55 protein-coding genes and 1 tRNA gene (2 of these 56 cut by a window edge) are annotated in these 55403 nt (G+C 61.1%); 34 read left to right on the top strand and 22 right to left on the bottom strand.

What is annotated here, in order from left to right; all coding sequences use genetic code 11:
• Positions 1 to 29, bottom strand: partial view of a LysR substrate-binding domain-containing protein gene (locus Q4577_RS06755; protein WP_244684192.1) — the 5' end (the start) only. The gene continues 931 nt to the left of window position 1, outside the view; only the first 29 of its 960 coding nucleotides appear in the window; it begins with the start codon at positions 27 to 29; its stop codon lies off the left edge, out of view.
• 157 nt (positions 30 to 186) lie between these two features.
• On the opposite strand from Q4577_RS06755, the gene Q4577_RS06750 reads away from it, so the two are divergent.
• Both Q4577_RS06750 and queG read left to right on the top strand, forming a co-directional pair.
• Positions 187 to 852: a glutathione S-transferase family protein gene (locus Q4577_RS06750; RefSeq protein WP_244684194.1), complete on the top strand. Its 666-nt coding sequence runs from the start codon at positions 187 to 189 to the stop codon at positions 850 to 852.
• 78 nt (positions 853 to 930) lie between these two features.
• Complete coding sequence (gene queG, locus Q4577_RS06745) at positions 931 to 1962, top strand: tRNA epoxyqueuosine(34) reductase QueG (protein WP_244684196.1); 1032 nt, start codon at positions 931 to 933, stop codon at positions 1960 to 1962.
• Here the strand turns inward: queG and Q4577_RS06740 are convergent.
• A complete protein-coding gene (locus Q4577_RS06740; RefSeq protein WP_303468944.1) occupies positions 1959 to 3089 on the bottom strand; it encodes an alkane 1-monooxygenase in 1131 nt (376 codons plus the stop codon). The two genes, queG and Q4577_RS06740, sit on opposite strands and share 4 nt — an antisense overlap.
• Positions 3090 to 3119: 30 nt before the next feature.
• A complete protein-coding gene (gene mutY / locus Q4577_RS06735) occupies positions 3120 to 4235 on the bottom strand; it encodes an A/G-specific adenine glycosylase (RefSeq protein WP_303468942.1) in 1116 nt (371 codons plus the stop codon).
• Between the two features lie 64 nt (positions 4236 to 4299).
• Here mutY and Q4577_RS06730 point away from each other — a divergent pair, with 64 nt between their 5' ends.
• Genes Q4577_RS06730 through Q4577_RS06720 form a run of 3 tightly spaced genes read left to right on the top strand, consistent with a single transcriptional unit; the run spans position 4300 to position 6610 of the window.
• Positions 4300 to 4809 (top strand): DUF721 domain-containing protein, encoded by a 510-nt coding sequence (locus Q4577_RS06730; RefSeq protein WP_303468940.1) that lies wholly within the window; start codon positions 4300 to 4302, stop codon positions 4807 to 4809.
• A 23-nt stretch (positions 4810 to 4832) separates the two neighbouring features.
• A complete protein-coding gene (locus tag Q4577_RS06725; RefSeq protein ID WP_244684203.1) occupies positions 4833 to 5507 on the top strand; it encodes a DsbA family protein in 675 nt (224 codons plus the stop codon).
• Positions 5504 to 6610: a CaiB/BaiF CoA-transferase family protein gene (locus Q4577_RS06720; RefSeq protein WP_303468939.1), complete on the top strand. Its 1107-nt coding sequence runs from the start codon at positions 5504 to 5506 to the stop codon at positions 6608 to 6610. The genes Q4577_RS06725 and Q4577_RS06720 overlap by 4 nt, the downstream gene beginning before the upstream one ends.
• 3 nt (positions 6611 to 6613) lie before the next feature.
• On the opposite strand, the gene Q4577_RS06715 is transcribed toward Q4577_RS06720, so the two are convergent.
• The 5 genes from Q4577_RS06715 to Q4577_RS06695 form a co-directional block, all read right to left on the bottom strand.
• On the bottom strand, positions 6614 to 9520 hold the full coding sequence (locus Q4577_RS06715) for an error-prone DNA polymerase (protein WP_303468938.1): 2907 nt from the start codon (positions 9518 to 9520) through the stop codon (positions 6614 to 6616).
• Positions 9521 to 9738: 218 nt separating this feature from the next.
• On the bottom strand, positions 9739 to 11373 hold the full coding sequence (locus Q4577_RS06710; RefSeq protein WP_303468937.1) for a thiamine pyrophosphate-binding protein: 1635 nt from the start codon (positions 11371 to 11373) through the stop codon (positions 9739 to 9741).
• A 17-nt stretch (positions 11374 to 11390) separates the two neighbouring features.
• Positions 11391 to 12632 carry an aminotransferase class V-fold PLP-dependent enzyme gene (locus Q4577_RS06705; protein ID WP_303468936.1) on the bottom strand — a complete coding sequence of 414 codons (1242 nt, stop codon included), beginning with the start codon at positions 12630 to 12632 and terminating at the stop codon, positions 11391 to 11393.
• A 21-nt stretch (positions 12633 to 12653) separates the two neighbouring features.
• The gene (locus tag Q4577_RS06700) at positions 12654 to 13415 is read right to left on the bottom strand and encodes a LamB/YcsF family protein (protein WP_303468935.1); all 762 of its coding nucleotides are present in this window, start codon (positions 13413 to 13415) and stop codon (positions 12654 to 12656) included.
• Positions 13412 to 14839, bottom strand: a complete 1428-nt coding sequence (locus tag Q4577_RS06695; RefSeq protein ID WP_303468933.1) for a pyridoxal-dependent decarboxylase — start codon at positions 14837 to 14839, stop codon at positions 13412 to 13414. Before Q4577_RS06695 ends, Q4577_RS06700 begins: the two co-directional genes overlap by 4 nt.
• A gap of 177 nt (positions 14840 to 15016) precedes the next feature.
• Between Q4577_RS06695 and Q4577_RS06690 the strand changes: the two genes are divergently transcribed.
• Genes Q4577_RS06690 through Q4577_RS06675 form a run of 4 tightly spaced genes read left to right on the top strand, consistent with a single transcriptional unit; the run spans position 15017 to position 18492 of the window.
• Entirely contained in the window at positions 15017 to 15904 is an 888-nt protein-coding gene (locus Q4577_RS06690) for a metal ABC transporter substrate-binding protein (protein ID WP_303468932.1), read from the top strand.
• Between the two features lie 13 nt (positions 15905 to 15917).
• Positions 15918 to 16808 carry a manganese/iron ABC transporter ATP-binding protein gene (locus tag Q4577_RS06685; protein WP_303468931.1) on the top strand — a complete coding sequence of 297 codons (891 nt, stop codon included), beginning with the start codon at positions 15918 to 15920 and terminating at the stop codon, positions 16806 to 16808.
• Positions 16805 to 17662 (top strand): metal ABC transporter permease, encoded by an 858-nt coding sequence (locus Q4577_RS06680; RefSeq protein ID WP_303468930.1) that lies wholly within the window; start codon positions 16805 to 16807, stop codon positions 17660 to 17662. Before Q4577_RS06685 ends, Q4577_RS06680 begins: the two co-directional genes overlap by 4 nt.
• Positions 17662 to 18492, top strand: coding sequence for a metal ABC transporter permease (locus tag Q4577_RS06675; protein ID WP_303468928.1), 831 nt, complete (start codon positions 17662 to 17664; stop codon positions 18490 to 18492). Before Q4577_RS06680 ends, Q4577_RS06675 begins: the two co-directional genes overlap by 1 nt.
• A gap of 9 nt (positions 18493 to 18501) precedes the next feature.
• Here Q4577_RS06675 and Q4577_RS06670 read toward each other — a convergent pair whose 3' ends face one another.
• Positions 18502 to 19842, bottom strand: coding sequence for a CoA transferase (locus Q4577_RS06670; protein WP_303468927.1), 1341 nt, complete (start codon positions 19840 to 19842; stop codon positions 18502 to 18504).
• Positions 19843 to 19920: 78 nt separating this feature from the next.
• On the opposite strand from Q4577_RS06670, the gene Q4577_RS06665 reads away from it, so the two are divergent.
• The 3 genes from Q4577_RS06665 (at position 19921) to Q4577_RS06655 (ending at position 23895) form a co-directional block, all read left to right on the top strand.
• Positions 19921 to 21048, top strand: a complete 1128-nt coding sequence (locus tag Q4577_RS06665; protein ID WP_303468926.1) for a citrate synthase family protein — start codon at positions 19921 to 19923, stop codon at positions 21046 to 21048.
• 115 nt (positions 21049 to 21163) lie between these two features.
• The gene (locus tag Q4577_RS06660; protein ID WP_303468925.1) at positions 21164 to 22540 is read left to right on the top strand and encodes a pitrilysin family protein; all 1377 of its coding nucleotides are present in this window, start codon (positions 21164 to 21166) and stop codon (positions 22538 to 22540) included.
• Complete coding sequence (locus Q4577_RS06655) at positions 22537 to 23895, top strand: pitrilysin family protein (RefSeq protein WP_303468923.1); 1359 nt, start codon at positions 22537 to 22539, stop codon at positions 23893 to 23895. The genes Q4577_RS06660 and Q4577_RS06655 overlap by 4 nt, the downstream gene beginning before the upstream one ends.
• A 132-nt stretch (positions 23896 to 24027) precedes the next feature.
• Here the strand turns inward: Q4577_RS06655 and dapA are convergent, their stop codons facing one another.
• The gene (gene dapA / locus Q4577_RS06650) at positions 24028 to 24903 is read right to left on the bottom strand and encodes a 4-hydroxy-tetrahydrodipicolinate synthase (RefSeq protein WP_244684238.1); all 876 of its coding nucleotides are present in this window, start codon (positions 24901 to 24903) and stop codon (positions 24028 to 24030) included.
• Positions 24904 to 25043: 140 nt separating this feature from the next.
• On the opposite strand from dapA, the gene Q4577_RS06645 reads away from it, so the two are divergent.
• Positions 25044 to 27221, top strand: a complete 2178-nt coding sequence (locus Q4577_RS06645) for a lytic transglycosylase domain-containing protein (RefSeq protein WP_303468921.1) — start codon at positions 25044 to 25046, stop codon at positions 27219 to 27221.
• Here Q4577_RS06645 and Q4577_RS06640 read toward each other — a convergent pair.
• Together Q4577_RS06640 and mnmD are read right to left on the bottom strand one after the other, a co-directional pair.
• Entirely contained in the window at positions 27177 to 28061 is an 885-nt protein-coding gene (locus tag Q4577_RS06640; protein ID WP_303468920.1) for a DMT family transporter, read from the bottom strand. The genes Q4577_RS06645 and Q4577_RS06640 overlap by 45 nt on opposite strands.
• A complete protein-coding gene (gene mnmD / locus Q4577_RS06635; RefSeq protein ID WP_303468919.1) occupies positions 28058 to 28726 on the bottom strand; it encodes a tRNA (5-methylaminomethyl-2-thiouridine)(34)-methyltransferase MnmD in 669 nt (222 codons plus the stop codon). The genes Q4577_RS06640 and mnmD overlap by 4 nt, the downstream gene beginning before the upstream one ends.
• A gap of 57 nt (positions 28727 to 28783) precedes the next feature.
• Between mnmD and Q4577_RS06630 the strand changes: the two genes are divergently transcribed.
• Entirely contained in the window at positions 28784 to 29815 is a 1032-nt protein-coding gene (locus Q4577_RS06630) for an FAD-binding oxidoreductase (RefSeq protein WP_303468918.1), read from the top strand.
• Positions 29816 to 29888: 73 nt separating this feature from the next.
• Entirely contained in the window at positions 29889 to 30635 is a 747-nt protein-coding gene (map, locus tag Q4577_RS06625; protein ID WP_303468917.1) for a type I methionyl aminopeptidase, read from the top strand.
• Positions 30636 to 30671: 36 nt separating this feature from the next.
• Here the strand turns inward: map and Q4577_RS06620 are convergent, their stop codons facing one another.
• Together Q4577_RS06620 and Q4577_RS06615 are read right to left on the bottom strand one after the other, a co-directional pair.
• Positions 30672 to 31268, bottom strand: coding sequence for a phospholipid-binding protein MlaC (locus Q4577_RS06620; protein WP_303468915.1), 597 nt, complete (start codon positions 31266 to 31268; stop codon positions 30672 to 30674).
• A 5-nt stretch (positions 31269 to 31273) separates the two neighbouring features.
• Complete coding sequence (locus Q4577_RS06615) at positions 31274 to 32086, bottom strand: VacJ family lipoprotein (RefSeq protein WP_303468914.1); 813 nt, start codon at positions 32084 to 32086, stop codon at positions 31274 to 31276.
• Positions 32087 to 32295: 209 nt separating this feature from the next.
• On the opposite strand from Q4577_RS06615, the gene Q4577_RS06610 reads away from it, so the two are divergent.
• The 6 genes from Q4577_RS06610 (at position 32296) to Q4577_RS06585 (ending at position 38213) form a co-directional block, all read left to right on the top strand.
• A complete protein-coding gene (locus Q4577_RS06610) occupies positions 32296 to 34020 on the top strand; it encodes a type I secretion system permease/ATPase (protein ID WP_303468913.1) in 1725 nt (574 codons plus the stop codon).
• Complete coding sequence (locus Q4577_RS06605) at positions 34017 to 35318, top strand: HlyD family type I secretion periplasmic adaptor subunit (RefSeq protein ID WP_303468912.1); 1302 nt, start codon at positions 34017 to 34019, stop codon at positions 35316 to 35318. The genes Q4577_RS06610 and Q4577_RS06605 overlap by 4 nt, the downstream gene beginning before the upstream one ends.
• A gap of 137 nt (positions 35319 to 35455) precedes the next feature.
• Positions 35456 to 35920: a RidA family protein gene (locus Q4577_RS06600; RefSeq protein WP_303468911.1), complete on the top strand. Its 465-nt coding sequence runs from the start codon at positions 35456 to 35458 to the stop codon at positions 35918 to 35920.
• The gene (locus tag Q4577_RS06595) at positions 35917 to 36669 is read left to right on the top strand and encodes a glycerophosphodiester phosphodiesterase family protein (protein WP_303468910.1); all 753 of its coding nucleotides are present in this window, start codon (positions 35917 to 35919) and stop codon (positions 36667 to 36669) included. The genes Q4577_RS06600 and Q4577_RS06595 overlap by 4 nt, the downstream gene beginning before the upstream one ends.
• 45 nt (positions 36670 to 36714) lie before the next feature.
• Complete coding sequence (locus tag Q4577_RS06590) at positions 36715 to 37902, top strand: GNAT family N-acetyltransferase (protein ID WP_303468909.1); 1188 nt, start codon at positions 36715 to 36717, stop codon at positions 37900 to 37902.
• The gene (locus tag Q4577_RS06585) at positions 37899 to 38213 is read left to right on the top strand and encodes a 4a-hydroxytetrahydrobiopterin dehydratase (protein ID WP_244684262.1); all 315 of its coding nucleotides are present in this window, start codon (positions 37899 to 37901) and stop codon (positions 38211 to 38213) included. The genes Q4577_RS06590 and Q4577_RS06585 overlap by 4 nt, the downstream gene beginning before the upstream one ends.
• A 46-nt stretch (positions 38214 to 38259) precedes the next feature.
• Here the strand turns inward: Q4577_RS06585 and Q4577_RS06580 are convergent, their stop codons facing one another.
• Complete coding sequence (locus Q4577_RS06580; RefSeq protein ID WP_303468908.1) at positions 38260 to 38748, bottom strand: peroxiredoxin; 489 nt, start codon at positions 38746 to 38748, stop codon at positions 38260 to 38262.
• 105 nt (positions 38749 to 38853) lie between these two features.
• On the opposite strand from Q4577_RS06580, the gene Q4577_RS06575 reads away from it, so the two are divergent.
• The gene (locus Q4577_RS06575; protein WP_303468906.1) at positions 38854 to 40062 is read left to right on the top strand and encodes an NAD(P)/FAD-dependent oxidoreductase; all 1209 of its coding nucleotides are present in this window, start codon (positions 38854 to 38856) and stop codon (positions 40060 to 40062) included.
• Entirely contained in the window at positions 40062 to 40625 is a 564-nt protein-coding gene (rsmD, locus tag Q4577_RS06570; RefSeq protein ID WP_303468905.1) for a 16S rRNA (guanine(966)-N(2))-methyltransferase RsmD, read from the top strand. The genes Q4577_RS06575 and rsmD overlap by 1 nt, the downstream gene beginning before the upstream one ends.
• 288 nt (positions 40626 to 40913) lie before the next feature.
• Here the strand turns inward: rsmD and rlmH are convergent, their stop codons facing one another.
• From rlmH to Q4577_RS06550, 4 genes are all read right to left on the bottom strand, one after another.
• A complete protein-coding gene (rlmH, locus tag Q4577_RS06565; RefSeq protein WP_303468904.1) occupies positions 40914 to 41384 on the bottom strand; it encodes a 23S rRNA (pseudouridine(1915)-N(3))-methyltransferase RlmH in 471 nt (156 codons plus the stop codon).
• Between the two features lie 25 nt (positions 41385 to 41409).
• Positions 41410 to 41751 carry a ribosome silencing factor gene (gene rsfS / locus Q4577_RS06560; protein ID WP_336623647.1) on the bottom strand — a complete coding sequence of 114 codons (342 nt, stop codon included), beginning with the start codon at positions 41749 to 41751 and terminating at the stop codon, positions 41410 to 41412.
• 189 nt (positions 41752 to 41940) lie between these two features.
• On the bottom strand, positions 41941 to 43296 hold the full coding sequence (locus Q4577_RS06555) for a mechanosensitive ion channel family protein (RefSeq protein ID WP_303468903.1): 1356 nt from the start codon (positions 43294 to 43296) through the stop codon (positions 41941 to 41943).
• 65 nt (positions 43297 to 43361) lie between these two features.
• The gene (locus Q4577_RS06550) at positions 43362 to 43940 is read right to left on the bottom strand and encodes a hypothetical protein (RefSeq protein ID WP_303468901.1); all 579 of its coding nucleotides are present in this window, start codon (positions 43938 to 43940) and stop codon (positions 43362 to 43364) included.
• 68 nt (positions 43941 to 44008) lie between these two features.
• Between Q4577_RS06550 and Q4577_RS06545 the strand changes: the two genes are divergently transcribed.
• On the top strand, positions 44009 to 44539 hold the full coding sequence (locus Q4577_RS06545; protein ID WP_303468899.1) for a DUF2975 domain-containing protein: 531 nt from the start codon (positions 44009 to 44011) through the stop codon (positions 44537 to 44539).
• The gene (locus Q4577_RS06540) at positions 44539 to 44775 is read left to right on the top strand and encodes a helix-turn-helix transcriptional regulator (RefSeq protein ID WP_244684278.1); all 237 of its coding nucleotides are present in this window, start codon (positions 44539 to 44541) and stop codon (positions 44773 to 44775) included. The genes Q4577_RS06545 and Q4577_RS06540 overlap by 1 nt, the downstream gene beginning before the upstream one ends.
• A 12-nt stretch (positions 44776 to 44787) precedes the next feature.
• Here Q4577_RS06540 and Q4577_RS06535 read toward each other — a convergent pair whose 3' ends face one another.
• Positions 44788 to 44949 (bottom strand): hypothetical protein, encoded by a 162-nt coding sequence (locus tag Q4577_RS06535; protein WP_244684280.1) that lies wholly within the window; start codon positions 44947 to 44949, stop codon positions 44788 to 44790.
• Positions 44950 to 45208: 259 nt separating this feature from the next.
• Here Q4577_RS06535 and leuC point away from each other — a divergent pair, with 259 nt between their 5' ends.
• The 4 genes from leuC to Q4577_RS06515 all read left to right on the top strand — a co-directional run bounded on the left by leuC (position 45209) and on the right by Q4577_RS06515 (position 49587).
• The gene (leuC, locus tag Q4577_RS06530) at positions 45209 to 46612 is read left to right on the top strand and encodes a 3-isopropylmalate dehydratase large subunit (RefSeq protein WP_244684282.1); all 1404 of its coding nucleotides are present in this window, start codon (positions 45209 to 45211) and stop codon (positions 46610 to 46612) included.
• A gap of 85 nt (positions 46613 to 46697) precedes the next feature.
• On the top strand, positions 46698 to 47303 hold the full coding sequence (gene leuD, locus Q4577_RS06525; RefSeq protein ID WP_244684284.1) for a 3-isopropylmalate dehydratase small subunit: 606 nt from the start codon (positions 46698 to 46700) through the stop codon (positions 47301 to 47303).
• A gap of 407 nt (positions 47304 to 47710) precedes the next feature.
• Positions 47711 to 48538, top strand: a complete 828-nt coding sequence (locus Q4577_RS06520) for a hypothetical protein (RefSeq protein WP_244684286.1) — start codon at positions 47711 to 47713, stop codon at positions 48536 to 48538.
• A 44-nt stretch (positions 48539 to 48582) separates the two neighbouring features.
• Positions 48583 to 49587: an endonuclease/exonuclease/phosphatase family protein gene (locus Q4577_RS06515; RefSeq protein WP_303468894.1), complete on the top strand. Its 1005-nt coding sequence runs from the start codon at positions 48583 to 48585 to the stop codon at positions 49585 to 49587.
• Here the strand turns inward: Q4577_RS06515 and Q4577_RS06510 are convergent.
• Positions 49499 to 50449 (bottom strand): NAD-dependent epimerase/dehydratase family protein, encoded by a 951-nt coding sequence (locus tag Q4577_RS06510; protein ID WP_303468893.1) that lies wholly within the window; start codon positions 50447 to 50449, stop codon positions 49499 to 49501. The two genes, Q4577_RS06515 and Q4577_RS06510, sit on opposite strands and share 89 nt — an antisense overlap.
• 102 nt (positions 50450 to 50551) lie before the next feature.
• On the opposite strand from Q4577_RS06510, the gene Q4577_RS06505 reads away from it, so the two are divergent.
• From Q4577_RS06505 to Q4577_RS06485, 5 genes are all read left to right on the top strand, one after another.
• Positions 50552 to 51448 carry a LysR family transcriptional regulator gene (locus Q4577_RS06505; protein WP_303468892.1) on the top strand — a complete coding sequence of 299 codons (897 nt, stop codon included), beginning with the start codon at positions 50552 to 50554 and terminating at the stop codon, positions 51446 to 51448.
• A 70-nt stretch (positions 51449 to 51518) separates the two neighbouring features.
• Positions 51519 to 52625 carry a 3-isopropylmalate dehydrogenase gene (leuB, locus tag Q4577_RS06500; RefSeq protein ID WP_244684294.1) on the top strand — a complete coding sequence of 369 codons (1107 nt, stop codon included), beginning with the start codon at positions 51519 to 51521 and terminating at the stop codon, positions 52623 to 52625.
• A gap of 67 nt (positions 52626 to 52692) precedes the next feature.
• Complete coding sequence (locus tag Q4577_RS06495; protein ID WP_303468890.1) at positions 52693 to 53055, top strand: hypothetical protein; 363 nt, start codon at positions 52693 to 52695, stop codon at positions 53053 to 53055.
• Positions 53056 to 53167: 112 nt separating this feature from the next.
• The gene (locus tag Q4577_RS06490; RefSeq protein WP_244684299.1) at positions 53168 to 54112 is read left to right on the top strand and encodes a DMT family transporter; all 945 of its coding nucleotides are present in this window, start codon (positions 53168 to 53170) and stop codon (positions 54110 to 54112) included.
• Between the two features lie 48 nt (positions 54113 to 54160).
• A tRNA-Pro gene (locus tag Q4577_RS06485) sits at positions 54161 to 54237 on the top strand.
• Positions 54238 to 54318: 81 nt separating this feature from the next.
• Here the strand turns inward: Q4577_RS06485 and Q4577_RS06480 are convergent.
• On the bottom strand, positions 54319 to 55403 hold the 3' portion of the coding sequence (locus Q4577_RS06480; protein WP_303468888.1) for a TonB-dependent receptor. Its footprint extends 976 nt past the window's final position; only the last 1085 of its 2061 coding nucleotides appear in the window; its start codon lies off the right edge, out of view — the gene reads right to left on this strand; the stop codon is at positions 54319 to 54321.

Below are 55403 nucleotides of genomic sequence, written 5' to 3'. Positions count from 1 at the left end.
TCTGTGGCCTTGAGATTGATATCACGCATTGCGCGACATTAGCGCGGCGGCGGCGGGGATGGAACGGTTCGCGTTCACCGTGAATTTCGGCGGCTCGCCGCGTATTGTGTATCTGTCTGCTGTTGAACTGGCCCCGGTTTGCAGGCAAACAGACGGGCAATCACCTTTTTCTGGACGCCTCCCGCAATGGCCAAACTGTATCATGTTCCTCTTTCGCCCTTTTGTCGCAAGGTCCGCCTGAGCCTGGCAGAGAAAAAGATCGAATGCGAATTGGTCGAAGAGCGCTATTGGGAACAGGATCCCGATTTTCTGCGCCGCAATCCGGCGGCCAAGGTGCCGGTGCTGAAGATCGAAGGCAAGACCATGGCGGAAAGCGCCGCGATCTGTGAATGGCTGGAAGAGAAATACCCCGAGCCGTCGCTGATGCCGAAATCCACCGATGCGCGTTATGAAGTGCGCCGCATCGTCAGTTGGTTTGACGACAAGTTCCACAACGAGGTCACGGCCAAGCTGCTCTATGAGCGGGTGAACAAAAAAATCATGGGCGCGGGGTTTCCCGACAGCAAGAATGTCAAAGCCGGGTCCAAGGCGATCAAATACCATCTGGATTACATGGCCTGGTTGCTGGATCACCGCCGTTGGTTGGCGGGGGATGTGATGACACTGGCCGATTTCGCGGCGGCAGCGCATTTGTCGTCGCTGGACTATATTTCGGATGTTGATTGGAACCGCAGCGCGGTGGTCAAGGATTGGTACGCCAAGATCAAATCGCGTCCGGCGTTCCGCCGCATTCTGGCGGATCAGGTGCCGGGATTCCCGCCGCCGCGCCATTACAATGATCTGGATTTCTGATCCTCAGGTGAGGCACAGGGGGCGCTGCCCCCGTCGCCGCTGGCGACTCCCCCGGGATATTTTTGAACAGAAGAAGCTATGGATGCGCTGAAACAGGAACTGATGCGTGAGGCGCGGGAAATCGGGTTTTCCGCGGCGCGCATTTGTCGCCCCGAAGCGGTGCCGCAGGTGGCGGAGCGGTTGGCAGGGTTTCTGGATGCAGGCTATCACGGCCAAATGGGCTGGCTGGCGGAGCGGACCCATTGGCGGGGGGATCCAAGCGCATTGTGGCCAGAGGCCCGTTCGGTGATCATGCTGGCCGAGAATTACGGCCCTGATCATGATCCGCTGGCGATATTGGCACAACAAGAGCGCGCGGCGATTTCGGTGTATGCCCAGAACCGGGATTATCATGACGTATTGAAGAAACGTCTGAAGCGGTTGGCGCGCTGGATGGTGGCCGAGACCGGCTGTGAATTGAAGGTGTTTGTGGATACCGCGCCTGTGCCGGAGAAACCTCTGGGGCAGGCGGCGGGCCTGGGTTGGCAGGGCAAGCACACCAATCTGGTCAGTCGCGAGATGGGATCGTGGTTCTTTTTGGGGGCGGTGTTTACCACGTTGGACTTGCCGGTGGATACGGCAGAGGTCGACCACTGTGGGTCATGCCGGAAATGTCTGGATATCTGTCCGACAGAAGCCTTTCCGGCGCCGTATCAATTGGATGCCCGGCGCTGCATTTCCTATTTGACGATTGAACACAAAGGGCCGGTGGATCTTGATCTGCGCCCCAAGCTGGGCAATCGGATTTACGGCTGTGATGATTGTCTTGCGGTCTGTCCGTGGAACAAATTTGCGGCGCGCTCCGCAGAGGTGAAATACCACGCCCGGGCGGAATTGCTGGCACCGGAACTGGCGGAGCTGGCCGGTTTGAACGACCCTGAGTTCCGGGCGTTCTTTTCCGGTTCGCCGGTCAAACGCATCGGGCGTGGGCGATTTGTGCGTAATGTGGCCTATGCGATTGGCAATTCCGGTCAGGCGCGGTTGCGCCCCGTGGTGCAGGCGCTGTGCGAAGACGAGGATGCGACAGTGGCCGATGCGGCGCGCTGGGCGGTCGGGCAACTGCCGGATTAGCGCGGCATCGGGTTTTCGGCGCGGTTATAGGCCGTCCAATCGGTGATTTCGGGATAGAACGTCCGTCGCCATGCCCGCACGCGCGGGTTCATCACACGGCGCCAGACCGGCGGGATCAGGGCCGCGATGGTCATCACGGAATAGCCATAAGGCAGTTGCGGGGCCTCGTCCGGGCCATAGGTTTGCAACAGGGGAAAGCGCCGGTCCGGTTTGTAATGGTGGTCGGAATGGCGTTGCAAGTTGATGAGCAGCCAGTTCGAGGCCTTGTGGGCGGCGTTCCAGCTGTGGCGGGGTTTGACGTGTTCGTATTTGCCATCGCCCAGGTGTTTCCGGGTCAGGCCATAGTGTTCGACGTAATTGACCAGCTCTAGTTGCCAGATGGCCGTAAACGCCTGGATCAAGAACAGGCCAAGCCCGACCCAGCCGCCCAGAAGGGTGGCAAGGACCAGCATCGCCGCCTGCAAGGCCCAGTACCGCCAGAACGGGTTGGATCTGTGATGCCAGGGGCGGTTTCTGCGGGTTTGCAACGCGGCTTCGGCAGCAAAGGCCGAGCGCAGGGATTGCTGTAGCACCCGGGGAAAGAAGCGGTGAAAATTCTCGTTATAGCGGGCCGTCACCGGGTCGCGCGGCGTGCCGACATAGGTGTGATGCACCAGCAGATGCTCTGAGCGGAAATGCGAATAAAGCACCATCGACAGCAGGATGTCGCCCAACCAACGTTCCAGCCGATTGCGTTGGTGCATCAATTCATGCGCATAGTTGATGCCGATGGTGCCGGTCAGCACGCCCACGCCAAAGAACAACACGACGCTTTCCAAAGTCCCCAGATGATCGGCGCGCGGCACGTACCAGATCAGGGCAAACAGGGTCACCGCCTGCACCGGCACCCAAAGCGATGTCAGGCGTTTGTACCATGTCAGTGTGGTTTCCGGGGTGTTGGGATCGGGATTGTCGAGGTTCAGGCCGGTCAGGGCGTCCAGTGCCATAAAGAGATACCAGGCGCACAGCGGCAAGAGCACCACAGTCCAGCCGCCGAAAATCGCGCCAATCCAGGCCAGCGGGAACAATAGAAACGACACCCAGAATGGCAGGGCGCTTTGCAATTGGCTGAAGTCTTGGTTTGACATGCTTTGATCCGGCCTGTTTGCGGCAGCTTATCAGGGTTTCGCGGCAGGTTTAGGGCGTTTTTTGGCCTTCGGTCCTTGCGTCAGATCAAACGCCTTGCGCATGACGGTGGGAAGATCCGAGAGGTCAAATTCCGCGTCCGTCAGGAACGTACCGCGCGTGGGGTGGCGTTCCATCGGCACAAGCGCGGTTTTGACCGTCAGGCGCAGGTGAAAATGGGTAAAGGTATGGCGGGCTTCGCCGTCACAGGTTTTCCATTCGGCGCGGATTGGCGGATTTGGGTCCGGGGTGGCTTCGCTACTGTCGACCCAATCCGACCCGGGCCAGCCCAGCATGCCGCCCAAAAGCCCCTTGTCGGGGCGGCGTTCCAGCAGGATCGCGCCATCGACGCGGCGGGCGATATAGGCAATGCCCTGGCGAATGGGCTTCGGTTTGCGCGGGGTCTTCTTTGGCAGATCCGTGGCGGTGCCGGCCAGACGTGCGGCGCAATCGGGCCGCCAGGGGCAGATGCCGCAGGCCGGATTGCGGGGGGTGCACAGCGTTGCACCAAGATCCATGATCGCCTGGGCATAGTCGCCGGGGCGTTTCGTGGGGGTCAATCTGCGGGCAAGGTCGGTCAATTCCGTTTTGGCGGCGGGCAGGGGGGTGTGCACGTCATGCAGCCGGGCGATCACCCGTTCGACATTGCCGTCGACCACGGTTTCCGGCAGGTCAAAGGCAATCGCGGACAGGGCGGCGGCGGTGTAGGGGCCAATGCCTGGCAGTGCCAGCAATTGATCATGATCGGCGGGAAAGATCCCGCCATGATCGGCCACCACGGCCCGTGCACATTTCAAAAGATTGCGGGCGCGGGCATAATACCCCAGCCCGGCCCATTCCGCCATGACATCGCCGTCTTCGGCGGCGGCCAGATCGCTTACCGTGGGCCACCGGGTGGTGAAGCGCAGGAAGTAGTCGCGCACCGCCGCGACGGTGGTTTGCTGCAACATCACCTCGGACAGCCAAATGCGATAGGGATCCGGCAGAATACCCTGTGCGCGTTCATGCGGGCCAACCCGCCAAGGCATGATTCGGGCATGACGGTCATACCAAATCAGAAGTTCGGCGGTCAGGATGGAAGGCTCACGCAAGAGTGTAGGTCCGTTCATGTCGGGTTTTGCTGGCACCGGGCGCAGGGGACACTAGAATAGCGTGAGCGAAGGAGTGTCAATCGTGCCGCCACGAAGAACGTCAACTTACGGATTTGCCCGTACCTCCAGTCTGTTGAACCAGCGGATTCAGCGGGCCAGCGAAAGCAGGGGATTCGCCCAGACCCGCCTGTTGACCCATTGGCCCGAGGTGGCAGGCGAAGACATTGCCGCCATCGCCCGTCCGGTCAATGTGTCCTTTGGGCGGGGTGGGCTTGGCGCGACGCTGACCGTTCTGACCACCGGGGCCAACGCCCCATTGCTGGAGATGCAGAAGGAACAGCTGCGTCAGAAGGTGAATGCGGTCTATGGCTACAATGCCATTTCCCGCATCCGCATCACCCAGACCGCCCCCACCGGTTTTGCCGAAGGTCAGGCCCAGTTCACCTATGGCACTGCCCCCAAAAAAGATCCGCAGCCCGACCCCAAGGTGACCGCCGCCGCACGCCATTATGCCGAAGAAGTGATGGATGCGGACCTCAAGGGGGCGCTTGAAGCTTTGGCGCGGAACGTTCTATCCAAGGCCAAGACATGACCGATCCCAAAAGGAACAAAGATATGAAGCGTTTGATCCCTGCCGCCTTGCTGGCGATTGTACTGGTGGCCGGTGGCGGCTGGTGGCTGATGAACCAAGGGGCGGGCCAATCCGCCGTTCCGGCCGGGGCGCTGGACGCACAGGAAAGCGCCGAGGATGTGGATACATCCAGCATCATCGAAATGGTGCAGGGCGCTGCGGATGCCCCGGTGACCGTGATCGAATATGCCAGCTATACCTGCCCGCATTGCGCCAATTTCCATGCCAATCAATACAAGGATCTGAAGTCCGATTATATTGATACCGGCAAGGTGAAATTCATCTTCCGCGAAGTTTACTTTGACCGTTACGGTCTTTGGGCGTCGATGGTGGCACGCTGTGGCGGCACCGAACGGTTTTTTGGCATCACCGATCTGATTTTCAAAGGCCAGCAATCCTGGGTCAGCGCGGGCGAGCCGGCGGCGATTGTCGAAGAGCTGCGCAAGATCGGGCGTCTGGCCGGGTTGAACAACGACCAGTTGGAAAGCTGTCTTCAGGATGCCGATCAGGCCCAGACACTGGTGGCCTGGTATCAGAAAAACGGCGAAGCGGATGAAATCACCGGTACCCCGTCGTTCATCATTGATGGCGAGAAATATTCCAACATGCCGTGGAATGAGTTCAAATCCGTTCTGGACGAAAAACTGGGCGACGCATGAGCCCACTTCGGGGACTTAAAGTCGTCGAACTGGCACGTATTCTGGCCGGCCCCTGGGCCGGTCAGACCCTTGCCGATCTTGGGGCCGAGGTGATCAAGGTCGAAAGCCCCGATGGCGACGACACCCGCCGCTGGGGCCCGCCGTTTGTCGACCGCGAGGGCGACCGGTCTGCGGCTTACTTCCATTCCTGTAATCGTGGCAAGACCAGCATTTCGGTCGATTTCCGCACCGAGGCCGGCCAGGCGCAGGTGCGTGATCTGATCGCCGATGCGGACATCCTGATCGAGAATTTCAAGGTTGGGGGCCTGGCGAAATACGGTCTGGATTACGTCAGTCTGGCCAAGGTCAATCCGGCGCTGATCTATTGCTCGATCACCGGGTTTGGCCAGGACGGGCCTTATGCCCATCGCGCGGGATATGATTTCATCATTCAGGGCATGTCGGGTCTGATGTCCGTCACCGGCGAGGTCGGCGGTCAGCCACAGAAAACCGGCGTGGCGATCACCGATATTTTCACCGGCGTCTATGCGGCCACGGCGATTCTGGCGGCGGTTCACCAGCGCGCCACAACCGGCCGCGGTCAGTGGATTGACATGAGCCTGCTGGACACCGCCGTGTCGGTCACCGCCAATCAGGCGATGAATTACCTGACCACCGGCACCGCGCCGACCATGATGGGCAATGCCCATCCGAACCTTGCACCCTATCAGGTGTTTGAGTGTGCGGATGGCTTTATCATCATTGCGACCGGCAATGACGGCCAGTTCCGGCGGCTTTGTGATCTGCTGGACCTGTCCGACACCGGCACCGATGCCCGATATACCAGCAATGCCGACCGGCTGGCGCACCGCGAGAGTCTGACAGAATGTCTGACCAAGGCTACACGGGGCTGGGCAAAATCCGATCTTCTGACCGCCTGCGAGGCGGCCGGCGTGCCCGCCGGGCCGATCAATGACATGGCCGAGGTGATGGCCGATCCGCAAGTGGTGGCGCGGGGTATGCAAATCAGCGCCGATGGTGTGCCGGGCGTGCGCTCGCCCTTTCGGTTTTCCGATGCTGAATTGTCCCTGGACAAGGGCGCGCCAAAACTGCCGCGCGGCTGAGCCTCATCCGGTGTTGGATGGCGGCGGCGTCAACCGGTCGCGCAACAGCGCCAGCGGATGGGCGCGCAGCGTCAGGCGCAGGGCGACGTAATCTTCAACCACCTCCTCGCCCAGCGTCATGGTGGGCAGATTGGCGGTGGGTTCATCAATTGCCTCGCCGTCCAGATCGCCTTCGAACAATGGCAGGGTCTTGGGTGTGGTCAGCGCCTTGGCCTCCCACAGGGCTTCGCGCCGGGTCATCAGCGAGGCAAATCCATCGGCCTCGGCCAATCGCGCCAGCACCGGCGCCGCCAGACCCGCCCGTCGCCAGATATCGCGCACCGATTGATAGCCATTGCCGCGCGCAGCGGTGATCCAGTTGGCGTCCTCTTCCCGCAGCCCCTTGATCTGGCGAAAGCCAAGACGCAGGGCCAATCCGCCGCGCCCGTCGGGTTCCATCACATTGTCCCAATAGCTGTTCTGAACACAGACCGGGCGCACCGTGACCCCATGTTCGCGCGCGTCACGCACGATCTGCGACGGCGCATAAAACCCCATCGGCTGGGAATTGAGCAAGGCACAGGCAAAGATGCCGGGATGGTGGCATTTGATCCAGGCCGAGGCATAGACCAGCAGGGCAAAGCTGGCGGCATGGCTTTCGGGAAACCCGTAAGAGCCAAAACCCTCGATCTGGGAAAAACAGCGGGACGAGAATTCCTCGTCATAGCCGTTTCGGGCCATGCCGCGCATGAAGCGGCTGCGAAAGTCGCTGACATTGCCGTGCTTCTTGAACGTGGCGAGGGATCGGCGCAGGCGATCCGCCTCTTCCGGGGAAAACCCCGCGCCGACAATGGCGATCTGCATCGCCTGTTCCTGAAACAGCGGCACGCCCAGCGTTTTCGCCAGTACCGCGCCCAAGGCATCGGAGGGAAAATTCACCTCTTCCTCGCCATTGCGGCGGCGGATGTAGGGGTGCACCATGTCGCCTTGGATCGGCCCCGGTCGGATGATCGCCACCTCGATCACCAGGTCATAGAAATTGCGCGGCTTCATCCGCGGCAGGAAATTCATCTGTGCGCGGCTTTCCACCTGAAACACCCCGATACTGTCGGCGCGGCACAGCATGTCATAAACCTTGGGGTCTTCGGGCGGCAGGGTGGCCAGCCGCCAATCCTGACCGTGATGGGTTTTCAAAAGGTCAAAAGCCTTGCGGATACAGGTCAACATCCCAAGGCTGAGCACATCGACCTTGAGGATGCCGAGACTGTCGATATCGTCCTTGTCCCAGCAGATGACGGTGCGATCCTCCATCGTGGCGTTTTCAATTGGCACCAATTCGTCCAACCGCCCCTCGGTGATGATGAACCCGCCGACGTGCTGGCTGAGGTGCCGGGGAAAGCCGATGATTTCCTTCACGAGCGATAGCGTCAGGCGGATCTGATGGTCGTTCGGGTCGAGCCCGATTTCGCGCAGCCGCTGATCGGCCAGCCCATCGGCGCCCCAGAACCCCCAAAGCTGCGAGGCCATCGCGCCAATGGTGTCCTGCGACAGACCCATGGCCGCCCCAACCTCGCGTATTGCGCGCTTGCCGCGATAATGCACAACCGTGGCACAAAGACCGGCGCGATGGCGGCCATACCGCTCATAGATATGCTGGATCACCTCCTCACGGCGTTCATGTTCGAAATCAACGTCGATATCCGGCGGCTCGTTCCGCGCCTCGCTGACGAAACGTTCAAACACCATGGTGCCGATTTCAGGGCTGACAGAGGTGACGCCAAGACAGAAACAGACCACCGAATTGGCCGCACTGCCACGCCCCTGGCAGAGGATGTCGCGCGACCGGGCGAAATGCACGATGTCCCGCACAGTCAGGAAATAGGGCGCATAGCTCAGCTTGGAGATCAATTGCAGCTCATGTTGCAACATGGCGCGTACCTTGTCAGAGGCGCCGCCGGGATACCGCCACTTCAACCCCTCATGCGCCAGACGCGACAGGCGCTGATCAGGGGTTTCGCCCTGGGCAACCTCGGAGGGGTATTCATACCGCAGGCTGTCGAGCGAAAAGGTGCAGGTGGCAGCAATGTCATTGGCGCGGGTGATGGCCTGTTCGAACCCGCGGAACAGCTGCCGCATCTCGGCTTCTGATCGCATGCGTCGCTCGCCATTCGGCTGGGCCAACGCGCCAAGGTTTTCAACGGTGGTGCCATGGCGAATGGCGGCCAGCACATCCGCCAGACGACGGCGCGGCCCGGCATGCATGATCGGTGCAGCAGAGGCCAATGTCGGGATGCCCAGCCGGTCGGCCAAATGGCTAAGCCGGGCAAAATGTGCGGAATCATTGCCGTCATAGACCGGGGCCATCAACAGCGACATTTGTGTGCCAAAGCGGCGCGTCAACGCCTGCGCCCCTTGCAACCATTCGCCCGCGCCGGGCTGAGGGGGCTGTGCCTGTGGCGGGCCATGTAGCGCAAGGTGAAGCCCGTCAGCGCCCATTTCCATCAGATCCGCAAGACGCACAATGCAGCTGCCCTTCCCTGCCCGAAGCCGCCCGCGCGACAGTAGCCGACAAAGCGTCGCCCAGCCCTGCCGCGTCTGAACCAATGCGGTGATCGCCGGGGCATCGACAAAAACCAGCTTCGCGGCGGCGATCAGCCGTGGGATGGCAGTGCGCAAAGGATCAAGTGCCGTCGGAAAAGGGGCCGGTGGGCCAATCAACCCATATTTCGCATCAAACTCCTGACGTTCCCTGATTTGTCGGGCGATCTCGCGTCCGGCTGTATGGGCGCGAACAATCCCGGCAACCGAATTCTCATCAGCGATGGCAATGGCCGGCATGTCCAATTGCGCTGCCCGATGCATGTAATCCTCTGGGTGAGAGGCACCGGTCAGAAACGTGAAATTGGATGTGGTCGATAACTCGGTGAACATTGGGCGATTCTCTGGGAATGACCAGTATATTCACGTTTTGTTCCAAATTGGAGTCGGGAATGAGATACCGCAAGCCAATTGCTTTTTCGGGGGCTTTGCCCCCGGACCCCCAGGATATTTTCAAACAGAAGAAGGACCAGGAGTCCTTGATCTTTCTTCTTGTCCAAATATCCCGGGGGTGAGGCCAAAGGCCGAGGGGGCTGGCCCCCTGTTCCAAACTAGAGGTCACGCAAAATGGCGCGGGTGGACAGGGCCCTGGGATCAACCTGCAGCTCGATCAGCGCCGGGGTGTCGGCGGCCAGTGCCTGATCCATTGCGCCGCGAAAATGCGCATCATCGGTCACAGTCAGACCAAGCGCGCCATAGCTGCGGGCGAGCGCGGCGAAATCGGGGTTCTTCAGCCGGGTGCCTGACACACGCCCGGGGTATTTGCCCTGTTGGTGCATCCGGATGGTGCCATACATGCCGTTGTTGACCACCAGGACAATGACCTTGGCGCCATATTCACAGGCGGTGCCGAATTCCTGTGATGTCATCTGGAAACAGCCATCACCGGCGAAGCAGATCACGGGCCGGTCAGGATGTTCCAGTGCGGCGGCGACACCGGCGGGCAGTCCATAGCCCATAGACCCGGAAGTCGGGGCGAGCTGGGTGCGATATGTCCGCCATCGGTAGTAACGGTGCAGCCAGCCACAGTAATTGCCAGCCCCATTGGTCAGGATCGCCGTGTCCGGCAGCATGTCGCGCAGTTCGGTCATGACGCGCTCCATCTTTACCGTGCCGGGGGTGTTCTGCGGTTCCTGCCAGGTATCGTATGACGCGCGTGCCACAGCGATGTCCGCGCCCCGGCCCTGTGCCGGGGCCTCACAGGTGGCGGCCAATTGCTGCACGACCTGACCGGCCTGGCCCGTGACAGCGAGTGTTGGGTAAAAGACGTGCCCCGGCTCGCTTGGGTCCGGGTGCACGTGGATCAGTTTTTGTTGCGGGTTGGGTGGGGTCAGCAGGGTATAGCCGCTGGTGGTCATCTCTCCCAGCCGTGCACCGAGGCAGAGCAGGACATCTGCCGCGCGCAAACGTTCCGCCAGATCGGGATTGGGGCCAATGCCCATGTCGCCGACATAGTTGCGGTGGTGATTGTCCATGTAATCCTGACAGCGCAACGACGTGACGACCGGCACTTGGGCAACCTCGGCAAAGCGTTCCAGCGCCTGTCGCGCCTCTTCGGACCAGCCCGGCCCACCGGCGAGGACAAGGGGGCGTTCTGCCCCAGACAGCAAATCCAGTATCGCGGTGATGTCACTCTGCGCCGCGCGACCGGATGGCAGGCAAGCGGCCGGCAGCACCGTTGCCTCGCATTTTGCCGACAGCACATCTTCGGGCAGCGCCAAAACCACCGGTCCCGGTCTGCCGGATTGGGCGACATGGAAGGCGCGGCTGATGTATTCCGGGATCCGGTCGGTGCGATCAATTTCAGCCACCCATTTGGCCAGCGGGCCAAACATGGCGCGATAATCCACCTCCTGAAAGGCTTCGCGGTCGCGTTGATCGCTGGCGACCTGGCCGACAAACAGGATCATCGGCGTTGAATCCTGAAACGCCACATGCACGCCGGCGCTGGCATTTGTCGCGCCCGGCCCCCGGGTCACGAAACAGATGCCGGGGGTGCCGGTCAGTTTGCCATGGGCCTCGGCCATCATGGCGGCGCCGCCCTCTTGGCGCGCGACAATCGTGTCGATCCCCGATTCGTACAGCCCATCCAGCGCCGCGAGATAGCTTTCGCCGGGCACACAGAACACGCGTTTTATGCCCTGCGCTTTCAAAGCATCGACGAGGATTTGGCCACCATGCGGCATGGGTGTTCCTTTCGGCTCTAGGTGATGTCTTTCATCGCGGCGAGGAAGGTCGCGATTTCGGCCGGGGAATTGTAATGGCACATCGAAACGCGAATGCAGGACTCCTGCCCCAGCGGGTCAAGGATATTGCCGGAATAATGGTCCGCCTTGCGGGTATGGGTGCGGATGCCCTGGGCGTTCAGCTGTGTGACCACATCGGGTGAGGCGATGCCATCAACCCAGAAACTGACAAGCCCTTCGCGTGCAGGATTGTCGGTGCCGCCCACAATATGCACGCCGGGCAATTCGGCCAGACCGGACAGGTTCCCCGTGCCATGCAACATGGCGTCGGTCAGTGATTTTTCATGCGCGTGGATCGCAGTCCCAGCGGCGAGGATGCGTGCCCGGCGGTCGGTTTCATCTGACACCTCGCCCCCCAGCCAGTCAAAATAGCTTACGACATCAGAGAAGGTCGCATAAGATCCGGTGTCGCGGGTGCCGAATTCCCAGTTCTCCTCTGGCCCGCCGATCAGCCCCTCGAACCGCAGTTTCGACAGCCGGTCAGAGACCCAGGCAATGCCATAGCCATGGCGCGAAAATACCTTGTAAGGCGAGATGACATAGCCGTCGATGTCATAGCTGTCGATGTCGATCAGCCCGTGGCTGGCGTGCTGGATGCCGTCGACAAAGATCAGGCATTCCGGGGCCTTGGCGCGGATCGCTGTGACAATTGCGGCCAGGTCCATCGCCATGCCGGTGACGGGGGAGGTGTGCAGAATTGTTGCGACGGCGGTGTCGGGTGTGACATGCGCGGCATAGGCGTCGGCGGTGACCAATCCGGTGGCATCGTCATGGGGCACCGAAATATAGTCGCGCCCCGAAACATGCGCCCATTTGCGCGCGGCGGAGCGCGAGGCCGGGTGTTCCACGGTCGAGCCGATCACCGCACCGGGGCGGGCGCCAAGAATCATCGCGCGCAGCAAGCGGAACGTCAGTTCCGTGCCGCTTTCGCCGACAAAGAACTGGCCCGAGGAGGCCCCAAAGAACACCGCCATGTCGGATTTCGCCTTGGCGATGATGTCGCCCAGCGCATGGGCCGCCGGGTTGTCGCGGCCCTGATTGTCGGGGATGGCGGCGAACCGGGTCGAGGTGTCGACCACGGAATTCAGCGTCAGCGCACCGCCCGCATTTTCAAAAAAGATGCGCGGGCCCTGAAACGGGCAGCTGTCGACATGGGCGAAACGGGCGCGGATTTCGGACAGAAGGGGATCGGGGAACATGGGGCCTCGGCAAGTTACAGGTCAGTTGAATTTCGTTACACGGATGTCGTCGGATTCCAGGAATTGGCGCAGGGATTTGGCCAAATGAACCGCCTCTGCGGTATCGCCGTGCAGGCAGACCGTGTCGATGCGGGCGGGGATATGTTTGCCTTGCGCGGTGATGATCGCCCCGGCGCGAAGCATTTCGGCGATGCGGGGGCCGACCCGGGCCGGATCGTGGATCATCGCCCCGGGCAGGGAACGATCCACCAGCGTGGCGTCGTCGTTATAGGCGCGGTCGGCAAAAATCTCGCCGATCCAGGGCGCGTTCAGCTCCTCGGCTGCGGCCTGTTGCGCGGTTTCGGCCAGCACCATCAGGCGGATGTCGGGGGCGACGGCGGTCACCGCGCGGAAACAGGTCAGCGCCATGTCGCGGTCTTCGGAACACATATTTGACAGGGCACCATGCAGTTTGAAGTGCCGCACCTCGGTCCCGGCGGCACGGGCCATCGCCATGGCAGCCCCCAGTTGATAGGTGATCAGGTTACGCAATTCGGCACTGCCCAGCGTGAACCGGCGGCGGCCAAAGCCGCGCAGATCGTCAAAGCCGGGGTGCGCGCCGATGCCAACGCCATGTTTCATCGCCTGTGTCATGGTGCGCGCCATGACATCCGGGTCGCCGGCGTGAAAGCCACAGGCGATATTGGCGCTGGTGACGGTTTCCAGCAGGGCGGTGTCGTCGCCCATGGCCCAGGGGCCAAAACCTTCGCCCATATCGGCGTTCAGATCGACACGTAAGCTCATGCCGAGGCCGCCAGCGCCTTGGCCCGTGTCGCCACGGCGGCAATGGCCTCGTCAATATCATCGGCTGTGGTGCGGTGGTTGACGATTGCGGCGCGCAGGCAGGTGATGCCGCCGACGATGGTGGTGGAAAACACCGCCGTGCCATCCAGTTGCAATGCCTTGGAAATTGCGATGTTGAGCGCGGATTGCGCAGCGGGCGCAAGGCTTGCGTCGGCGGTGAATACACAGAGATTGGAGATCACCGGCGCCATCAGTGCCATGTCGGGCTGTGCGGTCACGGCGGCCCCCATCCGGGCGGCAGAGCGGCAATTGGCGGTGATCGCGCCGCCAAGGCCGGATGCGCCATAGGTCTCGACCGCGGTCCAGACCTTGAGCGCGCGTGCGCCACGGGACAGGTCGGTGCCGAAATCACAGAACCACGGGTCGCCGCCGGCCAAACCCGCGCCATGGCTGGCCAGATAGGCGGGCCGCGCGGCAAAGGCGGCGTAATGTTCGCCCTGATCGCGGATCAGGCAGAGACCGCAATCATAAGGCACATACATCCATTTGTGGAAATCACAGGCGAGGCTGTCGGCCCTTTCGATCCCATCGGACAGGGCGCGCCAAGGGTCTTCGGCCAGCCGGGTCCAGGCCCCGAAGGCCCCGTCAACATGCAGCCAGAGGTTTTCGTCGCGCGCGATGTCGGCAAGGGCATGAAGGTCGTCGAACCGCCCGAAATCCACAGATCCGGCGGTGCCGACAACGGCAAAAGGCAGGGCACCCTCGGCCCTGTCCCGGGCGATTGCGGCGCGCAGCGCGTCCGGGTCGATGCCGGTGTCGCCCTCGGGGATGCGGCGCAGGTTGTCAGATCCGATGCCCAGAAGCTCGATCGCCTTGCGGGTGGCATTGTGCACGCCATCCCCGGCATAGGCGGTCAGCCGGGCGTGCAGCCCGGCGCTGCGCACGTCGGGGCCCAATGCGCGTTGGCGCGCGGTGGCAAGGGCGATGACCGTGGCCTGTGATGTGCCCGTCACCAGAATGCCGCTGGCACTGTCGGGGAAACCCATGATGCGCCGGGTCCAGTCGACGACCGCGCGTTCGACATCAATCATCCCGTGATCGCGCCCGCCGCAATTGGCGTTCACGGTTGCGGCCACCATTTCCGACATCAGGCCGCTGGCCAGCCCGGTGCCATGCACCCAGCCCCAGAACCGTGGATGGGTGTTGCCGGTGCCATAGGGCAGCATTTCGGAAATCAGCCGCGCGGCGGTGGCGGCCTCTCCCTTGGCGTCGCCGCTCAGGTGATAGGCCGCACGTTGCTCTGCGGGCACCGGTTGCCATGGGTGGGCGCGGGCATCGGCCATTTGGTCGATACAGGCGTCCAGCAGATCATGCGCGGTGGCGCGGAAGGCATCCCAGTCTTTTGGGTCGAGCGTGGTGTTCATCGCAAAATCCCGATTTTGGCGTGAGCATAAGCGCGCGGGCGCAACGTGCAAGCCGCGAACTCATCCGTCCTTGCGGACGTCTTCGTTGAAAGTTATTGAGAATGGTTCTCATTTGCATTGACTTTCTGAGACTCATTCGCATATTGAGCGGTAATACCAGCGAGCGGGAAGGTAGACATGTTGAAATCTGTGATTGCAGCGGCGGGCCTGATGTTGGCCGCCCCGGTTCAGGCCGACAATTTTAAGGTGGTCACCACCTTCACCGTGATTGCCGATATGGCGCGCAATGTGGCCGGGGACGCGGCCGAGGTCGTGTCGGTCACCAAGCCGGGCGCGGAAATCCACGGATATGAGCCGACGCCGCGCGATCTGGTCGGGGCGATTGATGCGGATCTGGTGTTGTGGAACGGCATGAACCTGGAACTCTGGTTCGAGCAATTCCTGCGCAATCTGGGGGATAAACCCGCCGCCGTGGTCAGCGATGGCGTGGCCGAGATCCCGATTTCCGAGGGCGCCTATGAAGGCCGGCCCAATCCGCACGCCTGGATGTCCCTGGACAATGCGTTGATCTATGTCGACAACATTCGCGATGCCCTGTCCGAACATGACCCGGACAATGCGGCGATCTACGATGCCAATGCCGAAACCTACAAATCTGAAATCCTTGCCGAAATTGCGCCGCTGCGCGATCTGATTGCCACGGTGCCGCAAGATCAGCGCTGGTTGGCAACCTGCGAAGGGGCGTTCAGCTATCTGGCGCGGGATTTCGGATTGAGCGAAGTTTACCTTTGGCCGATGAACGCCGATCAGACCGGCACGCCGCAACAGGTGCGCCGGATGATTGACACCATCCGCGACCGCGAAATTCCGGTGGTATTCTGCGAAAGCACAGTCAACACTGACCCCGCCAAACAGGTCGCCCGCGAAACCGGGGCGCTTTATGGCGGTGAATTATATGTCGACAGCCTGTCAGAGGCGGACGGCCCGGTGCCGACCTACCTCGATTTGCTGCGTGTCACGACCCAAACGGTTGTGACCGGCCTGACCGGTGCGGCGCAAGACTGACGAAAGGAAGGGCATGGCCCGGATCGAAAAGGCAGAATTCGACAACGCGGGGCTTTGGGTCCGTGATCTGACGGTGACCTATCGCAATGGGGTCACGGCGCTGAAATCTGCCTCTTTTGCTGTCCCAAGAGGGTCAATTGCGGCGCTGGTCGGCGTGAACGGCGCCGGCAAATCGACCTTGTTCAAGGCGATCATGGGGTTTCTTCCGGCCGCGCGCGGCGAAATCGGCATTTTGGGCCAGGGGGTCGCGGCCTCGCTCAAGCAGGGGTTGGTCGCCTATGTCCCCCAGGCAGAGGAGGTCGATTGGACCTTTCCGGTGCTGGTCGAGGACGTGGTGATGATGGGGCGCTATGGCCGCATGGGTCTGTTGCGTATCCCTTCGGCGGCGGACAAGGCCGCGGTGGCGGCGGCGCTGGACCGGGTCGGCATGTCATCCTATCGCAAGCGTCAGATTGGCGAATTGTCGGGCGGGCAACGCAAACGGGTGTTTCTGGCCCGCGCATTGGCACAAGAGGGCCAGGTGATCCTGCTGGACGAGCCATTCACCGGCGTTGATGTCCAAACCGAAGAGGCGATCATCACCCTGTTGGGTGAGCTGCGTGCCGAGGGCAAGGTGATGCTGGTCTCGACCCACAACCTTGGGTCTGTTCCTGAATTCTGTGATCAGGTGGTCCTGGTCAAGGGCACGGTGCTGAACTATGGCCCGACGGAAGAGGTGTTCACCCGCGAAAACCTCGAAGCGGCCTTTGGCGGGGTGTTGCGGCATTTCGTGCTTGGCGGCGCGGATCTGCATGATGACGAAGACACCCGGGCGGTCACGATCCTGTCGGATGATGAGCGGCCGTTTGTGATGTACGACGACCAGACCCGCACCCAAGGCCCACGGATCGAGGAAGAAGAATGAGCGTGCTGCTCGAACCCTTCTCTTATGGCTATATGACCAACGCCATGTGGGTCAGCGCGCTGGTCGGGGCGGTCTGTGCCTTCCTGTCGGCCTATCTGATGCTGAAAGGCTGGTCGCTGATTGGCGATGCGCTGTCGCATTCTATCGTGCCGGGGGTGGCGGGGGCCTATATGCTGGGTCTGCCCTTTGCGCTGGGCGCGTTTTTGTCGGGCGGGTTGGCTGCGGGGGCGATGCTGTTTCTCAATCAACGCAGCGGGCTGAAGGAAGACGCCATCATCGGCATCATTTTCACCAGCTTCTTTGGTCTGGGTCTGTTCATGGTGTCGGTTTCGCCGGTGTCGGTGGATGTGCAGACGATCATTATGGGCAATGTGCTGGCCATCACCCCGGAAGATACGCTGCAATTGGCGGTGATCGGCTTTGTCTCGCTGGCGGTGCTGCTGTGGAAATGGAAGGATCTGATGGTCGCTTTCTTTGACGAAACCCACGCCCGCAGCATTGGTCTGCGCCCCGAGCGGCTGCGGTTCATCTTCTTTGTTCTGCTCAGCGCGTCCTGTGTGGCGGCATTGCAGACGGTGGGCGCCTTTCTTGTCATCGCCATGGTGGTGACGCCGGGGGCGACGGCCTATCTGCTGGCGGACCGGTTTCCGGTCTTGCTGATGATCAGTGTCGCGATTGGCGCGCTGACCTCTTTCCTTGGTGCCTATATCTCTTATTTCCTTGATGGGGCGACGGGCGGGGTCATCATCACCCTGCAAACCACGGTGTTCCTCGTGGCCTTCTTCTTTGCCCCGAAACATGGGCTTTTTGCGGCGCGCAGACGTGCAGCGGCGGCATTGGTTGGGGACAGCTGATGGATCAACTGCTTCTGCCGTTTCTGTTTCCCTTCATGCAGAATGCGTTCTGGGTGGTGCTGTTGTTGGCCGCGCCCACCGCGATCCTCAGCTGCTTTCTGGTGCTCAAGGGCTGGTCGCTGATGGGTGATGCGGTCAGCCATGCGGTGCTGCCGGGGGTGGTGCTGGCCTATATGCTGGGGATACCGCTGATCATCGGGGCCTTTGCGGCCGGCATGACCTGTGCGCTGGCGACCGGATACCTGAACGCCAACAGCCGGATCAAACAGGACACGGTGATGGGCGTGGTGTTTTCCGGCATGTTCGGGCTGGGGATGGTGCTTTACGTCAAGGTGCAGACCAATGTGCATCTCGATCATATCCTGTTCGGCAATATGCTGGGTGTTGGCCCTGCGGATCTCTGGACCGCCGGGATTGTTGGTGCGCTGGTGACTTTGGTGCTGGTGCTGAAATGGAAAGACCTCTTGCTGCATGCCTTTGATCCGGCGCAGGCCCAGGCAATCGGTTTGCGGGTAAACTGGCTGCATTATGGTATGTTGTCGATCCTGTCGCTGACCATCGTCGCGGTGCTGAGCGCGGTGGGGCTGATCCTGGCCATTGGGCTGCTGATTTCGCCGGGGGCGATTGCGTTCCTGCTGACACGGGAATTCCGCCACATGATGATTGTGGCGGTGGTGGTCAATTTGGTGGCGATGCTTGGCGGGGTCTACGCGAGCTTTTGGCTCGACAGCGCCCCTGCGCCGACCATCATCCTGATGCTGACCATCGCCTTTGTGGGTGCGTTTGTCTGGCGGCAATGGCAAAACCGCCGCCGCGAGGCTGTCACCTGACCTGTGGTCCTAGGTTGCCCAGTGCGCGGGATGTCGGCGTACCGGGCCAGAGGGGATCTGCCATCTCGGGCCATGCCCATTGACCGTCAGTGGCGGTGTGATCCGACGGGCCGGGCCCCAACCGGTGTCCTCGACAGCCATGGCATAGTCATCAGGTCCAACAGCTATCGCCGCCGGGGGCGAGAGCGTGCCGGGGGCGGATTTCAGACATTCCGCCGTGCGCGCAAGCGAAAGTTCCGCGCGGGTGCCGACCCCTTTGGCGCGGCGGCCCAGACCGCGCAGGACGGTCGCCGCCAAAAGATACCCCGTGCCATGATCCAGCGCTTGCACCGGAAGCGGTAGCGGGGCGTCGCGCCCTGTGACCGCCATGCCCTGGGCCGCAATGCCACAGGACATCTGGACCAGGGAATCAAAGCCGCGCCGCGCGCGCCAAGGGCCAGTGCGGCCATAGGCCGACAGGCTGACGTCAATCAGGCCGGGGTTCAGCGCGCTGCGGGCCTCTGCGCCAAATCCCAACCGGTCGAGCGCGCCGGGCCGATAGCCGTGCAGCAACACGTCAGCGGATTTGAGCAGGTTGGCAAAGATGGCGCGGTCGGTGGCGTCATGCAGATCCAGCCCGGCGCAATGTTTACCAAGGTTGACCTCCAGCTCCGCCGCTGGTTCGTTCCAATGCGGCGGGTCGATACGCAGGACATCTGCGCCAAACCCGGCCAGAAACCGCGAGGCAACCGGACCGGCCAGAACTCGCGTCAGATCGAGCACACGCAGACCGGCAAGCGGCGCGTCTGGGGGGCCTGATGGCCCCTGCGGGGGCACATCCGCTGCGTCCTGCCAGCGGATCAGCGGCTCGGCCCTTACCGCCGCGCCCTGGGGATGGGCCTGCCACGTGTCAGCGCTGAGCAACATCGCGGCACAGCCCTTGGCGGCGACAATGGCGGTTTCCAACGCCTCTGCCTGCCAGGTCGCCACCACTTTGGCCACGGCCTCGCGATCTGGTGGGCAGCCAAGGACCGAAAGGGCAGCGGCACGATGATGCGGCGCATTGGTGTGCAGGCGGATGAAACCGTCTGCGGTGGCATAGATCCCGGCAATTGCATCCCAGACCGAAGGCAAGTCCCACCCCACCGGCGACAGCGTCATGTCAAACCAAAGCGACGCGCGCCGACGGTCGACATGCACCGCGCCACCGCCCTGGATCGCGGCCAAGGCCGCACCCGACGCGCCGATTGTGGCGCTGGCAAAGTCGCTGACCGCATAGACCGACGGTAAATCACCGCCGCCGGTCTCATGGAAATTTGCGTCTGTCATCTGCAGGGCCTCGGTGATTTCGGGCCAATAGGGATTGTTCATGCGGCTGCTCCGATCATGCTGTGCAGCATAGTTAGGCGGCGGTTTGACTATTCGGCAATCTTGATCAAGATAATCAACATGAAAATTCCCGACACCGATTTGATGGACGGCGCAGAGGTTCGCCAGCGGCTGGGGGTCAGCGCCCAGACGCTGTATGCCTATGTCAGCCGTGGCCATATCCGCGCGTTCCAAAGCCCGGGGGATGCGCGCAAGTCGTTGTACTTTCGGGAAGATGTGGAAAATTGGGCGGCGCGCAAGGCGCGGGGACGGTCGCGCCGTTCGGTGGCGGCCTCGGCGCTGAGCTGGGGGGAACCTTCGCTGATTTCGGCAATCACCGAGATTCGCGATGGTCGATTCTTCTATCGCGGTCAGGACGGCGTGCAGCTTTCGCGCACCGCGACGCTGGAGGAAACCGCAGCGCTGTTGCTGGATTGCGATCTGGCGGCACCGCACCCCGACAGACTGCCGATGTTGGCCGCGCCGGACCCGGTGCAACGCATGTTGATGGCGTTGACCCGTCGGGTGGCGGAGCGTGATGTCGCGCCGCTGGATTTGATTCAAGCGATGGTTCACGCGATCACCCGCAGGCGCAGCACGGCGGCGGTGCATGACCAGTTGGCCGCGGCCTGGGGGCTGTCGCCGCCAGAGGCGGATGTGATCCGCCGGGTGCTGGTGCTGTGCGGCGATCATGAATTGAACGCGTCGGCCTTTGCCTGTCGGGTCACGGCGTCGACCGGGGCGGGTTTGCCCGCCTGTTTGCTGACCGGGCTGTCGACCTTGACCGGCCCGCGCCATGGCGGAATGGTGGTCCGTGCGCTGGATTTCATGGCCGCGGCGGTCAATGGCGGCGCGCTGACCAATTCGGGACCCGAAGCAGGCAGCAAGGTGCCACCGGGCTTTGGCCATCCGTTGTATCCGGCGGGCGACCCCCGCGCGACAGAGATCCTGCGTGTGCTGCCACTGGGGCGTGACTGGGCCGAAGTGGTCCAGGTGCTGGGCGCACGGCGCATTTATCCCGGCCTTGATTTCGCCTTGGGGCATGTGGTGCGGGCCCTGGATCTGCCGCGCGATGCCGGTCTGACCCTGTTCGCCATTGGCCGTAGCGCCGGCTGGATGGCGCATGCCCGTGAACAGGCGGCCAGCAAACAGCTTATTCGCCCGCGCGCGACCGGCCAAACACGCGTAAAAGGCCAGAAAGCCACCTGAGGGGGCCGATAGGGGGGCGGACGAACACGCGCCGCTCACGCAGGTGTCACGTGGTTTCGCTTGAACTCACCTGCTTTGGCGGCATTGTAGCGCCTAGTATTTGCAGGAGAGTTTGATGCCCGGATTTTTTCCATCCCGTGTGAAATCCACCATTGGCCCGATGATCGCCGGCCTGGCGCTGATCTGGGCCGCTGCCGCCCCTGCCCAAAGCGGCATGGAAGACCAGGTCACAATCGACAAGCTGGACAACGGCATGGAGGTGGTGGTGATCGAAGACCACCGCGCGCCGGTTGTCGTTCACATGGTGTGGTATCGCGCTGGCAGCGCCGATGAAAAACCGGGTGTGTCCGGCGTGGCGCATTTTCTGGAACATTTGCTGTTTCAGGGCACCAAGAACATGGCGCCCGGCGAATTGTCGCGTGTGGTGGCCGAAAACGGCGGCACCGACAACGCCTTTACCAGCTATGACCAGACCGCCTATTTTCAACGGGTGGCGGCGGATCGTCTGGGGCTGATGATGCAGATGGAGGCCGACCGCATGGTCAACCTGCAATTGGGTGACGAGGAAATTCGCACCGAGCGCGAGGTGATCATCGAAGAACGCAACATGCGCACGGAAAACGACCCCGGTGCGTTGATGCGGGAACAGGCGCGGGCGGCGCAATACCTCAACCACCGTTACGGCGTGCCAATCATCGGTTGGCGGCATGAGATGGTGGGCCTTGATCTGGAGGCCGCACTGGATTTCTATCAGACCTATTATGCGCCCAACAATGCGGTGCTGATTGTGGCCGGCGATGTGACGCCCGAGGGCGTGATGGAACTGGCACGTGAACATTACGGGGCTTTGCCACCGAACCCGGATCTTGAACCCCGCGCCCGCCCGCAAGAGCCACCGCAAACGGCACCGCGCCGCATGGTGTTCGAAGATCCACGGGTGTCGCAACCCTATGTTGTCCGCTCTTATCTGGCCCCGGAACGCGATCCCGGCGCCCAGGAAAAAGCTGCGGCCCTGATGTTGTTGTCGGATGTTCTGGGTGGTGGGCAAACCTCGGTTCTGAATGAAATATTGCAGTTCGAGCAAAAGAAAGTGGTCTATGCCGGCGCGTCTTATGGGGGTGTTTCGCTGGATGACACCACGTTTTCGCTGGTTGTTGTTCCGGCTGAGGGGGTGAGTCTGCAAGAGGCCGAGGATGCGATGGATGCCGCCGTGGCGCGTTTCATGCAGGACGGTGTTGACCCGGAACAGCTGACCCGGATCAAACGCCAGATCAAAGCCAGCCGGATCTATGCCCGCGACAATGTAGAGCGTCTGGCCAACAGCTATGGCCGGGCGCTGACGTCCGGATTGACGATCGAAGACATTTTTGCCTGGCCCGATGTTGTCGAGGCGGTGACCGAAGAGGATATTCTGGCCGCCGCGCGCGAGGTGTTTGATGACAAGACCAGCGTGACCAGCTGGCTGACCCGTCCCAAGGAGGTGACCCAATGAAGACGTTCGCATTGAAGACGTTTGTATGCGCGTTGATCGTACTGGTTTGGGGCGGTGCGCCACTGCGGGCCGAAATCAACATTCAGGAAATCACCACGCCGGGCGGGATCAGCGCCTGGCTGGTCGAGGAACCCTCGATCCCGATTGTGGCGCTGGAATTGCGGTTCAAGGGCGGTGGATCGCTGGATGCGCCGGGCAAACGCGGGGCCACCAACCTGATGACCGGCCTGCTTGAGGAAGGCACCGGCGACATGGATGCCCGTGCCTTTGCCCGTGCGACCGAAACGCTGGCGGCCTCGTTTGATTATGACACCTATGATGACACCATTGCCGTGTCGGCCAAATTCCTGACCGACACCCAGCAAGAGGCGATGGCGCTTTTTCGCAGCTCGATCATCGAGCCGGCCTTTACCCAGGTCGCCTTGGACCGGGTGCGGGCGCAGGTGATGTCGGGGCTGGCGTCGGATGAAACCGACCCGAACAAGATTGCCGGGCGCACCTTTGACGGCATGGCCTTTGGCGATCATCCTTATGCGACCTCGATTGATGGCACACGGGAAAGCGTGGCGGCCCTGACACGCGCGGATATCGTCGCGGCGCATAAAGCGGCATTTGCCCGCGACCGGGTCTATGTCAGCGCGGTCGGCGACATCTCGGCCGAGGAGCTGGCGACATTGCTTGACACCCTTTTGGGCGATCTGCCCGCCACGGGCGCGCCGCTGGTCGGCAAGGCGGAATTCCTGATGCAGGGTGGTCTGACGGTGGTGCCGTTTGACACGCCGCAATCTGTGGTTCTGTTTGGCCATGCGGGATTGGACCGGCATGACGATGATTTCCTTGCGGCCTATGTCCTGAACGAGATTTTTGGCGGCTCTGGTTTGACCAGCCGCTTGATGGACGAAGTGCGCGAAAAGCGTGGGCTGGCCTATGGGGTCTATAGCTATCTTGTGCCCAAGGATAATGCCGCAATGATGCTGGGGCAGGTGGCTTCGGCCAACAATCGCGTCGCGGATACCATAGAGGTGGTGCGCGCCGAATGGGCGAAAATGGCAGCAGAAGGCGTGACCGCAGAAGAGCTTGAGGCGGCCAAGACCTATTTGACCGGGGCCTATCCCTTGCGGTTCGATGGCAATGGACCAATTGCCAATATCCTTGTCGGGATGCAGCTGGATGATCTGGGCACCGATTATGTCGTGACCCGCAATGAAGAGATCGAGGCGCTGACCCTGGAAGAGGTCAACCGCGTCGCGCGCAAGCTGTTGCAACCCGATGCCCTGCATTTCGTGGTCGTGGGCCAGCCCGAGGGGTTGGAAACAGCGCTGACAACCGACCCCAAGGCTGACGCCGCGCATTAGGCGCGGGATCAATGGGGCCTGACCCTAAACAAAACGAAAAAGGCCCGGCGTGATTGTCATCGCCGGGCCGGTTTTATCCGCAAGGATCGTTTCTGAGGGCTTTGATCGCGCCCAAGCTGTGTCGCGAAATGCCTAGTCGAGAAGCCCGGCGTGGCGCAGACCGGCGTCGATCCGGGCCTGCACCGGTTCGCTGACCGGCAGAAGCGGCAGGCGCACCTCGTTCTCGCACAGACCCAGGCGCGACATTGCGTATTTCACGCCACAGAGCCCCGGCTCGGCAAAGATCGCCTGATGCAGAGGCATCAATTGATCCTGAATTGCTAAAGCGGCGGCGTAATCCCCGGCCAGACAGGCCGCTTGCAGCTTGCTGCTGAGCGCCGGTGCCACATTGGCCGTGACCGAGATACAGCCAACCCCGCCCTGGGCGTTAAAGCCATGTGCGGTGGGGTCTTCGCCCGAAAGCTGGATGAAATCGGTGCCGCAGGTGATGCGCTGGGCGCAGACACGCGCCAGATCGCCGGTGGCATCCTTGACCCCGATAATGTTTTTCAGTTTCGCCAATTCGCCCATCGTGGCGGGCGACATGTCGATCACCGACCGTGGCGGGATATTGTAGATGATGATCGGCAGATCCACCGCGTCATGAATCGCGGTGAAATGGGCAATCAGCCCGGCCTGGGTCGGTTTGTTGTAATAGGGCGTCACCACCAGCACGGCATCGGCCCCAACCGATTTGGCATGCGCTGCCAGACGAATCGATTCAACCGTGTTGTTCGACCCGGCCCCGGCGATCACCGGAACACGGCCTGCGGCGGCTTTGACGACCTCGGTCACGACCTGTTCGTGTTCGCCGTGGGTCAGGGTGGGGCTTTCCCCGGTGGTGCCGACCGGCACCAATGCACTGCTGCCCTGCGTGATGTGCCAATCCACGAGCTTTCGCAGCGCGTCCCAATCAACCGCGCCGTCCTTGAACGGCGTAACCAGGGCAGGCATGGACCCTTTGAACATGGTAACGCTCCTCTTCGTGGTTGCGGTCCCACACTGGGCCGCGGTGATCCGCCTCTGTCGGCATCGTGAGTTGCGTGATGCGTCAGACGGGTTATCCTTTGGCCAGTGTCTATTCCTTTTCAGATCAGAAATTGCAAGTGATGAAGCGTAGCCTTTTGTGCCTCTTGATGGTTTTCGCGGCGCCTGTGTCGTCCCAACAGGGCGGCGGCGACGGTATTTCCGCTGACCTGACGACCAGCTTGCGGCCGCGCGCGCGGTCCAGCGCGGTGGTCAGCACCGGACAAAACACCGGACAAGAGGTGCCCGAAGTGTCCTCTCAGACCTCTGTCGCGGGGTTTGTTGACGGCGATGTGCCCCTGTCGCGATTGCGCCCAAGGGGACGTCCCGGCGATCTGGTGACACAGGTCGTCAGCCTTGCTGATCTGCCCAGCGGGGATGCCGATTTTCGCGCCGCTCTGTCAGAAATGCGGGCCGGACGTTGGGACAATGCGCTGCGATTGGCCGGGCCAGAGGGCAGCGTGGCCCGCGACGTCATTCGCTGGCATCAATTGCGCAATGGTTTGGGGCGGTCCAGCGACGTGACGGCCTTTCTGGCGCGCAGCGGTGACTGGCCGGGGTTGGCCTATCTGCGCGAAAAGAGCGAAAGCACGATGGAGGATGCGCCGATCGGCGACGTCCTGATGTTCTATACCGGGCATGAGCCGCAGACCGGCATCGGGGCTTTGACCCGTGCCAAGGCTTTGGCCACCATGGGGCATGGCGACGCGGCAGAGGCCGGGATCATCATGGCCTGGCGCACATTGGCCTTGTCAGAGCGCGAACAAGAGACATTCCTCAGCCGTTATGGCGCGGTACTTGCCCCCCACCATACAGCGCGGTTGGATCAGATGCTGTGGAAGGGCTGGAAGGTCAACGCCACCCGCATGTTGCCATTGGTCGGGGCGGATTGGACCGCATTGGCCAAGGCCCGCATGGCGCTGCGCGCCCGCGAGGGCAATCCAGATCCGCTGATTGCGGCGGTGCCCCGTGCGCTGAGCGATGATCCCGGATTGGCCTATGAGCGGTTTGAATGGCGGATGCAAAAGGGGCTGACCGACAGCGCCACGGCGCTGTTGCTGGAACGGTCGACCAGTGCCAAATCGCTGGGGGAACCGGAATACTGGGCGTCGCGTCGCCGGGACATGGCGCGCCGCGCCATGCGCGACGGCAAGACAACCGAAGCCTACCGCGTTGCCGCGACGCATTTCACCACCGAGGGCAATGATTTTGCCGATTTGGAGTGGCTGTCTGGCTATCTCGCGCTGCGGTTTCAAAAGGATGGCCCCCGCGCCGCCCAGCATTTCAACCGATTCCGTGGCGCGGTGTTCACACCGATTTCGCTGGGGCGTGCCGGGTATTGGCTGGGCCGCGCGCATGAACAGGCCGGAAACCGGGCAGAGGCCCAGGCGGGCTATGCGCTTGGGGCGAAGTATCAAACCAGTTTTTACGGTCTGCTGGCCGCCGAACGCGGCGGGCTGCCCTTCAACGCGGCCTTGGCCGGGTATACCCCGGCGGGGGATTGGCGGCAGGCGGACTTTACAAAATCACGGGTGCATGAGGCCGCAATGCTGTTCCTTGGCGTTGGCGAGGACTGGTTGGCGGAACGTTTCTGGACCCATCTGGCCGAAACCCAGGACGAGGCCAGCCTGCACATGATCGGCAAGATGCTGGAGGAACTGGGCCAGCCACATATCGGCGTCATGCTGGGCAAACGGGCGGCACAGGCCGGGTTGGAGATTGCTGCGCCCTATTACGCGATCCATCCCGTGGCCGCGCGCAACCAGCCAATTCCCAAGGAAATGGTCCTGGCCATTGCCCGCCGCGAAAGCGAATTTGATCACACAGTGATCAGCCACGCCGGTGCGCGCGGCCTGATGCAGGTGATGCCGGCCACGGCACAATTGGTCGCCCGGCGCGTCGGGCTGGGCTATTCGCGCAACCGGCTGACCAGCGACTGGGGTTATAATGCGCAATTGGGGGCGGATTATCTGCGCGGATTGGCCGAGGATTTCGACGGCAATGTGGTGATGATGTCAGCCGGTTATAACGCCGGTCCGGGGCGCCCGCGCAGCTGGATGCAGCGCAATGGCGATCCGCGTCGCGGCAGCATTGATGTGGTCGACTGGATCGAGATGATCCCGTTCAACGAGACCCGAAACTATGTCATGCGGGTGGCCGAGAGCCTGCCGGTCTATCGCGCCCGGCTGGGCAAGGCCCCGCATCCGGTGCCGTTTTCAAAGGAGCTTGTGGGATCGACGTTGCTGCCGCTCTCGCCATAGGGTGAAAAGCCCGGCGGCAATGATCAGCCCGGCGCCGAAAATCACCGATGTCCGCAGGCTTTCGTCAAAGATCACCAGACCAATGGCGCTGGCAAAGGGCAATTGCAGATAGGCAAAGGGCTGCACCGCGCTGGCTTCTGCCGCCTCAAAACATTTGATCATGCACCAATGGCCCATCACCGCCGCCACACAGAGCCCGGCCATCCAAATCCAATCGGCGGCGGCCATCGGTTCCCAGGACCAGATGCCGACGGCGGTAATCGCCACCGCCCCCACCGTGCCGGTCCAGAAAAACGAGGTCGCGGCACTGTCACGCCGGGCGACATAGCGGTTCAACAGGGCGTAGAGCGCAAACATGCTCGCGGTGCCCAGCGGGATCAGCGCATAAATCGAAAACACCCCGGCACCGGGGTTGATGATGATCAACACCCCGACAAAGCCGACACCAATCGCCAGCCAGCGCCGCCAGCCGACTTTTTCCCCCAGCACCGGCCCCGAAAGGGCGGCCACCAGCAGCGGATAACAGACAAACACCGCATGGGTTTCCACCAGCCCCAGATAGGTGAAGGCCACAACCATCAGACAGACCTCTGCCACCAGAAGCATGGCGCGAAACGCCTGAATCCAGGGCTGTTCGGTGCGAACAACGGCCCGCAACCCGCCGGACCGACGCATCGACAACGCGACAACAAAAGCAGCAAAGAACCAATAGCGGATCATGACCACCATCAGCACATTGTAATTCGAGGCCAGATGCTGGCTCAGCCCGTCCTGCACCGCAAAGATGAATGTGGTGGCGACCATGAACCAGATGCCGCGGATCGTATCATTCTGGGTCATTTGACGGCCCTTGTCATATGGCGCTTGCGGCCAAAACCGGGCACGCGTGTCACGGTAAATCCACCCGCCTCCAGCGCGCGGCGCACATGGCCGGCGGCGGTATAGGTGGCGGCGCTGCCGTTTTCGGCGGTATGGCGGGCAACCTCGGCCAGGATCTCTGGCCCCCACAGTTCGGGGTTCTTTGCCGGGGAAAATCCATCCAGAAACCAGGCATCCGCCACCCCTGTCCACGCCGGAAGGGTGGCGCGCGCATCGCCGGGGATCAGCGTGAACCGCAGATCGTCAGTTTCAAAAGCGGTTTCCCCCGAGCGCCAAAACGGCTGTAATTCGGCAGCGAGTTCCGCGATGTCGGGAAATGTCGCCTGGGCGGCGATCATGTCATCGGCGGCCATCGGGAACGCTTCGAAGGTGGTGAACCGCAGCTTGCCCGGGCAATTTGCGCCGCGAAACGCCTGCAGGGCGCAAAGCAGGTTCAATCCGGTGCCAAACCCCAGTTCAGCAATATGAAACCCGTCGCAAAACCGGGCAGGAAGGTCATTGCCGCCCAGAAACACATGCCGTGTTTCGTCCAGCCCGTTGTCGAGCGAGTAATATGGATCATCAAACCGGGTCGACACAGGCACGCGCCCGTCACGCCATTCCAGCTCTGCGCTCTGGTCTGTCATAGTTTGCTGCCTTATGGGGTTGCACGGATTGGGTAATCTGGAAACAGGGGCAATGCAATGGTCGACGTGACGGTGCGCGGCGCGGGGATTTTTGGTCTCTCTGTCGCTTGGGCTTGTGCGCGGCGCGGCGCGCGGGTGCGCGTGATTGATCCCTTTGGCCCCGGCGCGGGGGCCTCTGGGGGGATTGTCGGGGCATTGGCGCCGCATGTGCCGGAAAACTGGAACGACAAAAAGGCATTTCAATTTGACAGCCTGATCATGGCTGCGGATTTCTGGGCCGAGGTACAGGCGGTCGGCAGGCGCGATCCGGGTTATCTGCGCTCTGGGCGATTGCAGCCGCTGGCAGACGCGCGCGCGGTGGAGCTGGCCGATCAACGGGCAAAGACGGCGCCGGACCTGTGGCAGGGGCGGGCAGACTGGCGGGTGGTCCCGGCGGCGGATCATGGCGATTGGGCGCCGCAATCGTCAACCGGGTTTTTGATTCATGACACGTTAAGCGCGCGCATACATCCGCGCCGGGCCTGTGCGGCACTGGTCGCAGCCTGTTTGGCCAAGGGGGTCGAGATCACCGATGCGGCTGACGACGCCGGGGCGGTGATCTGGGCCAGTGGTGTGCAGGATCTGGACGCGATCAGCGCGGCGGCCGGGCGCACGCTTGGCAATGGCGTCAAGGGTCAGGCAGCGCTGTTGCGGTTTGCTGCCGCGGACAGCCCGCAATTGTTCGCCGATGCATTGCATATCGTGCCGCATGGCGACGGGACGGTGGCCATTGGATCAACCTCGGAACGGGACTTCACCAATGCCACCAGCACCGATGAGCAGTTGGACGATGTGATCGAACGCGCGCGCGCGGCCTTTCCGGTGCTGCAAGGGGCCGAGGTGGTCGAACGTTGGGCCGGGGTGCGGCCGCGGGCGCGAAGCCGCGCGCCCCTGTTGGGCCCTCATCCGTTGCACGCAGGCGCATTCATCGCCAATGGCGGCTTCAAAATCGGCTTTGGCATCGCGCCAAAGGTCGGGGCGGTCATGGCCGATCTGGTGCTGGAAAGCCGGGATGCGATCCCGGCGGATTTTCGCCCGGAACAATTGTAATGCGGCGTGCAATCCTGCCAGACTTCGGTCAGGATTAGCGCAAAGCGCAGGACCCATCGACAAAGGCCGGGACATGACAATCACCAAACTGGACGAGCTGGACGGGCTGAAACATATCGGCCGGATCGTGGCCAACACCATGCACGCCATGGCCAAGGCCATGGAGCCGGGCATGACCACGCGCGAGCTGGACGAAATTGGTGCGGACCTGCTGGCGCGGGACGGCGCGGTCTCTGCCCCGCAATCCAGTTACGACTTTCCCGGCGCGACCTGTATCAGCGTGAACGAGGAAATCGCTCATGGCATTCCCGGCGATCGTATTCTTGCCGCCGGGGATCTGGTGAATATTGACGTGTCGGCGTCGAAAAACGGATTTTTCGCCGACACCGGCGCGACATTTCGCATGGGGGCGGTGACCCCTGTGCAGGCCCAGCTGTGCCGTGATGGCAAACGCGCGATGCAGATCGGGATTGACGCCGTGGCCAGCAACCGGCCGCTGGCCGGAATTGGCAATGCCATCGGGCGTTTCGCGGACACACGCGGCTATACCCTGATCCGCAATCTGGCCAGCCATGGCGTGGGCCGGTCGCTGCATGAATACCCCGAAGAAATCGCCACATGGCCCAGCCGCGACAAGCGCCGCATCACCAAAGGGTTGGTGATGACGGTAGAGCCGTTCCTGTCGACCGGGGGGCTTTGGGCGACCGAAGGCGATGATGGCTGGACGCTTTACAGCGAACCGCAAGCGCCAGCGGTGCAATATGAACATACCATCGTCGCAACCGATCGCGGGGCGATTGTTGTCACGCTGCCGAATTGATCAGCGCTCGGCCAGTTCGGCCGACTGACCGGCGATTTATCCGGCCTTTTTCAGATCCTGGATCATCGCGTCCAGATCACCCTTGCGCCGGTCAATCATCGACCCGATTTCGGTGCGCTCGGTCAGCAAGAGGTTCACACCTTCGATTTTCATGTTGAAAAACAGATCCTTGCCCGATCTGTCCGACACCATGAAATCCAACGCAAAGGGACGTTCGCCCCGCAGATGCGCGGTGCAGTTGACCTCGTAATAGCTTTTGACCTGACGCACGCCGTTCACTTCGATCCGGCCGCCGATGAATTCCCGGAACCGCGCGCCGTATTTACGGGCGATATAGCCGGAAAATGCGGTCTGAAACGCGCGTTTCTGGCTGGAGGAGGCACGCCGCCCATCCACACCCAAAGCATAGGCCGCAATGGTCGGCACATCGCCGTAGCGTTTGAAAATGCTTTCAAATTCGCTGTTCATGGCCGATTGCGACTTGCCCGAGGCGATCACCGAATTGATCGCACCCACCAGTTTGTCCACCAGATTGCGGGCCCGGTCGGTGGTCAAGGCAAATGCCGGCAGGGCGGAAAATGTGGTGGCCGTTACAGCCGCCGCAACCGTGCCGAGGAAATGTCTGCGCTGCATGTCACTTACTCTCCGTAAAGATCTTCATATGGGTCGATTTCGCCGCCATACAATTCCGCATAGGGATCAATTTCTTCGCCCCCTGCACCACCCCAGGCCCCGGCCACGTCGGTTTGACCGATCTCGTACCGGCGGTTTTGCAGATAAAGCAGTCGCGTCTGAGCATAGCTGTCGGCGCTATCATACAGAACGGAATCGACAGAAGAAGCATAGCGGCCGCGCTTGCCCACTTTGGCGGTTATCCGCGCAGCTTTCAGATAATAGGCCTCGGGGCGCGGCACCGCGTTCATCGGATCAATCACCAAATCGACCACCTGGCCAAACAAATCGCGCTCTGTGGTCGGGCCGATGATCGGCATTTCAAGATAGGCACCTTCGCGCACACCCCAAACCGCCAGGGTCTGGCCGAAATCGGCATCGTCTTCGTGAAGGCCAAATTCACCCGCGACATCGAAAATGCCGGCAAACCCCAGGGTGGAATTCAATCCGAAACGCACGGTGTTCTTGAATGCGCCCCCCAGATCGGCCTGAAGAACCTGATTGACCACGGCACTGGGCACCGAGAGGTTGTCAGCAAAATTCTCGACCATTTCCTGTGCGGGTTCAGGCACGGTTTCGGCATAGCCCACCGCAACAGAGCGCACGATGCTCTTGTCGAAATTCTTGCTCTTTTCATGAACTTGGCGGTTGCGCGCCTCGTAGGGATCGAAAATGCCGTCCCGACTGACCTTGGTGGGGTCATGTGGGGTGCACCCGGCAATCAATGTCATCACCAAAGCCGCAATGGCAATCGTCCGTGGGGGGGATAAAAGGGTCATTCGCAACTCTGGCAATCTCAATCTTTTTGCAATAAACGCTATGTAGTCATTTAACTGGCGAAGCCCACGGTTTTCTAGGGAATCGCACAACGATGTGACCCATTGGAGACAGTGGTGCTGCATTGGCAATCTTGCTGATCCATCGCGGATCGGCAATCGGTTCGCTGGAATTTCCCGGTGAGCACCGAAAAAGGAGCAAGTTCCCGCGTATGGATCCCATCCTGGCTGGTCAAAGTGAACTGCGTGCCGTGCGACGCGAAAGCCGCGGGTTGTATTGGTGTGTCGGCGTATTCAGCTTCTTTGCGAATATCTTGATGCTGACTGGCCCGCTTTACATGCTTCAGGTTTATGATCGGGTGTTGTCCAGCCGGTCCGAGGCGACCTTGCTGGCGCTGACGGTATTGGTGATCTTTCTCTATACGGTCATGGGCGTGCTGGATTACGTACGCGGGCGGATCATGGCGCGTGTCGGCGCGCGGTTTCAATCGCGACTGGATGACCGGGTGTTCGACGCAAGCCTGCGGGCGTCGGCCCTGCGGCCTGACGATGCCGCTGCGACCGGGTTGCGCGATCTGGAATCTGTTCAGCGGTTTTTGACCTCGCCGGTGCTTTTGTCGCTGTTCGACTTGCCCTGGACGCCATTGTTTCTGTTTGGGATTGCGATTTTCCATCCCTGGCTGGGTATTCTGGCCGTATCGGGTGGCGCGCTGTTGGTTGCGATTGCCATCACCTCGCAGCAGATGCAGAAACGCCCGGTTTTTGAACATGGCGTTGCATCCCATAAATCCGAAAGCATCGCAGCGCGCCTGCGGTCCGAGGCCGAAATGGTTCAGGCCATGGGCATGCGCAAGGCGGCCCTGCACCGGTGGAAGGGCGCGCGTCTGGCAACCTTGGGCGGCCAATTGCGCAGTTCGGATGTCAGCGGCGGTTTCACGGCGCTGACCCGTGCGCTGCGGCTCTTGCTGCAATCGGCGATGTTGGGCATGGGTGCACTTCTGGTGTTGCGGGGGGAAATGTCCCCCGGTGCGATGATTGCCGGTTCGATCCTTCTGGGGCGGGCTTTGGCCCCGATCGAGGTGATCATTGGCCAATGGAGCGTGGCACAGCGCGCACGCCAGGGCTGGCGTTCGTTGGCCCGGTTGTTGGGAAGCGTGCCCGAGCAGGCGCCGAAAATGGATTTGCCAATCCCGCGGGCCAAGCTTGAGGTGCAGCAATTGACCATCATTCCACCGCAGGAGCGTCAGGCGGCGCTGCGCATGATATCCTTTGACGTCAATCCAGGTCAGGCGGTCGGCGTTATCGGGCCTTCGGGGGCGGGGAAATCATCGCTGGCCAGCGCCATTACCGGGCTTTGGCCGCCGACATCGGGGCGCATTCGATTGGACGGTGCGACGCTTGATCAATACGATCCGGAAAAGCTGGGGCAATACATTGGATATTTGCCGCAAAAAGTAGAGCTGTTTGACGGGACAATTGCCGAAAACATCGCGCGTCTGGCGCCGGAACCTGATGCCGAAATGGTGGTTGTCGCGGCCAAGATGGCCAATGCGCATGAGATGATCCTGAAATTTCCCGAAGGATATGACACAAGGATCGAGGCCCATAGCGCCAAGCTTTCTGGTGGCCAGATGCAGCGTATCGGACTGGCGCGGGCCTTGTATGGCAATCCGGTCTTTGTCGTCCTGGACGAGCCGAATTCCAATCTCGACAACGAAGGCAGCGCAGCGGTGAATTCCGCCATTCGCGCGGTCAAGGATCGCGGCGGCGCGGTGTTGATCATGGCGCACCGTCCGGCGGCCATTCAGGAATGTGATACACTTCTGGTCCTGGATGAGGGCGCGCGGGTTGCCTTTGGTCCGCGTGATGAGGTGCTGAAAAAGACGGTGCAGAACGCCGCACAGCTGCGTCGCCCCGGCACAGGAGGGGTCCAATGAATCCGCCCACCTTTTCGGTTCGTGTGCCAATGTTTCTTGGGGTGTTTTTCCTGGTGGTCCTGTTGGGCGGATTTGTCGCCTGGGCCGCGGTCAGCCAGATTTCCGGGGCTGTCATCGCGTCGGGGCAGGTCGAGGTTGATCAAAACCGACAGGCCATTCAGCACCCCGACGGTGGTGTGGTCGCCGAATTGCTGGTGCGAGAGGGCGATATGGTCGAGGATGGCGATGTCCTGATCCGGCTCGACCCGGATCTGTTGCGATCCAAGTTCACCGTGACCCGCGACCAATTGCATGAAATCATGGCCCGTCACGCCCGACTTGCGGCCGAACGCGATGGTGCCGAAGAGCCGGTCTTCTCTGACTTGTTGCTGGCCGTGGCCCGCGATGAACCTGCGGTCGCGGAATTGATTGCGGGGCAGACACGGCTGTTTCATGCGCGTGCGGAATCCTTGACGCGTGAAACCGATCAATTGCGCAATCAGACCGAACAGATGCGGGTGCAGATCGAGGGGATCGAAGCCCAGCAACAGGCCCTCAGCCAGCAATTGGAACTGATTGGCCGCGAACTGGCGGATCAACAACAGCTTCTGGACAAGGGGCTTGCCCAGGCGTCGCGTGTCTTGGCCTTGCAACGCCAGCAGGCGCAATTGTCCGGACAAGCCGGAGAGCTGACAGCGCAAAAGGCCCGTGCGCTGGCGCGGATTTCGGAAATCGAAATCTCGATCCTGTCGGTTGGCGCGCGGCTGCGTGAACAGGCCATATCCGAATTGCGCGATCTGCAACTGCGCGAGCGCGAGTTGCTGGAACAGGTCAATTCCTACGAAGACCAGCTTGGCCGCATGGATGTGCGCGCGCCGGTGGCGGGAGTGGTCTATGGGCTTGCGGTGTTTGGCCCGTCCTCGGTTGCGCGTCCGGCGGATCCCCTGATGTACCTGGTGCCGCGCGATCGTCCGGCGATCATCACCGCCCGCATTGCGCCGATCAATATCGACGAATTGTACATCGGGCAGGAAGTTCTGTTGCGCCTGACATCGCTGAGCCAAAATGAATCGCCGGAAATCTATGGCGAGGTGTCACAGCTGTCGGCGGATGCCTTTGTCGATGAGGTGAGCCGCCAGCCCTATTATCGTGCCGAAATTGCCCTGCTTCCCGGAGAAGTGCTGAAGCTGCCTGAAGGCGTGGAATTGATTCCGGGAATGCCGATCGAGGCCTTTATTCACACCGATGATCGCACGCCTTTGGCTTATTTTCTGAAGCCACTGACAGATTATTTTGCCCGCGCGTTTCGCGAAAGCTGAGCCTTATTTGCGCGCCCGGCGCGTGGACCCTATGCCGGCGGCCCGAAATGCGGGGCGACAATGGCTTGTCGGACGTCGGGCAAGTCTCTAGCCTGCCCAAAAACCAAAAAATGTGCACATGATGCCGGAGGCCCGAAATGCCCAATCAGATTGAAACCCGTCTTGCCGCGCTTGGCCTTACCCTGCCAGAGGCCCCGGCACCGGCGGCAAATTATGTGCCTTGGGTGATCACGGGCAACACGGTTTACGTTTCCGGCCAGATCTCGATGGGGCCAGAAGGGTTGATCCAAGGCAAATTGGGATCGGATCTGGATGTTGCTGCCGGGGCCGCTGCTGCCAAATCCTGTGCTCTTAGCCTGCTGGCGCAGGTCCGATCGGCCTGTGATGGCGATTTGATGCGGTTGAAGCGGGTGGTCAAGTTGACCGGATTTGTCAACTCCACGCCGGACTTCACCGACCAGCCCAAAGTGATCAACGGGGCGTCTGATGTCCTGGTCGAGATCCTGGGCGATGCCGGACGGCATGCGCGGTCTGCGGTGTCTGCTTCGTCCTTGCCCCTGGGGGTGGCCGTTGAAATCGAGGGGATATTTGAAATCTCATGAGCCTTCCTGACGCATTTCTGACCCGCCCGCTGGCCCATCGTGCATTGCACGACATGCGCGATGGCCGTCCCGAAAATTCGCGCGCTGCGATCCGCGCCGCCATCGCCGCCGGGGTCGGGATCGAAATCGACCTGCAACGTTCGGCTGACAATCAGGCGATGGTGTTTCACGATTACACCCTGGATCGTTTGACCGATGCCTCTGGCCCGGTCAACGAATTGCCCGCCGCAGATTTGCAGAGAATTTCGCTCACGGGCGGTGACGAATGCATTCCAACCTTGGAAGAGGTGCTTGAACTGGTTGCGGGGCAGGTGCCGCTGTTGATCGAGCTCAAGGATCAGGACGGCCAGATGGGGCCGGGTGTTGGCGCATTGGAAAGCGCCACGGCGCGTGCACTGGCGGATTACGAAGGGCCGGTTGCGGTCATGTCGTTTAATCCGCATTCCGTCGCCGAATTCGCGGTTCTGGCGCCGCAGATCGCCCGCGGTTTGACCACTGGCGGATTTGATCCGCAAGATTGGCCAAAGCTGGGCGAAAGCATCTGTGATCTTCTGCGGCCCATCCCGGATTTTGACCGCGTGGGCGCTTCTTTTATCAGTCACGATTTCCGCGACCTCAATGCGGCGCGGGTCTTGGCGCTGAAAGAGGCCGGTGTGCCGGTGCTTTGCTGGACCATCCGCACGTCCGCCGAGGAGGCAGCCGCACGTGAAGTCGCCGACAATGTGACGTTCGAGGGATATTTACCTTGAAGCTGGCCGCGCTCGCGCCAAATTTGGCAGGGCGGGACAGGTGATATGCGCGAAACTCAGATCGAAATTCAAACCCACGACACGATTGTCGATATTGGCGAGGCGCTTTGGGATGCCTGTGCTTGTCCGGAAACTGCGGATGGCGGGCGGCCTTTTGATCCCTTTACCACCTATCGGTTTCTGCATGCGTTGGAGGAAAGCGGATCGGTCGGGCGCGGCACCGGCTGGCAGCCGACCTATCTGACCGCGCGGCTGGGGGATCAGGTGGTGGCCTGTACGCCGCTCTATGCCAAGAGCCACAGCCAGGGCGAATATATTTTCGACCACAATTGGGCGCATGCCTATGAAAATGCCGGCGGTGAATATTACCCGAAACTCCAGATTGCCGTGCCGTTTACCCCCGCGACCGGGCGGCGGTTTCTGGCGCGTCCGGGGTTTGAAGAGATCGGCATATCGGCCTTGATCCAAGGGGCCATTCGTCTTGCGTCGAACAATCATCTGTCTTCGCTGCACATCACCTTTTGCACCGAAGAAGAGGCCAAAGCCGGGCAGGAAATCGGCCTGTTAACCCGGCAAAGCCAGCAATTTCACTGGTTGAACGACGGCTATGGCGATTTCGACGCCTTTCTTGCGGCGTTGTCGTCACGCAAGCGCAAGAATATCCGCAAGGAACGCCAGCGCGCACAGGGTTTTGGCGGCAGCATTCGCACCCTGACCGGCGATCAGATTGCGCCAGAGCATTGGGATGCCTTCTGGGTGTTTTATCAGGATACCGGGTCGCGAAAATGGGGCACGCCCTATCTGGCGCGCGCGTTTTTTGATATCGCGCATGAGGTGCTGCGCGACGACATCGCGCTGGTTCTGGCCGAACGCGACGGCGTGCCGGTGGCGGGCGCGCTGAATTTTATCGGACGGGACGTGTTGTTTGGCCGCTATTGGGGCTGCGTCGAAGATCACCCCTGTTTGCACTTCGAGGCCTGTTATTACCAAGCAATTGAATTTGCGATAAAACATCGTCTAAGCCGGGTCGAGGCAGGGGCGCAGGGGGAACATAAGCTGGCGCGCGGATATCTGCCGGTGCCCTGTCATTCACTGCATTGGGTGGCGGACAAGGGTTTTTCTGACGCAATTTCGAAATATCTTATCGCCGAGCGCGCGGCAATTGACGAAGACATCGAGATCCTGACCAGCTATGGTCCGTTCCGGCGTGACAACCAGGAGGAACAGCAATGAGCGAGAAACTTTCCGACACCGGGCGAAAGACCATGCTCGACCCATTGATCGCTGTCGGCTGGGCGCTGGACGCGGAACGCGATGCGATCAGCAAGCGCTATGATTTCAAAGACTTCATCACGGCTTTTGGCTGGATGACGCAGGTGGCGATCTATGCTGAAAAGTGGAACCATCACCCGGAATGGCGCAATGTCTACAAGACCGTCAATGTCACATTGACCACCCATGATTTGGGCGGGCTGAGCACGGCGGATGTGAAGTTGGCCCGCAAAATGGAACAATTGGCAGAGCCGCTGCCAAAACCGGAATAGGGCGCGCGCCGATGGTGCTGCGCGCGCGCCCCATGTCTAAAAGGTCTCAGACCTCGGCGAGCAGCGCCTCACCAGAGCTGATTTCGCAGGTGCCAGGCGAGGCTTCTTCGTTCAGAACCTTCACAACCCCATCTTCGACCAACAGCGCATAGCGCTTGGACCGGCCATGCAGCCCGGCGGGCGGGGCATCAAAATCCATGCCGATCGACTTGGTAAAGCTGCCATCGGCATCGCCAAGGAATGTAAGGCCGGCCTCGGTTGCGCCGGTGGCTTCGCCCCAGGCCTGCATCACGAAGGGGTCATTGACCGACACACAGATGATTTCATCCACGCCTTTGCCGTCAAACGCGGCCTTGTTGCGGATGAAGCTGGGCACATGCGCGGTGCTGCAGGTGCCGGTATAGGCGCCGGGCAGACCAAACAGCACAACCTTGCGGCCCGCCAGTTTCGGGCTCAATTCCACCGCTTCGGGGCCTTCGCCGCCCATTTGCAGCAAAGTTGCCTGGGGCAGGGTGTCGCCAACTGAAATCGTCATGTCAAAACTTCCTATTGGATTTGCGTTTCCTTGAACCAGCGATATAGGGTCTGGCCATGCAGAGGCCAGCGGGAATTTCGATCCGCATGACCGGGAGGATAGAATTTGAAACATTTCATCATCATTGGCGGCGGACAGGCCGGGGCGTCACTGGTGGCCAAGCTGCGCAAGGATGGATTTGACGGCGCGATCACGCTGATCGGTGCTGAATCTGTGCCACCATATGAGCGGCCACCATTGTCCAAGGCGTATTTGCTGGGTGAAATGGCGCAAGAGCGGCTCTATCTGCGGCCGGAACATTTTTATGGTGATCAGGATATCACATTGCGGCTGGGCGCGACGGTGACCGGGATCGACCGCGCGGCACAGACTGTGTCTCTGGGGGATGAGGTGTTGGCCTATGACGCGCTGGCGCTGTGCACCGGGTCACATCCGCGGCGCTTGCCGGCGGCCATTGGCGGTGATCTGGAAAACGTCTTTGTGGTGCGCACCCTGGCCGATGTCGACGCGATGGAACCATGTGTGCGCGACGGCGCGCGGGCCTTGATCGTCGGCGGCGGCTATATCGGGCTCGAGGCGGCGGCGGTCGCGGCCAAGAAAGGGATGCAGGTCACGCTGGTGGAAATGGGCGACCGGATCCTGCAACGGGTTGCGGCACCGGAGACATCGGATTTTTTCCGCAAACTGCACAGCGATCATGGCGTCGACATTCGCGAAGGTGTCGGCCTGGACCGGCTGTTGGGGACGGGCAAGGTCAGCGGCGCACGGCTGAGCGATGGCAGTGAAATTGACGTCGATATGGTCGTGGCGGGTGTCGGCATCGTGCCCGCCACCGAACTGGCCGAAGCGGCGGGGCTGGTGATCGACAACGGTATTCATACCGATACATATGGCCAAACCAGCGATCCGCATATCTGGGCGGCGGGTGATTGCACATCTTTCCCCTATCGCGGCGGCCGTATCCGGCTGGAAAGCGTGCCAAACGCGATTGATCAGGCCGAGGTCGTGGCGCAAAACATGATGGGCGGGACGGTCGAATATGTTGCCAAGCCGTGGTTCTGGTCCGATCAATATGAGTGCAAGCTGCAAATCGCCGGGCTGAACCGGGGTTATGATCATGTGGAAACCCGCCATGGCGAGGACGGGCGCCTGTCGTTCTGGTACTTCCATGGCGATGAATTGGTTGCGGTGGATGCCCTGAACGACGCGCGCGGCTATATGGTCGCCAAGCGGTTGATTGAGGCTGGCAAAACCGTCACCCGTGCACAGGTGCATACACCTGATGCCGATATGAAAAAGCTGCTGCGCGGCTGATGCGGATCATTGCAGGGACACATCGGGGCCGGGCGCTGACACCGGTGGGCAAGGGCGATGTCGGCGCGCATTTGCGCCCGACCACGGACCGGGTGCGCGAAAGCCTGTTTTCGATGCTGGGCGGCGGGCGTTTTGGCGCGCCGTTTGACGACACCCGTGTGCTGGATCTTTTTGCGGGCACTGGCGCGCTGGGGCTGGAGGCGCTGTCGCGCGGCGCGGCGCATGTCACCTTTGTGGATGATGGCCGCAAGGCCCAGAAGCTGATCCGCAGCAATATCGCCCTGTTGCGGGAAGAGGCGCAGACGACGCTGATCACCCGTGATGCCACCCGTCTGCCGCCCAATGAGGGCGCGGCGTTTGATCTGGTGTTTCTTGACCCGCCTTATGGCAAGGGGATGGGCGAGCGGGCGCTTCTGGCGGCGCGCACCGGCGGCTGGATTGCCGAGGATGCACTGATCGTTTGGGAAGAAAACGCAAGCCAACACGCGCCCGAGGGGCTCACCCTGCTGGAGACGCGGCGTTATGGCGACACTCATGTCAACCTTTTGGAGCCTTTAGGCTAAAACCGTTGTGGCATTGCGGTGACAGGTCGCAAATAATGTGCTATGCGTGATCCATACATGCGGCCATTCCAACGACGGCAACGTCCCAGGCACAGTATGCCACGGCATCGGATCGCAAAGCACGGGCCGCATTCCCTGCGGTTTTCGCGATTCAGGTGCCGTGGGCTTTGCCGCTGGTGCCCCTTTGGAAAGACCAAATCGTATCTGGCCCCGGTACATGTGCCGGTCTCAAATCTCGCTATAGTGGCCCCGACCCGGTTTGCCCCGGCTTGACGCTGGATGCGGCGGCTATGTCCGGTGATAGGGCGCACCGGCAAGGATCGACGCCGCACGGTAAAGCTGTTCTGTCAACATCACCCGGACGAGCATATGCGGCCAGACCATTTTGCCAAATGACAGGGCCAGATCACATTCGCGGCGCAGATCCGGAGCGATGCCATCCGCCCCGCCAATGATCAACGCCAGATCGCCCCGCCCATCGTCGCGAAACCGCGCCAGGGTGTTGGCAAAATCCGGGGAAGACATCAGCTTGCCCCGCTCGTCCAGCGCGATGCGCACCGCCCCCTGCGGTAGGGCACGCCGCAGCAAACCGGCCTCGGCTGTCATGCCGCCGCCTTTGCGATCTTCGACCTCGTGCAACGACAAAGGGCCAAGCCCAAGGGCCCGGCCCGTTCTATCGAAGCGGGTGGTATAGTCGTCGATCAGCGTCTTTTCCGGGCCCGTCCGAAGACGGCCAACAGCGCAAACATGAACGCGCATCAAACTGGATCAGTCACGGGGCGGTTCAGTTCCGAACCGGGGTCCGTTTGGCGGCCTCATCCGTGGGCAACCACATCTTTTCCAGCTGATAGAATTCGCGCACCTCGGGACGGAAGATGTGAACAATCACATCGCCGGTGTCGATCAGGACCCAATCGCCGGTATCCTTGCCTTCGGTTTTGGCCAGCCGACCGAAATCGGATTTCAGCGTATCAACCAGCTTTTCCGACATCGCCGCAACCTGGCGCGATGACCGACCGGAACAGATCACCATGTAGTCACCCATGGCGGTTTTGCCGCGCAGATCAATCTGCACGATTTCCTCGGCTTTGCCGTCAGAAAGAGAAGAAAGGATATGCGCAAGCAGCTCTTCGCTGGAAACTTCCGCGTGTTGGCCCGTCTGCTGACCCGTCTGAGGGGCGCCTTGAACGGCAGGGCGTGCCGCTTCAATGGTGGGAGTCAGGACAATGTCCTCCTTGCTGTCGCGCCGCAATGCCCGGGCGCAGGGCGTACCTCAAGATAGCAAGCCAAGTGTCACATTTCAATGAAGCCCTGTTCAGGAGTGCGATATGTCGCTGTCTGTTGCCGGATGCGCCCCATCTTTCAGCATGCGGACCTCGCGCTGGGGGAAGGGAATCGAAATATCGTGTTCCTTGAATGTATCCCAGAGCGCCAGGTAAACATTGCCCCGGATATTGGTCAGCCCGCCGGTGGGATCGCTGATCCAGAAGCGCAGGATATAATCCACCGAACTGTCGCCAAAGCCGACGATGTGGCAGACCGGTGTCTTGGGATGCTCCAGCACCCGTTCGACCCCCGCCGCCGCCGCAATCGCCAATTTACGCACCAGATGCGGGTCATCGCCGTATGCGGTGCCGAAAAAGATGTCGAGCCGGACAAAATCCGACGAATGCGACCAATTCACCACCTGACCGGTAATCAGATCTTCGTTCGGGATCAGATATTCGCGGCCATCGCGGGTGACGACGCTGACGTAGCGCGCGCCAAGGCTGTTGATCCAGCCGAATGTTTCGCCCAGGCTGATGACATCGCCGGGCTTGATCGACTTGTCGAGCAGGATGATGATGCCGGACACCAGATTCGACACCACCTTTTGCAGGCCAAAGCCCAGCCCGACACCAATCGCGCCCGACAACACCGCCAACCCGGTGAGATCGACGCCGACAAGGTTCAAGCCCAGGAAAAACGCCGCGCCATAGAGCAGAACCTGCAGGAATTTCACCGCCAGCACCTGCATCGAGGGCGAGATGTCTTCGTTACGGCGAATGCGGGCAGTGCTGACAGTGGCGACAAACCGGGCGGCGGCGATCAGCACCGCCAACATGACCAGCGCCTGAACCACCAACCAGGCAGAGAGCCGGGTGTCCCCCATCGACACCGCGATGCTTTCCAGCAGCGTCTGCGAGGTTTCGGTCAACCCGAGGATCGACAGCGTGACCCAGATCCAGGCGCCATAGCGCACCGTGCTGCGCACCAATGGATTGTCGATCAGCCGGGTGGCAAAGACCACAAACAGCCAGGCCGTCGCCAGATTGGCAAGTATTCCAAGCAGATAGGACCGCGACGGCCAGGTCAGCTCGCGCATGATCAAAACGGCGATCCACATGATGATGACATAGATGATCATGCGCAATCGGCGGTGCACCATCACCAGAAAACGCATACGCCACCGTGGCCAGCCTTCGCGTGCGCGCATCCAGTCATGCAATCGCGGGCGGGCCACATGCCCCAGGGCCCAGGCCAGGCCAAAAAGGCCCAGCGCAATGCCGATCTGATAGAGGTTCCATGGCCGCATCAGCATGTTGAGATAGAACTCTCCCCAGGCCACCGCATTGGTCAGGAAGGTCTGAATCAATTCCAACGGTGTTGCGGCGGGAGAGTCGGGGTTCATGCGGCGTCCTGCGTGGTTGTGGGGTCAACCTTGCCCTGTTCTTGTTGTTTCGACAAGCGGTTGGATCATCCCGTGGGGCAGGGGGCTTGCGCCAATGTGCCCGTGGTGCGGTGGGCCCGTGTCACGTCGGCGGCTGTCAGTCCCTTGATCAATGGCACAAAGCTGCGGCCGCCATCCAGGCTGAGATCCGCAGACACCGGGGCATTTGGCGCTGGACCTGTGCCGACGGCACATCCGGTCAATTGCAGGGTAATACTGCCAGTGGTGGCATCGGGCGCTTCGGCTTTCCAGGCTTGGACCATCGTCTGAACCGCGCGCAAATCTGCGGCATCCCGGTTTGACAATCTCCAGACCTCACCATCGGAGACAAAGGCATAACGCGCCTCACGCTGCGCGCCAATGTCAGACCGTTCCGCCCGCACCACAAGTGTCGCGCCATCTGGCGGGATTTGTAGCCCGTCGGGCAGGTGCAGTCGCGCGGCAAAATCTGCCGGATCGGTCGTCATCGGGTTCAGCTGGGCCAATCGTGCCATGGCAACAGGATTGACCGAGCTGCATCCGACACATGTCAGCGCGGCGCAAAGCATCACAACGGTACGCAAGGCCAGAGCGCGTGGCCAGAAAGGGCGTAGGGGGAGGGGCACGGAATATCCTTTTTATCGAGCATAATTTATCGTATAACAATAAAAAATGATTCGGAAAGGAGAATTCAATGCGTGATCACAATAGACTGCGTCGCTGGGCCGGCGGCCTGCATGTGTTGGCCATTCTGGCGATGGTGCTGTTGGCCGTCGTGGTGGCCCTCGGGCTGTTTCTGGTCGAGCTGTCCGACGAGCTTCGGTTGGCGGCGGGACTTGATCCGGCGTTGGTGCTGGACGGATCCCGTGGGTTTTGGGTGCGGCTGGCCGGTATCATCCCGCTGGCGGCGCTGTTTTACGTGTTGTTCCAGATGGCGGCATTGTTCCGGCGTTACGCCGCGGGCGAGTTTCTGACCGATCGCTGCGCAGACCATATCTTGCGGATCGGCGTGGGGCTTCTGGTGGCGGTGGTCCTCGACATGCTCTGCCGTCCGCTTCAGATCCTGTTGGCCAGTCTGGCCAATCCACCCGGACAGCGGGTTCTGGCGCTGTCGCTTGAGGGGGCGGATCTTGGGCAGGTGCTGGCCGGTGGTCTGATGATCGTGATTGGCTGGACAATGCATGATGCGGCCCGCGCCGCCGAAGAAAACCGGGGATTTGTCTGATGCAGATCGTGGTGCGTTTGGATGTCATGCTGGCGTTGCGCAAAATGCGGTCGCGCGAATTGGCCGAACATGTCGGGATCACAGAGCAGAACATTTCGCTTTTGAAATCCGGCAAGGTCAAGGGGATCAGATTTGAAACCCTGGCCCGGATTTGCGAAGCGCTGGATTGTCAGCCCGGCGATCTGTTCGAAGCGGTCGAAGACGCGGGCGATCAAAGCGCCGGTTCGGCCCGCTGATCAAAAGCGGTTTTACCGTATGCCGGGCTTGGAGGATTCGATCAGCCGCCACAGGCCGTCGTCGGAAAACCCGGTCCGGGATGGCGTCATGCCACCCTGTACGGATTGCACGGTAAAGGCGGCGGTCAAAACCGCCGCACACAGCCCGACATAAATCAAACTCAGCTTACTCATACCCAACAATCTGGTCCAAGGCGCGCGGGCCGCAAGAGCGACTGCATCACGATTTTCCGGAAATCATCACCAAGGCTTGCAGGAATCTCTACCAGCCTGTAAATCGCGAGCTATGCAAATGCTGACAGATATTCAAGACCGTGCCCGCCTTCGCGAGCGGTTCTTTGGTGCGACACTTACGGTGCTCGCCCGGGCTTGAGCGAACTTTTGCCAATCCGCCCCTTTAAATGATGAACAATTGAACGGGAAAGGACCAGCCATGTCCCCCAAAACGCTCTATGACAAGATCTGGGATGCGCATCTTGCGCATGAAGCCGAAGACGGCACAGCCCTGCTCTATATCGACCGCCATCTGGTACACGAAGTGACCAGCCCGCAGGCCTTTGAAGGTTTGCGGATGGCGAACCGCCCGGTGCATGCGCCGGACAAGACAATTGCCGTGCCGGACCACAACGTGCCGACAACCGAAGATCGGGTGAACGGCATCGACAACGAAGAAAGCCGTATCCAGGTGGATGCGCTGGACAAGAATGCCAAGGATTTCGGCATTCACTATTACCCCGTCAGCGACGTCCGTCAGGGCATCGTGCATATCGTTGGCCCGGAACAGGGCTGGACGCTGCCCGGCATGACCGTGGTCTGTGGCGACAGCCACACCGCGACCCATGGTGCATTCGGTGCGCTGGCGCATGGCATCGGCACCTCCGAGGTGGAGCATGTTCTGGCGACGCAAACGCTGATCCAGAAGAAATCCAAGAACATGAAGGTCGAAATCACCGGCAAATTGCGCCCCGGTGTCACGGCCAAGGACATCACGCTTTCGGTGATCGGGGAAACCGGCACTGCGGGCGGCACGGGCTATGTCATCGAATATTGCGGCGAAGCGATCCGCGATCTGTCGATGGAAGGCCGGATGACCGTCTGTAACATGGCGATTGAGGGCGGCGCGCGCGCGGGCCTTATTGCGCCGGACGATGTGACCTATGACTATGTCAAAGGCCGGCCCCATGCCCCGAAAGGCGCGCAATGGGAAGCGGCGCTGACCTGGTGGAAGACGCTTTATTCCGATGATGACGCGCATTGGGACAAGGTGATCACCATCAAAGGCGAAGACATCGCGCCCGTCGTGACCTGGGGCACCTCGCCAGAGGATGTTCTGCCGATCACGGCATCGGTGCCCGCGCCCGAAGATTTCAAAGGCGGCAAGGTCGATGCGGCCAAGCGGGCGCTGGATTACATGGGCCTGACACCGGGTCAGGCGCTGAGCGAGATCGAAATCGACACCGTGTTCATCGGGTCGTGCACCAATGGCCGGATCGAGGATCTGCGCGCAGCTGCCGCGATCCTGAAAGGCAAGAAGATCAAGGACGGGATGCGGGCGATGGTTGTGCCCGGCTCTGGTCTGGTGCGGGCGCAGGCCGAAGAAGAAGGTCTGGCGGACATCTTCAAAGAGGCCGGTTTTGAATGGCGCATGGCCGGATGTTCCATGTGTCTGGCAATGAACCCCGATCAGCTGTCCGAGGGCGAGCGCTGTGCCTCGACCTCGAACCGCAACTTCGAGGGGCGTCAGGGCTTCAAGGGCCGCACCCATCTGGTGTCGCCGGCGATGGCGGCGGCCGCGGCTGTGACCGGCCACCTGACTGACGTGCGCGAGATGATGTAACCGAACCGCTCCTCCGCCTTTGCAGGCGTCTTCGCGAAGACGGCCCGCAAGGGCGGAAGAGCCTTCGGCCAAAAGGACAAAACCGATGGAAAAATTCCAAAAACTCACTGGCACCGCAGCGCCGATGCCGCTGGTCAATATCGACACCGATATGATCATCCCCAAGGTGTTTCTGAAATCCATTCAGCGCACCGGGTTCGGCAAGAACCTGTTTGATGAAATGCGTTACAACCGCGACGGCAGCGAAATTCCGGATTTCGTGCTGAACAAACCGCAGTATCGCAACGCCGAGATCATTGTGGCGGGCGATAACTTTGGCTGTGGATCGTCGCGCGAACACGCGCCTTGGGCGCTGAAGGATTTCGGCATCAAATGCGTGATCTCCACCTCCTTTGCCGACATCTTCTATAACAACTGCTTCAAGAACGGCATTCTGCCCATCGTTCTGCCGCAGGAAGATGTCGACAAGCTGATGGATGACGCCAACCGCGGCGCCAATGCCACCCTGACCGTGGATCTGGAAAACCAGACCATCCAGGGCCCGGATGGCGGCTCGATCGCGTTTGAGGTTGATGCCTTTAAAAAGCACTGCCTGATCGAAGGTCTGGACGATATCGACCTGACGCTGGCCAAAAAGGCGTCGATTGATACGTTCGAGGCCGAAGCGGCACAGGCACGGCCCTGGGTCTGATACTAGGGGCATTCCCCCGGGACATGTGATTGGGGTTTGACCCCGAGCGACATTAGACAATGAAAACGGCGCGAAGCTTCTTCGCGCCGTTTTTCACGTTCGGATCATGGTTAACGTCATTTGGCCGGATTTCCCGCCCAATAGTGATTGCCGCAACCCCAGCCCCCATATCTGGTGTGCGCTGTTTTCATTGACATTTTTTAGACACCTGAATGATGCATTCCGGCACCACCACCCCCATGAAATGGCCCAAATGGTTTCGTTAACGTTAAGAGGCGGTTGAGCTGCTGGCCAAAAAGGGGCAACAATTGGGCAAGAATAAGGCAGGCCGCAAATCCCAAGCGGCATCTAATAGGCACAAGGGCACGGCATTGTACCGCGCTCGGCCGAGTTGAGGGGAACGGGCAGTGATTTCTCGCATTTTCGGTGCGGCTTTTCGTGCTATGCTGGTGTTCAGCATGGTGGTTTTGCCTGCGCTGATGCTAGGACCAAACGGAGCGGACGGCGCGCAGATCTCGGTTCTGGTCGCGCTTCTGGCTGCGATTTTTGTCTTTGCGGAATATGCGTCGTCTTATCCTAGCGTTGTCGAATTTCGCCACGCCCCGCCGTTCAATCGGATGCGGTTTGTCATGCTGTTTCTGATGGTGATCTGTATGACAGTCATCAGCCAGTCCAACGAAACCTCCGGGGTTTTGGACGGAGTCGTGCTGCGTGGGGCTTCGGCCATGGGGCGGCTGCTGGATCTGCCCTATTCACCGGTGCGGATTTTTGTCCTTGGATTGCCGGCGGATGCCAGTCTGGATTTGTTGCAGCGCGCCCGTGATGGCGCGGCGCTGGTTTATGCGCTGTCGTTGACGGCGTTGGGCACATTTGTGCTCTTGGTGCATGGCTATGATTGGCCGTCGCGCAATGGGGCCTTCAATGTTTGGGTCAACCTGCCGCTGTTTGATCCGACCACCGGTGGCGATGTCCTGCCGCGACTGCGGCGTGATGGATACCTGAATATCGCAGCCGGGGTTGTTCTGCCTTTCTTGATCCCGGCCTTTATCCGGGTGGCTGCCGGGGTGTTTGATGCCTTTACTCTGTTTGACACCCAGGCCTTTGTATGGACGATGGTGGCATGGGCCTTTATTCCCGCCAGCATGATCATGCGCGGCATCGCGATGAGCCGCGTTGCCGATCTGATCGAGGAAAAGCGCCGTCGCGCTTATGCCCGCGCCCAGCACGCTGGCTGATCTTTCTGTTCTCTGTTTGGGTCGGGGCGGCGCAGGCCGATCCTTTGCGCATTGCAACCTGGCATGTCGAGCTGAGCCGCGATGGCCCCGGTCTGCTCTATCGTGATATTCTGAAAGGTCAGGATCCGCAGATTGCCGCCGTCGTGGCGATTTTGGCGGAAATGCAGCCGGATATCCTGTTTCTAAGCGACATAGACCATGATGTGACCCTCGCGGCGTTGACCGCATTGCGGGACCGGGTCAGCGACGCGGGTCTGCTGTATTCGTATCTCTATGCGCCGGTGCAAAATTCAGGCCGCGCATCCGGGGTGGATCTGGATGGTGATGGCCGGTTGGGCACGGCAGAGGATGCCTTGGGGTTCGGGTTTTTCACCGGGTTTGGCGGGATTGCCCTGCTGTCGCGATATCCGATTGATGTGGCGGGGGCCCGGGATTTTTCAAAGCTCCTGTGGCGTGATCTGCCCGGCAATCTGATTGCGGGGGCTGAGGTGCCCAAGGATGCGCAGGCGGTTTTGCCGTTGTCGAGCACCGCACATTGGGTGGTGCCGGTGGATACGCCACAGGCGCGGCTGCATGTCATGGCGTTTTCCGCCACGCCGCCGGTGTTCGATGGCCCCGAGGACCGAAATGGCCGTCGCAACCATGACGAGGTGATGTTCTGGCGGCATTATCTGGACGGGGCATTTGGGCCGCCGCCGGGTGGGGCTTTTGTGTTGATGGGCAACGCCAATCTGGACCCGGCAGATGGCGAGGGCCGCCACGAGGCGATCCGCCGTCTTCTGGATGATCCCCGGCTTCAGGATACTTTGCCGATGGATGCCGCCGCGACGGCAGAGGCCAACCCGGAGCAACGCGGAAATCCGGCGCTGGACACCGCCAATTGGGGGGATCCGACGCCGGGGAACCTGCGGGTGGATTATGTCCTGCCTGCTGCCGGGCTTGCGGTGCTGGACAGCGGCACTATTTGGCCGGCGCCGGGCTCGCTTGCGGCAGAGGCAAGCCGCCATGCGCTTGTCTGGGTTGATCTTGATTGGCCGCCGGGTCCGTGACCAGGGTGTTGACCGGATGGCTGGCTGCAAGAGCCTCGTGCAGGGGGGTCGGGGTGAAATTCGGCAACCATGTCTCCAGCGGGCTGGGGTCCAGCCAGTGTGGCATGCTCCACAGATAGCGCATTTCCACCAGATGCCGGCCCAAAGGCCAGACCAATGATGCCAAACGGAATGGCCACCAGGCCATGCGCCGTGCCTTGATCTGCCGTCCTGTGACATCGCTTAACGCGGTGGCCAATTGGCGTCCGGTCAGGGTCATTCCCGCGACGGGCAGGGCGATTTGCTTTGGAAGGTCGGTCCGGTCCAGCAATTGCACCCCGGCCCGCGCCACATCCGGCAGGAAGGCCCAGGCATGTGGCGCGTCCAGATCGCCGGGGTATGCGATGCGGCCCTTGGCCAGCTTGCCGGCAATCAATGTGTCAAACCAACGGTTGCCGGAACTTGTGCCAAGAAAATCCCCGGCACGCAAAATCAGAAACGACACGCCGGAGGTGCGATAGGCCTCTTCCATTTCTATGCGGGACCGGCCCAGCGTGTTGGTGGCGCGCATTGGCGTGGATTCGGTCAGGGCAGGGGCGCTGCCCGCGCCGTATCCATAGATGCTGCCGGCAATCACGATGCGTGCGCCGTTTGCCTTGGCGGCGGCGATCACCTTTTGGGTCAGGATCGGAACCTGCGCCGCTTGATGTTCATAGGATGGGTTCCAGCCATTGACGATGATGTCCACGCCCTGTGCGGCGGTGGCCAGATCATCGGTCTTGCGGTCAAACTGGCGCACACGCCAGCCGGCATTCCAAAGGGCCTCGGCCATTGCGCCGCCAAATCCGCCGGTCGCACCAAGAATGAGGGCCGTTCGTGTCATCTGCTGTCTCCTGTGGGGGGTCATCTGTGGGTAAGCGCAATCTGACGCAAAGGTGGATGCATGCGAATTGCCTAAATTCGACGGTGTGGTATGCGTAAATGAATGGATAATGCACTCACCCGACTCGACTGGTCCCTGATCGAGGCTTTCCTTGCGGTGGCCGAAACCGGGTCCCTTTCTGCGGCTGCCAGACATCTGGGCAGCAGCCAGCCGACGCTGGGGCGGCAGGTGCGCCAGATCGAAGACCAACTGGGGCTGGTGCTGTTTGATCGCCAGCCGCGCGGGCTCAAACTGTCGGAAAGCGGGCTTGGGTTGCTGGAACCGGCGCGCAGCATGCGCGATGCGGCGCGGCGGATCGAACTGGCGGCGGCGGGGCAGGCCAGCGATCTGAGCGGAACGGTGCGGATTACCGCCAGCGTGTTCACCGCCCATCATCTTTTGCCGCCGATCATTGCCGGGGTGCGCCGGGATTATCCCGAAATCCAGATTGATTTGATGCCGACGGATGTCAGTGAAAACCTGTTGTTCCGCGAGGCCGATATCGCGGTGCGGATGCACCGGTCAGAGCAACTGGACATCGTGACCCGTCATTTGGGGGATATCAAACTGGGGGTTTATGCCGCGCGGGCCTACCTTGATCGGGTGGGGCGCCCGCAGGATGCCGAGGCGCTGCGCCAGCTTGATTTTGTCGGGTATGACCGCAGCGAGCTGATCCTGCGCGGCATGCGCAGCGTCGGGTGGGAAGTGACGCGAGACTGGTTCGCCACCCGCTGTGATCACCATGCGGTTTATTACGAATTGGTGCGGGCGGGATGTGGTGTCGGGTTCGCGCAATGCCATGTGGCTGATGCCGATCCGACGCTGGAACACCTGGTGTCGGATTTTCCGCTGCCGGGGTTGCCGATCTGGCTGGCGGCGCATCAATCGCTGCGCCGTTCGCCGCGTGTTTCGCTGATCTGGGACCGTCTGGCAACCGGGTTGATGCCCTTCGTTTCTTGACCCTCCTGCCGGTATTGGCTAGGCGATGCGGAACGCATATCGGAACCAGATCTGACAAAGGAATACGCTCATGACCACGCCTTCGCTTCTTATCCTGCCCGGTGACGGAATCGGCCCCGAGGTCATGGCGCAGGTGCGGCGCATTATCGACTGGTACGGCGACAAGCGCGGGCTGAAATTCGACGTCAGCGAGGATCTGGTCGGCGGCTGCGCCTATGACAAGCACGGCACACCGCTGCATGACGACACAATGGCCAAAGCGCAGGAGGTCGATGCCGTCCTGTTGGGTGCCGTGGGCGGCCCGAAATACGACAACCTTGATTTCAGCGTCAAACCGGAACGTGGCCTGCTGCGTCTGCGCAAGGAAATGGACCTGTTCTCCAACCTGCGCCCGGCCCAGTGTTTTGATGCGCTCGCCGATTTCTCTTCGTTGAAGAAGGATGTTGTGGCGGGTCTCGACATCATGATCATCCGCGAACTGACATCGGGTGTGTATTTCGGTGAACCGCGCGGCATTTTCAACGAAGGCAACGAACGTGTGGGCATCAACACCCAGCGTTACACCGAATCCGAAATTGCCCGTGTGGCGCGGTCTGCGTTCGAATTGGCCCGCAAGCGCAACAACAAGGTCTGCTCGATGGAGAAGGCCAATGTGATGGAGAGCGGCATCCTCTGGCGCGATGTCGTGACCGAGGTGCATCAGGCGGAATATGCCGATGTCGAGCTGTCACATATGTACGCCGACGCCGGTGCAATGCAGCTGACCCGCTGGCCCAAGCAATTCGACGTCATCGTGACCGACAACCTGTTTGGCGATCTGCTGTCCGATCTGGCGGCCATGCTGACCGGGTCGTTGGGCATGTTGCCCTCGGCCTCGCTTGGTGCGCCAATGGCCAATGGCCGGCCCAAGGCACTGTATGAACCGGTCCATGGGTCCGCCCCGGACATCGCCGGCACAGGCAAGGCAAACCCGATCGCCTGTATCCTCAGCTTTGCGATGGCACTGCGCTACAGCTTTGACCAAGGGGCCGAGGCTGACCGTCTTGAAGCGGCGATTGAAACTGTGCTGGCCAATGGCATTCGCACCGCGGACCTGCTGCAGGCCGAGGGTGTGGAACCTGCCTCAACCGTTGAAGCGGGTGATGCGGTACTTGCCGCTCTTGACGCGTCGCTGTGATCTGAACGCTCGACGCTGAATTGCCGGTTGGGATAGGTTGATCCTGTCCCAACCACAAAGGTGCGTCATGTTTCGTTATTTTGTCTTCGCGTCTCTGTTGGCCTCTCCGGTATTGGCCAATGGGTATGAAATCGGCCAGGTTGTTGATTGGCCGCTGGAGAATATCCAGAAAAGCATCGCCGGCTTTCCGCTGATCCAGGAAGAAGGCCGACCGCAGACCTCTGTGGTTCTGCGTCGCGACAACAGCGGCAATATGATCGCGCAATTCGCCGAAACCGGCTTTGCCGACGATTCCGTGGAAGGCATGCGCCATACCTATACCCTGGAACCGCAGACGGATGGCCGGGTCAAGCTTCTGGACAGCATTGTCGAATACCGTTGCTATCGTGGTGAAACCCCGAAGAAATGGCAAACCGGGCTCTGTCCGTGACCGGATGCGGGTGATGTGGCGTAGCTGACTTGATCCCGGCGGGAAAATCGCAGTAACAGGGACTCAACCCCTTACAACTGCCCGCCATTGGCGGCCCACTTGGCGAGTTCCCATGAATATCAAAGGCATTCTGTTCGCCCTGCTGGGCTTTGCGATGTTTTCCGTCCACGACGTGGTGGTGAAATACCTTGGGGCGCAATATTCGCCGATCCAGATCTTGTTCTTCGCGGGCATGTTCAGTTTCCCGCTGGTGACCTTTCTGTTGATAAGCGACCCGACGCGGGAAAACCTGCGCCCGGTTCATCCCTGGTGGGTCTTGGTGCGGGTTCTGGCATCGCTTGGTGCCGGGTTGCTGGCATTTTATGCATTTTCGGTGCTGCCCTTGGCCCAGACCTATACCCTGTTGTTTGCGGCACCGATGCTGATCACCGTTTTGGCCATTCCCGTATTGGGCGAATCCGTTGGCCCGCATCGTTGGGCGGCGGTTTCTGTTGGTCTGGTGGGGGTCATTGTGGTGTTGCGCCCCGGTGGGCAGGAATTGAACCTAGGGCATTTGGCGGCGGTTGGTTCGGCGGCCTGTAATGCGATGGCGTCGATTGCGGTGCGCAAGGTCGGCAAGGACGAGCGCGCGGTTGTGCTTCTGCTGTACCCGCTGGCGGGGAATTTCATCCTGATGGGATCGGCGTTGCCCTTTGTCTATGTGCCGATGCCGATCGTTGATTTCGGCGCGCTGGGCGTGATGGCGGTGTTGGGCTTCTTTGCCAGCATGTGCATTATCGGCGCGTATCGGTTCGGCGAGGCCGCGATTGTCGCCCCGATGCAATATTCGCAAATCCTCTGGGCGACGTTTTTCGGGTTTCTGCTGTTCGGCGAAAGCCTTGACCAACCGACAATGATCGGCGCCGGGTTGATCATTCTGTCCGGTCTGTACATCGTGTATCGCGAAAGCAGAGGCGGTACATCGACCAATACGCCGGTGCTGCGCAACCGGACCCGTGGTTTCAGCCCCAGCAGCCTGCGGATTTCACCGCTGTTGCGGCGGTGGAAAGACAATTGAATCTGCTTGCAATATGCAAAGCACCGATGTAATTCGCCCGTCACGGTTCGGAGTGTAGCTCAGCTTGGTAGAGCACTGTCTTCGGGAGGCAGGGGCCGGAGGTTCGAATCCTCTCACTCCGACCAATTTCCCGTCCTTTGATCAGTATATGCGGTGTGTGATGACCGCTGTGTGATGACCGGGGCATGACGCCCCGGCCAGCAGGGTCAGAACGTTTTCGAGAGGGAAATCTTGAACGTTCGTCCCGGTGCCTTGCGCGTCGATGACGAAAGATGGCCGACATAATCGAGGTCCAGCGCATTTTCGAGACCAACACGCACCTCTGTACCGTCAAGCCAACCGCCGTTGTCCGGCCGCCATGTGGTGCGCAGGTTATGCACGGTGGCATTGGCCAGATCGTCGCCCGCTGAATCGCGCCGGTCGGCGGCGTGGACAATTTCCCAGCTGACATCCAGCATGTCATCCCATTTGCGCCCCACCGTCAGTTGCACCCGGTCCGCCGGGCTGTTGCGCCATGTGGTGTCCGTGCCATCGGGATTGAATTCCGTGCCATCGCCCATGTGACCGGCAAGATCGAAATACACTCCACTGGACAACCCGTAAGAGGCCTCAATCTCGAAACCCTGGGTTTCGACGCTTTCCAGCGAAGACGAGGTCGACCCCGATGAGGTGTAGCTGGTGATGTCCCAAAGCGTGGTTTGATACGCCGTGCCGCGCAGGGTCAGATTGTCGCCGCCTGCAAATACATCGGTGCCGGTATATTCCGCCCCAAGTTCGAAGGTCTGGGATTTTTCCGACATGGTCATCCGGTCCTGTGCCGTGGCGCTGGCGCCCAGATCGTCGATGATCGGCAGACCTTCGGTATAGGCCGCGCTGCCGAACACGGACAATCCATTGCCGAAATCATAGGCCAATGCCAGACCACCCATCAGCGCGTCGGTTTCATAATCACTGGGGTAGGTCGTGCCGGTGCTGGCGTCGACCAGGCTGTTGGCGCTTTCGATTCGCGACTTTTCAAACCGCAGGGCCGGGGTGATAGTGAGCTGTCCGACGGTCATTTCATCCACCATGAACATGGCAAACCGTTTGTCGCTGCCGCCCGGCGCGCCGGCGGCGCTGTTGTCGGCGCGTTCGCGGTGCTGGACCTCGATCCCGGCCAGCATGTCATGGGCAACAACGCCGGTGTCAAACAGCGCGCGGTTGGACAGCGTCAGCTTGGTTGTTTCATACCGTTGATCGGCGTTGACCGTGCTTACAAGGAACGGAAAGGTCGGCGTGCCTTCCAACGGCG

Source organism: Marinovum sp. 2_MG-2023, from assembly GCF_030548265.1.
Classification (GTDB): Bacteria; Pseudomonadota; Alphaproteobacteria; order Rhodobacterales; family Rhodobacteraceae; genus Marinovum.
The sequence above is the reverse complement of the archived record's forward strand: the minus strand, read 5'-3'. Positions and strand labels throughout refer to the sequence as shown.

What these genes read in the sequence shown, in the direction of transcription:
- Q4577_RS06640 (WP_303468920.1), bottom strand. Translation starts at nt 28,061, where the DNA reads ATGACCCAGAATGATACGATCCGCGGCATCTGGTTCATGGTCGCCACC.
- Q4577_RS06705 (WP_303468936.1), bottom strand. Translation starts at nt 12,632, where the DNA reads ATGTTCCCCGATCCCCTTCTGTCCGAAATCCGCGCCCGTTTCGCCCAT.
- Q4577_RS06615 (WP_303468914.1), bottom strand. Translation starts at nt 32,086, where the DNA reads ATGACCCTTTTATCCCCCCCACGGACGATTGCCATTGCGGCTTTGGTG.
- Q4577_RS06580 (WP_303468908.1), bottom strand. Translation starts at nt 38,748, where the DNA reads ATGACGATTTCAGTTGGCGACACCCTGCCCCAGGCAACTTTGCTGCAA.
- Q4577_RS06690 (WP_303468932.1), top strand. Translation starts at nt 15,017, where the DNA reads ATGTTGAAATCTGTGATTGCAGCGGCGGGCCTGATGTTGGCCGCCCCG.
- Q4577_RS06585 (WP_244684262.1), top strand. Translation starts at nt 37,899, where the DNA reads ATGAGCGAGAAACTTTCCGACACCGGGCGAAAGACCATGCTCGACCCA.
- Q4577_RS06595 (WP_303468910.1), top strand. Translation starts at nt 35,917, where the DNA reads ATGAGCCTTCCTGACGCATTTCTGACCCGCCCGCTGGCCCATCGTGCA.
- Q4577_RS06620 (WP_303468915.1), bottom strand. Translation starts at nt 31,268, where the DNA reads ATGCAGCGCAGACATTTCCTCGGCACGGTTGCGGCGGCTGTAACGGCC.
- Q4577_RS06490 (WP_244684299.1), top strand. Translation starts at nt 53,168, where the DNA reads ATGAATATCAAAGGCATTCTGTTCGCCCTGCTGGGCTTTGCGATGTTT.
- Q4577_RS06600 (WP_303468911.1), top strand. Translation starts at nt 35,456, where the DNA reads ATGCCCAATCAGATTGAAACCCGTCTTGCCGCGCTTGGCCTTACCCTG.
- Q4577_RS06670 (WP_303468927.1), bottom strand. Translation starts at nt 19,842, where the DNA reads ATGAACAATCCCTATTGGCCCGAAATCACCGAGGCCCTGCAGATGACA.
- Q4577_RS06720 (WP_303468939.1), top strand. Translation starts at nt 5,504, where the DNA reads ATGAGCCCACTTCGGGGACTTAAAGTCGTCGAACTGGCACGTATTCTG.
- Q4577_RS06630 (WP_303468918.1), top strand. Translation starts at nt 28,784, where the DNA reads ATGGTCGACGTGACGGTGCGCGGCGCGGGGATTTTTGGTCTCTCTGTC.
- Q4577_RS06645 (WP_303468921.1), top strand. Translation starts at nt 25,044, where the DNA reads ATGAAGCGTAGCCTTTTGTGCCTCTTGATGGTTTTCGCGGCGCCTGTG.
- dapA (WP_244684238.1), bottom strand. Translation starts at nt 24,903, where the DNA reads ATGTTCAAAGGGTCCATGCCTGCCCTGGTTACGCCGTTCAAGGACGGC.
- Q4577_RS06495 (WP_303468890.1), top strand. Translation starts at nt 52,693, where the DNA reads ATGTTTCGTTATTTTGTCTTCGCGTCTCTGTTGGCCTCTCCGGTATTG.
- Q4577_RS06750 (WP_244684194.1), top strand. Translation starts at nt 187, where the DNA reads ATGGCCAAACTGTATCATGTTCCTCTTTCGCCCTTTTGTCGCAAGGTC.
- mutY (WP_303468942.1), bottom strand. Translation starts at nt 4,235, where the DNA reads ATGAACGGACCTACACTCTTGCGTGAGCCTTCCATCCTGACCGCCGAA.
- Q4577_RS06715 (WP_303468938.1), bottom strand. Translation starts at nt 9,520, where the DNA reads ATGTTCACCGAGTTATCGACCACATCCAATTTCACGTTTCTGACCGGT.
- queG (WP_244684196.1), top strand. Translation starts at nt 931, where the DNA reads ATGGATGCGCTGAAACAGGAACTGATGCGTGAGGCGCGGGAAATCGGG.
- Q4577_RS06555 (WP_303468903.1), bottom strand. Translation starts at nt 43,296, where the DNA reads ATGAACCCCGACTCTCCCGCCGCAACACCGTTGGAATTGATTCAGACC.
- Q4577_RS06605 (WP_303468912.1), top strand. Translation starts at nt 34,017, where the DNA reads ATGAATCCGCCCACCTTTTCGGTTCGTGTGCCAATGTTTCTTGGGGTG.
- Q4577_RS06700 (WP_303468935.1), bottom strand. Translation starts at nt 13,415, where the DNA reads ATGAGCTTACGTGTCGATCTGAACGCCGATATGGGCGAAGGTTTTGGC.
- Q4577_RS06710 (WP_303468937.1), bottom strand. Translation starts at nt 11,373, where the DNA reads ATGCCGCATGGTGGCCAAATCCTCGTCGATGCTTTGAAAGCGCAGGGC.
- Q4577_RS06685 (WP_303468931.1), top strand. Translation starts at nt 15,918, where the DNA reads ATGGCCCGGATCGAAAAGGCAGAATTCGACAACGCGGGGCTTTGGGTC.
- map (WP_303468917.1), top strand. Translation starts at nt 29,889, where the DNA reads ATGACAATCACCAAACTGGACGAGCTGGACGGGCTGAAACATATCGGC.
- leuC (WP_244684282.1), top strand. Translation starts at nt 45,209, where the DNA reads ATGTCCCCCAAAACGCTCTATGACAAGATCTGGGATGCGCATCTTGCG.
- leuD (WP_244684284.1), top strand. Translation starts at nt 46,698, where the DNA reads ATGGAAAAATTCCAAAAACTCACTGGCACCGCAGCGCCGATGCCGCTG.
- Q4577_RS06680 (WP_303468930.1), top strand. Translation starts at nt 16,805, where the DNA reads ATGAGCGTGCTGCTCGAACCCTTCTCTTATGGCTATATGACCAACGCC.
- Q4577_RS06510 (WP_303468893.1), bottom strand. Translation starts at nt 50,449, where the DNA reads ATGACACGAACGGCCCTCATTCTTGGTGCGACCGGCGGATTTGGCGGC.
- rlmH (WP_303468904.1), bottom strand. Translation starts at nt 41,384, where the DNA reads ATGCGCGTTCATGTTTGCGCTGTTGGCCGTCTTCGGACGGGCCCGGAA.
- Q4577_RS06505 (WP_303468892.1), top strand. Translation starts at nt 50,552, where the DNA reads ATGGATAATGCACTCACCCGACTCGACTGGTCCCTGATCGAGGCTTTC.
- Q4577_RS06660 (WP_303468925.1), top strand. Translation starts at nt 21,164, where the DNA reads ATGCCCGGATTTTTTCCATCCCGTGTGAAATCCACCATTGGCCCGATG.
- Q4577_RS06655 (WP_303468923.1), top strand. Translation starts at nt 22,537, where the DNA reads ATGAAGACGTTCGCATTGAAGACGTTTGTATGCGCGTTGATCGTACTG.
- Q4577_RS06695 (WP_303468933.1), bottom strand. Translation starts at nt 14,839, where the DNA reads ATGAACACCACGCTCGACCCAAAAGACTGGGATGCCTTCCGCGCCACC.
- Q4577_RS06535 (WP_244684280.1), bottom strand. Translation starts at nt 44,949, where the DNA reads ATGAGTAAGCTGAGTTTGATTTATGTCGGGCTGTGTGCGGCGGTTTTG.
- Q4577_RS06675 (WP_303468928.1), top strand. Translation starts at nt 17,662, where the DNA reads ATGGATCAACTGCTTCTGCCGTTTCTGTTTCCCTTCATGCAGAATGCG.
- Q4577_RS06725 (WP_244684203.1), top strand. Translation starts at nt 4,833, where the DNA reads ATGAAGCGTTTGATCCCTGCCGCCTTGCTGGCGATTGTACTGGTGGCC.
- Q4577_RS06740 (WP_303468944.1), bottom strand. Translation starts at nt 3,089, where the DNA reads ATGTCAAACCAAGACTTCAGCCAATTGCAAAGCGCCCTGCCATTCTGG.
- Q4577_RS06665 (WP_303468926.1), top strand. Translation starts at nt 19,921, where the DNA reads ATGAAAATTCCCGACACCGATTTGATGGACGGCGCAGAGGTTCGCCAG.
- rsmD (WP_303468905.1), top strand. Translation starts at nt 40,062, where the DNA reads ATGCGGATCATTGCAGGGACACATCGGGGCCGGGCGCTGACACCGGTG.
- Q4577_RS06540 (WP_244684278.1), top strand. Translation starts at nt 44,539, where the DNA reads ATGCAGATCGTGGTGCGTTTGGATGTCATGCTGGCGTTGCGCAAAATG.
- Q4577_RS06590 (WP_303468909.1), top strand. Translation starts at nt 36,715, where the DNA reads ATGCGCGAAACTCAGATCGAAATTCAAACCCACGACACGATTGTCGAT.
- Q4577_RS06610 (WP_303468913.1), top strand. Translation starts at nt 32,296, where the DNA reads ATGGATCCCATCCTGGCTGGTCAAAGTGAACTGCGTGCCGTGCGACGC.
- leuB (WP_244684294.1), top strand. Translation starts at nt 51,519, where the DNA reads ATGACCACGCCTTCGCTTCTTATCCTGCCCGGTGACGGAATCGGCCCC.
- Q4577_RS06545 (WP_303468899.1), top strand. Translation starts at nt 44,009, where the DNA reads ATGCGTGATCACAATAGACTGCGTCGCTGGGCCGGCGGCCTGCATGTG.
- mnmD (WP_303468919.1), bottom strand. Translation starts at nt 28,726, where the DNA reads ATGACAGACCAGAGCGCAGAGCTGGAATGGCGTGACGGGCGCGTGCCT.